This is a genomic window from Thermotoga sp. RQ7 (genome assembly GCF_000832145.1).
GTDB classification, from domain to species: domain Bacteria; phylum Thermotogota; class Thermotogae; order Thermotogales; family Thermotogaceae; genus Thermotoga; species Thermotoga neapolitana.
Window position 1 is genome coordinate 1602327 of the sequence record NZ_CP007633.1, and the last position, 57671, is coordinate 1659997.

55 protein-coding genes, 1 tRNA gene and 1 pseudogene (2 of these 57 cut by a window edge) are annotated in these 57671 nt (G+C 47.6%); 34 read left to right on the top strand and 23 right to left on the bottom strand.

Annotated elements, in window-relative coordinates; all coding sequences use genetic code 11:
* The 10 genes and pseudogenes from TRQ7_RS08215 to TRQ7_RS09805 form a co-directional block, all read left to right on the top strand.
* A protein-coding gene (locus TRQ7_RS08215; protein ID WP_255347891.1) for an ABC transporter substrate-binding protein crosses the window boundary here: on the top strand, window positions 1-129 show its 3' portion. Its footprint begins 1080 nt before the window's first position; only the last 129 of its 1209 coding nucleotides appear in the window; its start codon lies beyond the left edge, outside the window; it ends in the stop codon at window positions 127-129.
* Window positions 130-201: 72 nt separating this feature from the next.
* Window positions 202-1080, top strand: coding sequence for an ABC transporter permease subunit (locus TRQ7_RS08220; protein ID WP_038067944.1), 879 nt, complete (start codon window positions 202-204; stop codon window positions 1078-1080).
* Complete coding sequence (locus TRQ7_RS08225) at window positions 1077-1913, top strand: carbohydrate ABC transporter permease (protein ID WP_015919844.1); 837 nt, start codon at window positions 1077-1079, stop codon at window positions 1911-1913. Before TRQ7_RS08220 ends, TRQ7_RS08225 begins: the two co-directional genes overlap by 4 nt.
* Before the next feature lie 23 nt (window positions 1914-1936).
* Window positions 1937-3883, top strand: coding sequence for a beta-galactosidase (locus TRQ7_RS08230; RefSeq protein ID WP_041844413.1), 1947 nt, complete (start codon window positions 1937-1939; stop codon window positions 3881-3883).
* 12 nt (window positions 3884-3895) lie between these two features.
* On the top strand, window positions 3896-4876 hold the full coding sequence (locus TRQ7_RS08235; protein ID WP_041844414.1) for an ABC transporter ATP-binding protein: 981 nt from the start codon (window positions 3896-3898) through the stop codon (window positions 4874-4876).
* Window positions 4877-4880: 4 nt separating this feature from the next.
* Window positions 4881-8138 (top strand): beta-galactosidase LacZ, encoded by a 3258-nt coding sequence (gene lacZ / locus TRQ7_RS08240; RefSeq protein ID WP_041844415.1) that lies wholly within the window; start codon window positions 4881-4883, stop codon window positions 8136-8138.
* A 5-nt stretch (window positions 8139-8143) separates the two neighbouring features.
* On the top strand, window positions 8144-9802 hold the full coding sequence (gene galA, locus TRQ7_RS08245; protein ID WP_041844416.1) for an alpha-galactosidase: 1659 nt from the start codon (window positions 8144-8146) through the stop codon (window positions 9800-9802).
* Window positions 9799-10755, top strand: a complete 957-nt coding sequence (gene galT / locus TRQ7_RS08250; RefSeq protein ID WP_041844417.1) for a galactose-1-phosphate uridylyltransferase — start codon at window positions 9799-9801, stop codon at window positions 10753-10755. Before galA ends, galT begins: the two co-directional genes overlap by 4 nt.
* Window positions 10752-11804: a galactokinase gene (locus tag TRQ7_RS08255; protein ID WP_041844418.1), complete on the top strand. Its 1053-nt coding sequence runs from the start codon at window positions 10752-10754 to the stop codon at window positions 11802-11804. The genes galT and TRQ7_RS08255 overlap by 4 nt, the downstream gene beginning before the upstream one ends.
* 71 nt (window positions 11805-11875) lie before the next feature.
* Window positions 11876-11983, top strand: a pseudogene (locus tag TRQ7_RS09805) (diguanylate cyclase); the annotation flags it as partial.
* Between the two features lie 163 nt (window positions 11984-12146).
* Here TRQ7_RS09805 and TRQ7_RS08265 read toward each other — a convergent pair.
* Both TRQ7_RS08265 and TRQ7_RS08270 read right to left on the bottom strand, forming a co-directional pair.
* A tRNA-Asn gene (locus TRQ7_RS08265) sits at window positions 12147-12222 on the bottom strand.
* 83 nt (window positions 12223-12305) lie between these two features.
* Window positions 12306-13316, bottom strand: coding sequence for an acyltransferase family protein (locus TRQ7_RS08270; RefSeq protein ID WP_041844420.1), 1011 nt, complete (start codon window positions 13314-13316; stop codon window positions 12306-12308).
* A 43-nt stretch (window positions 13317-13359) separates the two neighbouring features.
* Between TRQ7_RS08270 and TRQ7_RS08275 the strand changes: the two genes are divergently transcribed.
* Complete coding sequence (locus TRQ7_RS08275) at window positions 13360-14325, top strand: AI-2E family transporter (protein ID WP_041844421.1); 966 nt, start codon at window positions 13360-13362, stop codon at window positions 14323-14325.
* Window positions 14326-14329: 4 nt separating this feature from the next.
* The gene (locus TRQ7_RS08280) at window positions 14330-14533 is read left to right on the top strand and encodes a zinc ribbon domain-containing protein (protein WP_041844422.1); all 204 of its coding nucleotides are present in this window, start codon (window positions 14330-14332) and stop codon (window positions 14531-14533) included.
* On the opposite strand, the gene TRQ7_RS08285 is transcribed toward TRQ7_RS08280, so the two are convergent.
* Genes TRQ7_RS08285 through TRQ7_RS08295 form a run of 3 tightly spaced genes read right to left on the bottom strand, consistent with a single transcriptional unit; the run spans window position 14530 to window position 18093 of the window.
* Window positions 14530-15024, bottom strand: coding sequence for a methylglyoxal synthase (locus TRQ7_RS08285; protein WP_015919861.1), 495 nt, complete (start codon window positions 15022-15024; stop codon window positions 14530-14532). The two genes, TRQ7_RS08280 and TRQ7_RS08285, sit on opposite strands and share 4 nt — an antisense overlap.
* On the bottom strand, window positions 15014-16957 hold the full coding sequence (locus TRQ7_RS08290) for a diguanylate cyclase (RefSeq protein ID WP_041844423.1): 1944 nt from the start codon (window positions 16955-16957) through the stop codon (window positions 15014-15016). The genes TRQ7_RS08285 and TRQ7_RS08290 overlap by 11 nt, the downstream gene beginning before the upstream one ends.
* A complete protein-coding gene (locus TRQ7_RS08295) occupies window positions 16954-18093 on the bottom strand; it encodes an aldo/keto reductase (RefSeq protein ID WP_041844424.1) in 1140 nt (379 codons plus the stop codon). The genes TRQ7_RS08290 and TRQ7_RS08295 overlap by 4 nt, the downstream gene beginning before the upstream one ends.
* Before the next feature lie 71 nt (window positions 18094-18164).
* On the opposite strand from TRQ7_RS08295, the gene smc reads away from it, so the two are divergent.
* The 9 genes from smc to TRQ7_RS08340 all read left to right on the top strand — a co-directional run bounded on the left by smc (window position 18165) and on the right by TRQ7_RS08340 (window position 25655).
* A complete protein-coding gene (smc, locus tag TRQ7_RS08300; RefSeq protein WP_041844425.1) occupies window positions 18165-21677 on the top strand; it encodes a chromosome segregation protein SMC in 3513 nt (1170 codons plus the stop codon).
* Between the two features lie 2 nt (window positions 21678-21679).
* Complete coding sequence (locus TRQ7_RS08305) at window positions 21680-22219, top strand: NUDIX hydrolase (RefSeq protein ID WP_038067807.1); 540 nt, start codon at window positions 21680-21682, stop codon at window positions 22217-22219.
* Entirely contained in the window at window positions 22216-22815 is a 600-nt protein-coding gene (locus TRQ7_RS08310; RefSeq protein ID WP_015919866.1) for a hypothetical protein, read from the top strand. The genes TRQ7_RS08305 and TRQ7_RS08310 overlap by 4 nt, the downstream gene beginning before the upstream one ends.
* Window positions 22816-22826: 11 nt before the next feature.
* The gene (fliS, locus tag TRQ7_RS08315; protein ID WP_015919867.1) at window positions 22827-23240 is read left to right on the top strand and encodes a flagellar export chaperone FliS; all 414 of its coding nucleotides are present in this window, start codon (window positions 22827-22829) and stop codon (window positions 23238-23240) included.
* Window positions 23237-24076, top strand: coding sequence for a GNAT family N-acetyltransferase (locus TRQ7_RS08320; RefSeq protein WP_015919868.1), 840 nt, complete (start codon window positions 23237-23239; stop codon window positions 24074-24076). The genes fliS and TRQ7_RS08320 overlap by 4 nt, the downstream gene beginning before the upstream one ends.
* Entirely contained in the window at window positions 24073-24747 is a 675-nt protein-coding gene (locus tag TRQ7_RS08325; protein WP_015919869.1) for a YjjG family noncanonical pyrimidine nucleotidase, read from the top strand. Before TRQ7_RS08320 ends, TRQ7_RS08325 begins: the two co-directional genes overlap by 4 nt.
* Before the next feature lie 79 nt (window positions 24748-24826).
* Window positions 24827-25096, top strand: a complete 270-nt coding sequence (locus tag TRQ7_RS08330; protein WP_015919870.1) for a metalloregulator ArsR/SmtB family transcription factor — start codon at window positions 24827-24829, stop codon at window positions 25094-25096.
* A 3-nt stretch (window positions 25097-25099) separates the two neighbouring features.
* Window positions 25100-25312 (top strand): ferredoxin family protein, encoded by a 213-nt coding sequence (locus TRQ7_RS08335; RefSeq protein ID WP_015919871.1) that lies wholly within the window; start codon window positions 25100-25102, stop codon window positions 25310-25312.
* The gene (locus tag TRQ7_RS08340; protein WP_015919872.1) at window positions 25305-25655 is read left to right on the top strand and encodes a hypothetical protein; all 351 of its coding nucleotides are present in this window, start codon (window positions 25305-25307) and stop codon (window positions 25653-25655) included. The genes TRQ7_RS08335 and TRQ7_RS08340 overlap by 8 nt, the downstream gene beginning before the upstream one ends.
* Window positions 25656-25678: 23 nt before the next feature.
* Here TRQ7_RS08340 and hcp read toward each other — a convergent pair whose 3' ends face one another.
* Window positions 25679-26974 carry a hydroxylamine reductase gene (hcp, locus tag TRQ7_RS08345; protein ID WP_041844426.1) on the bottom strand — a complete coding sequence of 432 codons (1296 nt, stop codon included), beginning with the start codon at window positions 26972-26974 and terminating at the stop codon, window positions 25679-25681.
* 88 nt (window positions 26975-27062) lie between these two features.
* Here hcp and TRQ7_RS08350 point away from each other — a divergent pair, with 88 nt between their 5' ends.
* The 3 genes from TRQ7_RS08350 to TRQ7_RS08360 are packed head-to-tail and all read left to right on the top strand — an operon-like array spanning window position 27063 to window position 30228.
* Complete coding sequence (locus tag TRQ7_RS08350; RefSeq protein ID WP_038067813.1) at window positions 27063-27668, top strand: Crp/Fnr family transcriptional regulator; 606 nt, start codon at window positions 27063-27065, stop codon at window positions 27666-27668.
* A 51-nt stretch (window positions 27669-27719) separates the two neighbouring features.
* Complete coding sequence (locus TRQ7_RS08355; RefSeq protein ID WP_236681766.1) at window positions 27720-29537, top strand: HD domain-containing phosphohydrolase; 1818 nt, start codon at window positions 27720-27722, stop codon at window positions 29535-29537.
* Complete coding sequence (locus TRQ7_RS08360; RefSeq protein ID WP_012311239.1) at window positions 29515-30228, top strand: SDR family oxidoreductase; 714 nt, start codon at window positions 29515-29517, stop codon at window positions 30226-30228. The genes TRQ7_RS08355 and TRQ7_RS08360 overlap by 23 nt, the downstream gene beginning before the upstream one ends.
* A gap of 24 nt (window positions 30229-30252) precedes the next feature.
* On the opposite strand, the gene malP is transcribed toward TRQ7_RS08360, so the two are convergent.
* From malP to TRQ7_RS08395, 7 genes are all read right to left on the bottom strand, one after another.
* Complete coding sequence (gene malP, locus TRQ7_RS08365) at window positions 30253-32724, bottom strand: maltodextrin phosphorylase (protein WP_012311240.1); 2472 nt, start codon at window positions 32722-32724, stop codon at window positions 30253-30255.
* Window positions 32725-32851: 127 nt separating this feature from the next.
* Complete coding sequence (locus TRQ7_RS08370) at window positions 32852-33418, bottom strand: hypothetical protein (protein ID WP_012311241.1); 567 nt, start codon at window positions 33416-33418, stop codon at window positions 32852-32854.
* Window positions 33415-34539, bottom strand: coding sequence for a radical SAM family heme chaperone HemW (hemW, locus tag TRQ7_RS08375; RefSeq protein WP_012311242.1), 1125 nt, complete (start codon window positions 34537-34539; stop codon window positions 33415-33417). The genes TRQ7_RS08370 and hemW overlap by 4 nt, the downstream gene beginning before the upstream one ends.
* The gene (locus TRQ7_RS08380; RefSeq protein ID WP_041844428.1) at window positions 34536-35384 is read right to left on the bottom strand and encodes a thiamine pyrophosphate-dependent enzyme; all 849 of its coding nucleotides are present in this window, start codon (window positions 35382-35384) and stop codon (window positions 34536-34538) included. Before TRQ7_RS08380 ends, hemW begins: the two co-directional genes overlap by 4 nt.
* Entirely contained in the window at window positions 35385-37061 is a 1677-nt protein-coding gene (locus TRQ7_RS08385) for a 2-oxoacid:acceptor oxidoreductase subunit alpha (protein WP_041844429.1), read from the bottom strand.
* A complete protein-coding gene (locus TRQ7_RS08390; RefSeq protein WP_052472229.1) occupies window positions 37058-38521 on the bottom strand; it encodes a sensor domain-containing diguanylate cyclase in 1464 nt (487 codons plus the stop codon). Before TRQ7_RS08390 ends, TRQ7_RS08385 begins: the two co-directional genes overlap by 4 nt.
* A 9-nt stretch (window positions 38522-38530) precedes the next feature.
* Window positions 38531-39211, bottom strand: a complete 681-nt coding sequence (locus TRQ7_RS08395) for a metal-dependent hydrolase (RefSeq protein WP_015919883.1) — start codon at window positions 39209-39211, stop codon at window positions 38531-38533.
* Window positions 39212-39410: 199 nt separating this feature from the next.
* Between TRQ7_RS08395 and mgtE the strand changes: the two genes are divergently transcribed.
* From mgtE to TRQ7_RS08410, 3 genes are read left to right on the top strand one after another with little or no spacing between them, the layout of a single operon-like run.
* Entirely contained in the window at window positions 39411-40751 is a 1341-nt protein-coding gene (mgtE, locus tag TRQ7_RS08400; RefSeq protein ID WP_041844430.1) for a magnesium transporter, read from the top strand.
* A 12-nt stretch (window positions 40752-40763) separates the two neighbouring features.
* The gene (locus tag TRQ7_RS08405; RefSeq protein WP_041844431.1) at window positions 40764-41684 is read left to right on the top strand and encodes an alpha/beta hydrolase; all 921 of its coding nucleotides are present in this window, start codon (window positions 40764-40766) and stop codon (window positions 41682-41684) included.
* A gap of 6 nt (window positions 41685-41690) precedes the next feature.
* Window positions 41691-42641 (top strand): alpha/beta hydrolase, encoded by a 951-nt coding sequence (locus tag TRQ7_RS08410; RefSeq protein ID WP_041844432.1) that lies wholly within the window; start codon window positions 41691-41693, stop codon window positions 42639-42641.
* Here TRQ7_RS08410 and TRQ7_RS08415 read toward each other — a convergent pair.
* Genes TRQ7_RS08415 through TRQ7_RS08430 form a run of 4 tightly spaced genes read right to left on the bottom strand, consistent with a single transcriptional unit; the run spans window position 42555 to window position 45146 of the window.
* The gene (locus tag TRQ7_RS08415; RefSeq protein WP_041844433.1) at window positions 42555-43277 is read right to left on the bottom strand and encodes a hypothetical protein; all 723 of its coding nucleotides are present in this window, start codon (window positions 43275-43277) and stop codon (window positions 42555-42557) included. The two genes, TRQ7_RS08410 and TRQ7_RS08415, sit on opposite strands and share 87 nt — an antisense overlap.
* Window positions 43278-43289: 12 nt before the next feature.
* Window positions 43290-43973, bottom strand: a complete 684-nt coding sequence (locus TRQ7_RS08420) for a type 1 glutamine amidotransferase (protein ID WP_041844434.1) — start codon at window positions 43971-43973, stop codon at window positions 43290-43292.
* A gap of 1 nt (window position 43974) precedes the next feature.
* Window positions 43975-44772 carry a hypothetical protein gene (locus TRQ7_RS08425; protein ID WP_015919888.1) on the bottom strand — a complete coding sequence of 266 codons (798 nt, stop codon included), beginning with the start codon at window positions 44770-44772 and terminating at the stop codon, window positions 43975-43977.
* The gene (locus tag TRQ7_RS08430) at window positions 44769-45146 is read right to left on the bottom strand and encodes a PspC domain-containing protein (RefSeq protein ID WP_041437759.1); all 378 of its coding nucleotides are present in this window, start codon (window positions 45144-45146) and stop codon (window positions 44769-44771) included. Before TRQ7_RS08430 ends, TRQ7_RS08425 begins: the two co-directional genes overlap by 4 nt.
* 89 nt (window positions 45147-45235) lie before the next feature.
* Between TRQ7_RS08430 and zwf the strand changes: the two genes are divergently transcribed.
* The 7 genes from zwf to TRQ7_RS08465 are packed head-to-tail and all read left to right on the top strand — an operon-like array spanning window position 45236 to window position 52813.
* A complete protein-coding gene (zwf, locus tag TRQ7_RS08435) occupies window positions 45236-46735 on the top strand; it encodes a glucose-6-phosphate dehydrogenase (protein WP_041844435.1) in 1500 nt (499 codons plus the stop codon).
* Window positions 46720-47379, top strand: coding sequence for a 6-phosphogluconolactonase (gene pgl / locus TRQ7_RS08440; protein WP_015919891.1), 660 nt, complete (start codon window positions 46720-46722; stop codon window positions 47377-47379). The genes zwf and pgl overlap by 16 nt, the downstream gene beginning before the upstream one ends.
* 25 nt (window positions 47380-47404) lie before the next feature.
* On the top strand, window positions 47405-48310 hold the full coding sequence (locus TRQ7_RS08445; RefSeq protein ID WP_052472230.1) for an ABC transporter permease: 906 nt from the start codon (window positions 47405-47407) through the stop codon (window positions 48308-48310).
* Entirely contained in the window at window positions 48307-49278 is a 972-nt protein-coding gene (locus TRQ7_RS08450) for an ABC transporter ATP-binding protein (RefSeq protein ID WP_015919893.1), read from the top strand. Before TRQ7_RS08445 ends, TRQ7_RS08450 begins: the two co-directional genes overlap by 4 nt.
* Complete coding sequence (locus tag TRQ7_RS08455) at window positions 49265-50242, top strand: ABC transporter ATP-binding protein (protein WP_038067824.1); 978 nt, start codon at window positions 49265-49267, stop codon at window positions 50240-50242. The genes TRQ7_RS08450 and TRQ7_RS08455 overlap by 14 nt, the downstream gene beginning before the upstream one ends.
* A gap of 15 nt (window positions 50243-50257) precedes the next feature.
* Window positions 50258-51763 carry an ABC transporter substrate-binding protein gene (locus TRQ7_RS08460; RefSeq protein WP_038067826.1) on the top strand — a complete coding sequence of 502 codons (1506 nt, stop codon included), beginning with the start codon at window positions 50258-50260 and terminating at the stop codon, window positions 51761-51763.
* Between the two features lie 42 nt (window positions 51764-51805).
* Window positions 51806-52813 carry an ABC transporter permease gene (locus TRQ7_RS08465; RefSeq protein ID WP_038067828.1) on the top strand — a complete coding sequence of 336 codons (1008 nt, stop codon included), beginning with the start codon at window positions 51806-51808 and terminating at the stop codon, window positions 52811-52813.
* 21 nt (window positions 52814-52834) lie between these two features.
* Here the strand turns inward: TRQ7_RS08465 and TRQ7_RS08470 are convergent, their stop codons facing one another.
* The 6 genes from TRQ7_RS08470 to TRQ7_RS08495 all read right to left on the bottom strand — a co-directional run.
* On the bottom strand, window positions 52835-54034 hold the full coding sequence (locus TRQ7_RS08470; RefSeq protein WP_015919897.1) for an NADP-dependent isocitrate dehydrogenase: 1200 nt from the start codon (window positions 54032-54034) through the stop codon (window positions 52835-52837).
* 72 nt (window positions 54035-54106) lie between these two features.
* On the bottom strand, window positions 54107-54769 hold the full coding sequence (locus TRQ7_RS08475) for a thioredoxin fold domain-containing protein (protein WP_015919898.1): 663 nt from the start codon (window positions 54767-54769) through the stop codon (window positions 54107-54109).
* 15 nt (window positions 54770-54784) lie between these two features.
* A complete protein-coding gene (locus TRQ7_RS08480) occupies window positions 54785-55435 on the bottom strand; it encodes a cytochrome c biogenesis CcdA family protein (protein ID WP_041844436.1) in 651 nt (216 codons plus the stop codon).
* Window positions 55436-55514: 79 nt separating this feature from the next.
* A complete protein-coding gene (locus tag TRQ7_RS08485; protein ID WP_041844437.1) occupies window positions 55515-56162 on the bottom strand; it encodes a CBS domain-containing protein in 648 nt (215 codons plus the stop codon).
* Window positions 56163-56173: 11 nt separating this feature from the next.
* Window positions 56174-56893, bottom strand: coding sequence for an ABC transporter ATP-binding protein (locus tag TRQ7_RS08490; protein WP_038067831.1), 720 nt, complete (start codon window positions 56891-56893; stop codon window positions 56174-56176).
* Window positions 56886-57671, bottom strand: partial view of an ABC transporter ATP-binding protein gene (locus TRQ7_RS08495; RefSeq protein WP_041844438.1) — the 3' portion only. It continues 69 nt past the right edge of the window; only the last 786 of its 855 coding nucleotides appear in the window; its start codon lies off the right edge, out of view — the gene reads right to left on this strand; its stop codon occupies window positions 56886-56888. The genes TRQ7_RS08490 and TRQ7_RS08495 overlap by 8 nt, the downstream gene beginning before the upstream one ends.

Sequence of the window (57671 nt, forward strand, 5' to 3'; positions counted from 1 at the left end):
AGAGATACAAATCCAGAAATGGCAACAGCTGGTATGAACGGCTTTGTTGAATTCATGATTTATCCTGAAAGACTCGATCAAATTCTCGAAAATCTTGAAAGAGAAAGACAGAGGATTTTTGGGAAATAATTCCGGGGAGGCGGTCCGCCTCCCTCTTCTTCTCCCGACAAAATGTGTCCACAAAGGAGGAATATCCCTGTGTTGACAAAGAGATGGTGGGTCCCGTATGTCTTCTTGGCTGTTCCATTGACGCTTTATTTTATCTGGGTGATTTCTCCCATAGCGCAGACAATAATTTTGAGTTTCACAAATTGGGATGGAGTCAGCACAAAATTTGATTTTATAGGGTGGAAGAACTACACCAGACTTTTCTCTGATCCTTACTTCTGGCTTTCCCTTAAAAACAACATAAAATGGCTTGTGTTTTTTGTTATTGTCGCCATTCCTGCAGGATTGGGAATGGCGATGCTCTTGGACCAAAAATTTCCTGGAAACAAAATTTTTAAAACCCTCATATATCTTCCAATGACTTTGTCTTTTGTCGTCATAGGACAAATATGGTCATGGATTCTTGAACCTAGAAGTGGTGTTTTGAATGAGTTTTTAAGAGCCATAGGTCTTGGTAGTCTCGCGAAACCCTGGTTGAGTGACCCGAAAATTGTAACATATGCCCTTATAATGGCTGCACTGTGGAGGCAGATCGCCTACGCTATGGTACTTTTCCTTGCCGGTTTGAAGAATGTTTCTACTGAATTAGTCGAAGCAGCGTACGTCGATGGTGCCAATGCATGTCAGAGATTCTGGTATGTGATTCTACCCGCTCTTAGACCAGCTATGGTAATAGCCATAACGGTGAATATTATAGATTCTCTGAGAGCATTTGACATTGTCTACGTTATGACTCGCGGAGGACCTTTCTATTCATCCAGTGTTCTGGCAAACTACATGTACATCCAATCATTCCATAACTATCGAATGGGTTATGGATCTGCCATTGCTGTGATACAGTTCCTTATAACGCTTGGTTTCATCATTGTGTACCTTTTCTATACGCTAAAAAGGGAGGAAGAATCCATATGAACAGAAAGAAAGTGTTGAAAGCCATTATTTTTTATTCCCTGTCTGTTGTTCTGGTAATTATGTGGATGCTTCCCTTCATTATATCGATATTCACATCGCTTAAAACAATGGATGAGGTTATATTGGGAATAAGATGGTGGGAACCTCCGAAGAAACCAACTTTTGAAAATTATGTTATAGCCTGGAGAGAAGCCAATATGAAGAGGTACTTCATCAATACATTTATAATAACGAGTTTGTCCGTGTTAGGAGCATTGTTTGTATCCAGTTTAAGTGCTTTTGCGTTATCCTGGTATAACTTCAAGTTGAAAAAACCTCTTTTGATAATGTTCGTTTCTGGAATGCTGATACCTTTCCAAATGTTGATGATACCCGTTTACAGATTTTCAGTTAGGACAGGACTTTACGATACTTACTGGGGGGTAATACTCTTTCATATTGCATTTCAGACTGGTTTTTGTACTTTTTTCCTGAGAAATTTCATGGTTACCATACCAAGAAGTCTTTTTGAAGCAGCGAAAATCGATGGAGCCGGTGACTTCTTGATCTACAGAAAGATCATGATGCCATTGATACTGCCGGCCCTGGCCGCTCTTGGTATCCTTGAGTTCACCTGGATATGGAACGATTATCTCTGGTCGCTGGTTCTCATACAGAGTGATAGTTTAAAACCAGTAACCCTTGGTTTGACAACTCTCCAAGGACAGTGGGTCACGAGCTGGAATGTGATAGCTGCTGGAGCAAACCTTGCTGCGTTAGTACCAATAGTTGTTTTTCTGATCTTCCAGAGGTATTTCATAGAAGGGCTGACGCTTGGAAGTGTGAAGGGTTAAAAACTATATGGGGAGGATCTGTCATGCTTGGAGTTTGTTATTACCCAGAACACTGGGGTGTTGAAAAGGTAGAAGAAGACTTCAGAAGGATGAAAGAACTCGGGATAGAGTACGTGAGAATCGGAGAGTTTGCTTGGAGCAGAATAGAGCCGGAGCGAGGAAAATTCAACTGGGAATGGCTGGACAGAACGCTGGAAGCGGCCGAGAGGATGGGTTTGAAGATCATCCTGGGAACACCCACAGCCACACCTCCAAAGTGGCTTGTGGACGAGCATTCAGAGATCCTTCCTGTCGACAGAGAAGGAAGAGTGAAGAACTTTGGCTCCAGAAGACATTACTGTTTCTCCAGCCCTGTGTATCGGGAAGAAGCAAAGAGAATCGTCTCCATTGTTGCAGGAAGGTACGGAAAGCATCCGGCTGTTGTGGGCTGGCAGACCGACAACGAGTACGGCTGTCACGACACGGTGAGGTGTTACTGTCCAAGGTGTAAGAAAGCCTTCCAGAAATGGCTTGAGAGAAGATACGAAGGAGACATAGATAAACTGAACAGGGCCTGGGGAACGGTGTTCTGGAGTCAGGAATACAGGTCCTTCGAGGAGATAGAACTTCCCAACCTCACACCTGCAGGTCCAAATCCTTCGCATCTTCTCGATTACTACAGATTCGCCTCAGACCAGGTGGTAGAGTTCAACAGGCTCCAGGTGGAGATCATAAGAGAACTTTCTCCGGGAAGGTTCATCACGCACAACTTCATGGCTGGCTTTACAGACTTTGATCACTACAAACTCTCAAAAAACCTGGATTTTGCCAGCTGGGACAACTATCCGCTCGGTCACACCCTCGTCTTTCTGAGAGCAAAGGGAGAAAGCAAAAACCCGTTCGACAGGGTGGGGCACCCCGACATAATCTCCTTCTCACACGATCTTTATCGTGGTGTGGGTAGGGGAAGGTTCTGGGTGATGGAACAGCAGGCAGGGCCTGTGAACTGGGCTCCCTACAATCTCTGGCCGGCAGAGGGTGCGGTGAGGCTCTGGACCTGGCAGGCTTTTGCACACGGAGCAGAAGTGGTTTCTTACTTCAGGTGGAGGCAGGCACCCTTTGCACAGGAGCAGATGCACTCTGGCCTTCTTGCTCCGGACTCATCTCCATCTCAGGGATATCAGGAGGTAAAGCAGGTCTTTGAAGAACTGAAAGGTGTTGATCTGAGCGAACCGGTAAAGAGTGAAGTTGCCCTCGTTTTCGATTACGAGACGGCGTGGGTGTTTTCCATCCAGCCACACGGCGAAGGTGTTAATTACCTTGATCTTGTCCTCAGGTTCTACAGTGCCCTCAGAGGGCTTGGCCTCAATGTGGATATCGTGTCGGCTGATTCTCCTCTAGATGGTTACAGAATGGTGGTTGTTCCAAGCCTTGCAATCGTGAGGGAAGAGGCCCTGGAGAACTTCAAAAAATACAGCGGTGTTCTTGTGATTGGTCCAAGAAGCGGTAGCAAAACAGAAACCTTCCAGATTCCAGAAGAGATGCCTCCCGGTCTTCTGAAGGAGATCATACCTGTGGAGGTAAAAAGGGTTGAAAGTCTTGGAACAGGAAACGTTGAAGTTCTTCTGTGGGATGGGAAAAAGTACCCTGTGACGATCTGGAGAGAGGATGTGGATCCCACCATCGCGGAAGTGGTGGCAAGATTTGAAGACGGTCCCGGAGCGATCTTTCGTAAAGAAAACGTGTACTATCTTGCTTTCTGGCCGGACAGGGAATTTCTTCTGGATCTCTTCGAAAAACTGATGAAGGAAACAGGGCACGTGGTGAGAAGACTTCCAGAGGGTGTGCGCATTCAAAAGAGAGGAAAGTACACGTTTGCTTTCAACTTTTCACCTCATGAAACAGAAGTGGAGATACCGGGTGATGCCCGGATCGTTCTGGGAGATCGAAAAGTAGAACCTTACAGTCTGGTTGTCTGGGAAGAAGTATGAGGAGGCGAGTGGATGGAGACGCTGGTAGAGGGTAAAAATCTGAAAGCTTACTATGTTCTGGAATTCTGGGGCAAAAAAAGAACGATAAGAGCCGTGGATAACGTGAGTTTGAAGATCTTCTCGGGTGAGATCTATGGTATTGCAGGTGAATCCGGTTGTGGAAAATCTACACTCTTGAAAACTCTTCTTGCAAACCTCGAGCCTCCTCTGAGATTGCTTGGTGGTGAACTGAATTATTGGCTCGACAGCAAACCTGTAAACGTTGTGTCACTGAAAGAAGAAGAAAGAAGACGTCTGAAATGGCGTTTCATCTCCTACATTCCTCAGGGTTCCATGCACGTTTTGAACCCGGTGAAGCGTATAAGGGACACGTTCATGGAAATCCTGAAAAGCCACGTGAGAAGGCAAAAAGAAACGTTTCTTGAAATGGCCGCTGAACACTTAAAAGCCCTGGGCCTTCCTTCCAGGGTACTGGACATGTTTCCCCATCAGCTTTCTGGTGGAATGAGGCAGCGCGTTACCATAGCACTTGCCACTCTCTTGAAGCCTCGCGTCATCCTCGCTGACGAACCAACAACTGCCCTGGACGTGGTAGCACAGCGTGCGGTCATACAGCTTATAAAGAAAATTCAAAAAGAGCTGAAGAACACCATTGTTCTGGTGACGCACGATATGGGTATCCATGCTCAGGTCACAACAAGAATGGCAATCATGTACGCGGGAAAGATCGTGGAAGAGGGTCCAACGCTTGAGATCTTTAAAGAACCTCTCCATCCCTACACGAGATATCTCATACAATCACTTCCCAGAGTGGGGGACAAGCAGTTGAGAGAGGGAATCCCTGGTTCTCCTCCATCTCTTGTTTCACCTCCTTCAGGTTGCAGGTTTCATCCAAGATGCCCACACGCAACACAAAGGTGTGAGGAAGAAGAGCCGGTTTTTCTGGAAGTAAACCCAGGACACAGAGCAGCCTGTTTTCTGCTGGGAGGATGAGAAGATGGTCTACGAATGGGAAAACCCTCAGCTTGTGAGTGAGGGAACAGAAAAGCCTCATGCCTCTTTCATACCCTACCTCAATCCGTTCACAGGAGAGTGGGAGTATCCCGATGACTTCATCCTGCTCAATGGAAACTGGAAATTCTTCTTTGCAAAAAATCCCTTCGAGGTTCCGGAGAACTTTTTCCTGGAAGGTTTCGATGACACAAACTGGGACGAAATAGAAGTTCCAAGCAACTGGGAGATGAAAGGCTACGGGAAACCCATCTACACAAACGTGGTCTATCCCTTCGAGCCGAATCCCCCGTTTGTTCCAAAAGACGACAATCCAACCGGGATATACAGAAGGTGGTTGGAAGTACCGGAAGAGTGGTTTGAAAAGGAAATCTTTCTTCACTTCGAAGGGGTACGGTCTTTCTTCTATCTTTGGGTGAACGGGAAAAGGATGGGATTCAGCAAAGACAGCTGCACACCCGCTGAGTTCAGGGTCACAGACGTTTTGAAACCGGGAAAGAACCTGATCTGTGTGGAGGTTCTGAAGTGGAGTGATGGGAGTTACCTGGAAGATCAGGACATGTGGTGGTTTGCAGGAATCTACAGGGATGTCTATCTCTACGCACTTTCGAAGTTCCATGTGAGAGACATATTCGTGAGAGCAGACCTCGATGAAGATTACAGGGACGGAAAGATCTTTCTGGACGTGGAACTGAGAAACCTTGGAGAAGAGAAAGAAAAAGATTTCATTATCACACTCACAGATCCACAGGGAAAAGAGATGACTCTGGTGGAAGAGAAGGTGAGACCAAAAAACGAAACCCTGTCTTTTGTCTTCGAGGTGAAAGACCCGAAGAAATGGTCAGCAGAGACTCCTCATCTTTACGTTTTGAAGGTGAAACTGGGAGAAGATGAGAAAAAAGTCAACTTCGGGTTCAGGAAGGTGGAGGTAAAGGATGGAAGGCTTCTTTTCAACGGGAAACCTCTCTACATAAAGGGAGTGAACAGACACGAGTTCGACCCAGACAGAGGCCATGCGGTGACCGTGGAAAGGATGATAGAGGACATAAAACTCATGAAACAGCACAACATAAACACCGTTCGAACCTCACACTATCCGAACCAGACGAAGTGGTACGACCTGTGCGACTACTACGGCCTTTACGTCATAGACGAAGCAAACATCGAATCACATGGTATCGGCTGGGATCTCGATGTGACACTTGCGAACAGACCGGAGTGGGAGAAGGCTCACCTTGACAGGATCAAAAGGATGGTGGAGCGTGACAAGAACCATCCCAGCATCATCTTCTGGTCGCTTGGAAACGAGGCAGGAGACGGAATGAACTTTGAAAAGGCCGCCCTCTGGATAAAAGAGAGGGACAACACAAGACTCGTCCACTACGAGGGAACAACAAGAAAGGGAGAATCGTACTACGTGGATGTCTTCTCTCTCATGTACCCGAAGATAAACGTTCTTCTCGAGTACGCCTCCAGAAAGAGGGAAAAGCCTTTCATCATGTGTGAGTATGCCCACGCGATGGGAAACAGTGTGGGAAATCTGAAGGACTACTGGGATGTGATAGAAAGGTATCCGTATCTTCACGGAGGGTGCATCTGGGACTGGGTGGACCAGGGAATCAGGAAAAAGGATGAAAACGGAAGGGAATTCTGGGCGTACGGCGGGGATTTCGGCGATGAACCAAACGACAAGAATTTCTGCTGCAACGGAGTGGTCCTTCCCGACAGAACACCCGAGCCAGAGCTTTACGAGGTGAAGAAAGTCTATCAGAACATCAAAGTGCGCCAGATCGCAAAAGACACCTACGAAGTGGAGAACGGGTATCTCTTCACAGATCTTGAGATGTTCGATGGAACTTGGAGGATCAGAAAAGACGGTGAAGTGGTGAAAGAAGAAAGGTTCAAACTCTCAGCCAGGCCAGGAGAAAAGAAAATTCTTAAGATACCACTTCCAGAGATGGAAGACTCCGAGTACTTCCTTGAGATCTGTTTTGCTCTCTCTGAAGATACCCTCTGGGCGAAGAAGGGACACGTTGTAGCGTGGGAACAGTTCCTCCTGAAACCTCCCATCTTTCAAAAAAGCATTGTTCAGGAAAAAGTAGATTTCTCAGAAGATGGAAGATACCTTCTGGTGAGGACAAAAGACGCGGAGTTTATCTTCTCGAAACTCACCGGACTTCTGGAGCGCATCGTGTACAGGGGAAGGGATATCCTGACAGGATCGATCGTTCCAAATTTCTGGAGGGTTCCAACGGACAACGACGTCGGAAACAAAATGCCAGAGAGGCTATCCATCTGGAAGAGGGCATCAAAAGAAAGAAAACTCTTCAAGATGTTCTTCTGGAAGAAAGAAGAAAACAGCGTATCCGTTCAGAGTGTCTATCAGGTACCCGGAAACAGCTGGGTGTACCTCACCTACACTATCTTTGGAAACGGTGATATCCTCGTGGATCTTTCCCTGATTCCCGCAGAAGGTGTACCGGAGATTCCAAGGATCGGTCTTCAGTTTGCCGTTCCTGGAGATTTCAGGTTCGTTGAGTGGTACGGAAGGGGTCCGCACGAGACCTACTGGGACAGAAAAGAAAGCGGACTTTTTGCTCGATACAGAAGGACTGTTCAAGATATGATACACAGGTACGTCAGGCCACAGGAGACAGGAAACAGATCGGACGTGAGATGGTTCGCTCTCTCCGATGGAAGGGTGAACCTTTTCGTGTCGGGCATGCCGGTGGTGGATTTCAGTGTCTGGCCGTTCTCCATGGAAGACCTGGAAAAGGCAGATCACGTGAACGAACTTCCAGAAAGGGACTTTGTCACCGTGAATGTGGACTACAGACAGATGGGACTTGGAGGAGACGACAGCTGGGGGGCACAGCCCCACCTGGAGTACAGGCTTCTACCAGAACCGTATCGCTTTTCTTTCAGAATGAGGGTAAGTGAGGAAATTCTATCCTGGAGGGTTCTTCCAGCGATCTCTGAAACACTTCACGCTGAGATGTCCTCAGAGGACATGATACGCGAAGGAGACACCCTGAAAGTGAAACTTTCTCTTCTGAACGATTCTCCACTGAGCAGAAAAGAGCAGATCATACTCTTTGTGGACGGAAAAGAACATTCGGCAAAGAAGGTGGTTATACCACCCTTCAAAGAAGAAACGCTGGTCTTCAAAGTGAACGGACTGAAGAGGGGAGAGCACCTCGTATCCACCAGTCTGAACACGGGAAAAACCATCTATGTGAGGTGATCTGTGTGGAGATTTTCAAAAGACCGTTCAGAGAAGGAAAATTCACTCTGAAGGGAAAAGACTACACCGTTGAGTTCAGTGTGGAAAAGATCCATCTTGGATGGAAGATTTCAGGGAGAGTGAAGGGAAATCCTGGAAGGCTTGAGATCTTTCGGGAGAGTGCTCCAGAGAAACTCCTTGTGAACAACTGGCAGTCCTGGGGACCATGCAGGGTGGTGGATCTTTCATCCTTCACACCACCCGAGATAGACCCAAACTGGCAGTACACGGCCTCTGTGGTACCGGATGTAATAAAAAGCCACCTTCAGAGCGACTATTTCGTGGCAGAGGAGGGAAGAGTGTACGGCTTTTTGAGTTCGAAGATCGCACATCCTTTCTTTGCGGTGGAAAACGGAGAACTTGTTGCGTATCTTGAGTACTTCGATGTGAAGTTCGATGACTTCGTTCCGATAGAACCTTTTGTCGTTCTTGAAGATCCAAACACCTCTCTCCTTCTGGAAAAGTACGCTGAACTCGTCGGAAAGGAAAACATTGCAAGAATACCAGAACACACACCGGTTGGATGGTGCAGCTGGTACCACTATTTCCTCGATCTCACCTGGAAGGAGACTTTGAAGAATCTGGAACTTGCAAGGGAGTTTCCCTTCGAGGTCTTTCAGATAGACGATGCGTACGAAAAGGACATCGGAGACTGGCTCGTCACGAAGAAAGACTTCCCATCTGTGGACGAGATGGCAAAAACGATACAGGAAAAAGGCTTTGTTCCTGGTATATGGACCGCACCGTTCAGCGTTTCGGAGACGTCGGACGTGTTCAACACCAACCCAAACTGGGTCGTGAAGGAAAACGGAAGACCCAAAATGGCTTACAGAAACTGGAACAGAAAGATTTACGCTCTTGATCTTTCAAACGAAGAGGTACTGGGCTGGCTCTTTGACCTTTTCAGCTCTCTCAGGAAGATGGGCTACAGATACTTCAAGATCGATTTTCTCTTTGCAGGAGCGATTCCGGGTGAGAGAAAGGAAAACATCACACCCGTTCAGGCGTTCAGAAAGGGGCTGGAGGTGATCAGAAAGGCAGTTGGAGACGACTCGTTCATACTCGGATGTGGCTCTCCTCTTCTTCCTGCCGTTGGGTACGTTGACGGCATGAGGATAGGACCGGACACCACACCCTTCTGGGGAGATCACATAGAAGACAACGGAGCACCCGCTGCAAGATGGGCTCTGAGAAATGCCATCACACGTTACTTCATGCACGACAGACTCTGGCTGAACGATCCGGACTGTCTCATCCTGAGAGAGGAAAAAACAGAACTGACCCCAAAAGAGAGAGAACTCTACTCGTACACCTGTGGAGTCCTCGACAACATGATCATAGAAAGTGACGACCTGTCACTCGTGAAAGAACACGGAAGAAAGGTTCTGAGAGAGACACTCGATCTTCTCGGGGGAAAGCCCCGTGTTCTGAACATCATGACAGAGGATCTGAAGTACGAGATCGTCTCGTCTGGCACGATCTCTGGGAACACCAAGCTCGTTGTCGATCTCAAAAACAGAGAGTACCATCTGGAAAAAGAGGGAAAGTCCTCTCTGAGAAAGAAGGTTGTCAAAAGAGAAGACGGAAGAAACTTCTACTTCTACGAAGAGGGTGAGAGAGAATGATGGAACTCAGGTACAACCCGCTCACAGACGAATGGGTGATCGTCTCCGCTGCAACACAGAAAAGACCGGTTCAGCCTTCGAAAACGGAGTGTCCCATATGTGTGGGAGGACTGGAACTTCCCGAAGAGTACGATCTGGTCACCTTCGAAAACAGATATCCTTCTCTCAAAAAGGACCCTCCCCCTGTGGACTGGAAGGAGAAGGGACCTTTCAGAAAAGAAGAGTCTCGCGGTGTATGCGAGGTGGTGGTCTACACCTCCGACCACAACACCGCACTCCCCGGTATGCCTCTGAAACAGATAGAAAAACTCGTTGAGATGTGGGTGGACCGAACCAGGGACCTTTCTCGGCACGATTTTGTGAAGTACGTCTTCATCTTCGAAAACCGTGGAAAAGAAGTTGGTGCCTCTCTTCCCCATCCACACGGTCAGATCTACGCCTTTCCTTTCCTTCCAAAAAGAATAGAGGTGAAGATAGATGCGATGAGAAAGTGGTACGAGGAAAAAAGAAGATGTCCCATCTGCGAGATCCTCGAGAACGAAGAAGAGGAAAGGAAGGTGTACGAAACAGAAAACTTCGTAGCGGTTGTTCCCTTCTACGCGCGCTTTCCGTACGAGGTGCACATATATCCAAAAAGGCACGTGAGCACGCTCCTTGAGTTTTCTAAGGAAGAGAAGAAAGAATTCGCAAAAGTATTGAAAGTGGTGACCGCCAAGTACGACAAACTCTTCGATCAGGAGTTTCCGTACATGATGATGTTCTTTCAGGCACCATTCAACGGCGAGGACGTTTCTCACTTTTTCCACTTCCATGTGGAGTTCAATCCACCAAAAAGAGACAGGGACAAGTTAAAGTGGATGGCAAGCGTTGAGACGGGTACATGGGCTTTCATAAATCCCGTTGTTCCGGAGGAGGCAGCAAGACAGCTCAGGGAGACGGAGGTGGAGATATGAGGGTGAAGGCACCGGGAAGAATAAACATCATCGGAGAGCACACCGACTACAACGACGGGTACGTCCTTCCTTTCGCCGTGAACAGGTTCGTTTTTCTCACGATAGAAGACTCGGAAAAGTTCGTCTTCCACTCGGAGAACATGAACGAGACGGTGGAAATGGAAAAAATAGAAAAACTGAACAGGTGGACGGACTACATCTCCGGTGTTATCAAAGCCTTCGAGAAAAAAGGCTACAGAGTGTCTCCTGTGAAGATCTCGATTTCGTCAAACCTTCCCATGGGTGCGGGGCTTTCAAGTTCTGCAGCACTTGAGATGGCAACCGCCTATGCGATCTCGGAGCACTTTGGTTTCCATCTGCCTAAACTGGAACTCGTGAAGATCGCACGTGAAGCGGAAGTGGAGTTTGTCGGTGTCAGGTGTGGGATCATGGACCAGTTCACTTCCGCTTTCGGGAAAAAAGACCACGCGATCTTTCTGGACACGATGACCCTCGAGTACGAGTATGTTCCCCTGAAACTGGAAGGCTACGAGATAAACCTCGTCGATTCCAACGTAAAGCACGAACTTTCCTCCTCCGAGTACAACAAAAGAAGACAGGAATGTGAAGAGGTTCTGAGAATTCTTGGAAAAAGAAGCTTTCGTGAAGTGACAAAGGAAGATCTGAAGAAACTCCCGGACGTTTTAAAAAAGCGTGCCCAGCACGTTCTGGAGGAAAACGAAAGAGTGCTTAGAAGCGTTCAGGCGTTGAAAGAGGGAGATTTCGAAACACTTGGAAGGCTCCTTTTCTCTTCTCATGAAAGCCTGAGAGATCTTTACGAGGTGTCCTGCGAAGAGACAGACTTCATCGTGGATTTTCTGAAGGGAAAGGAGGATATTCTGGGTGCAAGGATGGTTGGCGGCGGATTCGGTGGAGGTGTGATCGTTTTATCGAAAAAGGGCGCTTTTGAGAAGATCAAAGAAGAACTGAAAAATGCCTACAGTGATCGTTTTAAGATAGAACTCACCTTCCACGAGATAGAGAGTGCAGACGGTGTTCAAAAGATCTGAAGGGAGCGCAGGCTCCCTTTTTTGATGGTCACGATGCAGGTGATGATGTGTTGCGAAACCTGGTTCAGATTGTGAAGAAACATATAAGACAATCCAATGTTGTTGTTAGAATGGGTGGGGATGAATTTCTCATAATTCTCAGAGGGTGCTCTCCGGAAAAAGCAGAAGAGATCACCCAAAAGATCCTCTCCGATTTTGAAGAGTCCAGGTTTCATCTAACGTTTTCATATGGCGTTCATCCTTTCACGGGTTCCCTGAATGAAAGAAACCCTTGCAAAGGTTGGTGGACTCATGTACAGGATGAAAAAGGAGAAGAAGAGGGGGAGCACATAAAAACAAAAATGGCTCCGGCGGCAGGACTCGAACCTGCAACCACCTGGTTAACAGCCAGGCGCTCTACCGGTTGAGCTACGCCGGAACCTCCAGGGATAATTGTACTATATACTCTCAGAAATTTCAAGTGGGGACGATGGTAAAATGAAGGAAAAAGTTGGAAAAAACCTAAAAACCAGCGACCACCTTTCGAAGCGCTCTTGGAAGAAGTCTTGACAGTCTGAGAAGTATTTCCATGAAAGCGACAGAAAATCCCACCATGACCAGCACCCAGCACCATCCGGGAAGATCGATGAACGTGTCCAAAAACACGTAGAACATCCATTGGAACGGCATGTGTATCATGAAGAGAAGAAAAGAATACCGCCCCATCCTCCTCAGGATTCGAGAGTTCATTTTTTCGGCCATCCACGAGAACACTCCAATGCTGTATATCCCAAGGACCACTCCAGGAAGGGAGAACTGGTCTGCAACAAAACCATTGAACTTCCTGTGAGAATTCCAGTATTCTAAAAGACCAATGGTAAGAAAAACAATGTAGAAAATTAGAGAGGTTTTGTTCAGGGTACGTTTCTTTCCTTCATGAGTATCCTTGTATCCCAGGATAAAGGGAAAAAGCCAGTGAATGGGATTCAAATACGTGATGAGTGCTCCCTCAATCGGTGGAAGAAGTTCATTCTTTGTCAAAAACCAGAGGCTCACAATTGATGAATTGACAACAGCACCGGCAAAGGAAAAAGGAAGAATCCTTCCCGGATTTCTTATGAAAATGGATACAAAAAGCAGGATGATCACGACGAAAACAAAATAATACTGCCACGATCCACTGAAGGAAAAGACGGTGAGAAGATATTTTGAAAACAAAGAACAATTTTCTACGTTGAATATTTGCCTCGTTACCCATACTTCAGAGTATCTTCCATCCAGAATAAGATAAAGAAAAAACGCAACAGAACCCCAGAATAGATAAAAAAGAAAAAAAGACAGTGCCTTTTGAACGACCTTCAGAGGTCTTTTCCTTACTCTTCCCTGCGAATAGCCAAAGAGGTAGACGAACACAAATACGGACGGGCTCACAAACCTGAGAAAAGGGATGAAAAACGTCAGATCCCTGTACACTGAAACGATGGCATGTCCCACAAGAACGAACAGGATCAAAAGACCTCTTGTTGCCTCCACCCGAATTCACCTCTGCTAAAATAGTATCGAAAGGAGTGAAAGAATGAAAAACAGGCACTTTGCTCTTTTGTATCTTGCTTTGTTTCTGATTCTTGCAAAACTCTCTCCTTTCATTATAACCGCTCTGGTAATGGGACTGTATCTTTCGATAATAGTTGACTATGTGGCACGGTTTTTGGGGCTGTTCATAAAGAAACCGAGGTCTCTTTCTCGTGTTCTGGCGAATGTGTTGATATTTCTCATGATAGCCTACTCTGCTGTCAATTTCTTTCCCGTTATCATAAAAGAGGCTCAGAGGGTCTTTTCAGAGATAGATAGGGTCAGAACAGGGCTTGAAAACATGGAAATACCAGAATGGGTGAGTTCTATCATAAGCAACATCAGTGCTTCGTTCTCAGAAGGGGCGCTTTCCCTTGTGAACCGTATCGTGGGGTATGTACCGTCCTTCATAACGGCCGCAGTTCTCATAGTGATCACGTCTTTCATCGTCTCGTCACTGAAGAAACTTGTGAAGGAGAACGTTTCTTATCTTTTTCCGAAAGACCCTGAAGATGGAAAACGTTTTTTAAAAACCACCTACTCTGAGTTTGAAAGGTTCGTGGGTGGTCAGGTTCTGGTTGCGATATTCGTTGGGGTGTTCGTGGGTGTTGGTGCGTTTCTTTTCAGGATTCCCAGTGCCTTCTTTCTTGGGATGCTTGCGTTCATAACGGATTTTGTTCCATACCTCGGCGTTATCATCTCGGCTATTCCTCTTTTGATGCTTTCTTTCTCCGTGCACGGTCTGTACGGACTTCTCATAGGAACGATTATCCTCGTGGCGGCGAATCAACTGGAGATGTGGGTTCTGGCACCCAGAATACAGAGCAGTGCTTTGAACATCCACTGGTTCATAATCTTGATCACCATCCTCATATTCGGTGATCTTTTCAGTTTTGGTGGTGTTCTCATAGCTCTTCCCTTTTTGATATTCCTGAGAAACTACTGGGAGCACTATGTGATGGGAGGATGATATGATGCCCACTTACACGTTCAGATGTGAAAACTGTGGAGAGGAATACACCACGTTCACCTTTTACAGCAAGGTGGAAGAGGTGAAATGTCCTCAGTGTGGCTCAAAAGAAAAGGAAAGGGTGTACAAAAAGGTTTCCTTTTCCGTTCAGGGTGGTTCTTCTACCTCGTGTGGTGGTAGCTGTGGTGGTTGTTCAGGGTGTGGTTAGTCTTCTTCTCCCTCGACCACCTTTCTGATCCTTCTTTCCAGTTCTTCTTCGTAATCTATCTGGATCTTCTCGTACACGTCGTTCATGAGAGGTGAGGAGATCAGAAAGTCTGCCGTTGATCTTGTGATGGCAACGGGGATGTTGTACACCGTGGCGATTCTTATGAGAGCTTTCACGTCGACATCGTGTGCCTGTGGTTCCAGAGGATCCCAGAAGAAGATGAGAACGTCTATCTTTCCCTCGGCTATCATCGCGCCGATCTGTTGATCACCACCAAGAGGACCGCTTTTCAGCCTGTGCACCTTAAGACCGAGTTTTTCCTGAAGAAGGGCCCCCGTGGTGCCGGTGGCGTACAGTTCATGTTGAGAGAGTGTTCCAAGGTTGAAACTCACCCACTCAAGAAGGTCTCTCTTTCTTCTGTCGTGTGCTATGAGGGCAATTCTTTTCTTTTTGTCCATGAAGATCTTGTACCTTCTTGGCCTATCCATCATCCTTTTCCCCCTTCTTCCTGAATTTGTTTATGTACATTCTTTCATCTGCGACTTTCATAAGTTCCTCTATACTTTCACCATCATCAGGAAAAACACTGATTCCGTAACTGAATTTCACCAGAAAGCGGTCTTCATCCACGACAACAGGTTCCCTGAAACGATCTTCTATCCTTCTGATCATGGCTTCTGCTCCATTGAAGTCCGTCTCAGGAAGGACTATCCCAAACTCGTCCCCACCGAGTCTTCCAACGATATCGGATTTCCTCAAAAGCGTGGAGAGTATCCTGGCGAACTCCTTCAGGACACGGTCTCCCACAAGATGCCCCTTCGAATCGTTTATGTGCTTGAAATCGTCCAGGTCGATGAAAATAAAGGAGAGTTTCCTGTTGTACCTTTTCGAAAGGTTCATCAGATACGCCAGTCTGCTCTCGAACGCCTCTCTGTTGTAAACACCTGTGAGCGGATCGTGTTCTGCAAGCCAGAGGATCCTTTCTTCACCCTTCAGCTTCCAGTAAACAAGTTCCAACTGGTTCTTCAAAAGTTTTGCCATCTCAAGAAAGTCTCTGTCAGGTTCTCTGCATGTGAAGAGAAAGAATGCGAAAGTTTCTGTTTCGTGTTCCAGAGGAATTTTCAGGACACCGTTTTCACATGTGATGGTCTTTGGAACGTCAGACAGACTCTCTTCAAGAGAACTGCCAAGTGAGACTCTGAGGTGATACTTTCCATCTTCTTTCTCATAGAAAGCCACATCTTCTGCATCGAACACCTCTGCGATCAAAGGCAAATACTGTTTGAACACATAGTCACTCCATCCAAGTGATAGAAGACTGCCTGACAGGTTCAAAAGGAGATGGTAGAACTTTCTGTCCCTTTCCAGAGAAAGAAGGTTTCTTCTTTCCTCGGTTATATCGATGCCGGCTACCATCAAACGGTTCTCCTCGAGGGGGATGAACACCCATCGTACGATTCTTTCTCCTCCGTCTCTGATGATACCTTCGTGCACGACTTTTTCTTTGAAAGCCTTTTCAAAAAGACTCTTTGGGAAACTCTCAGGAAAGAGTTCGAACCAGTTTCTGTTCAGAAGGTCCTTTCGATCCGTCTTCAAAAGTCTGCATCCTGCTTCGTTTATGTCCTCCACCGTTCCATCTTCCCTTAGAATAACACTCAAAACAGGTATGTTGTTGAAATATGTGAGAAACCTTTGCCTTTCTCTTCTGATCTGGTTTTCTATCTTTCTTATCTCGGAAATAGGCCTTGCGATTTCCTGTATCAGAACAACCGTTTTTCCCTCATATATGGGTATCAACTTGCTCTCACATGGAACGATTTCTCCGTCCTTTGAAACGAACTCTCTCTCCAGCGGCTCGACAGAACTCTCAGGATATGAAAGCGACATCATCCGGAGTGTGACCGTTTCATCCGAAGAGGAAATGTCTTCGATGGTCTTTCCTATCAACTCTTCCTTTGTGTACTTCAGGAACTTCTCGGCAGCGGGGTTCACCTCGACGATCTTTCCGTTCACATCGTAGAAGATCACCATGTCGTTGTTTTCGTTGAAGAGTCCTCTGAACATCAGAGTGAGTCTTTTCAGTCTGAGCATCACTTTGAAGGTTTCAAAGAAGATCAGGAAAGAGCCGGCCAGGTAGAAAACGAACTTCACCAGATAAAACGAGTTGGGAAAGAGAAAAAAGACCTCCAGAAAGTTCATCAGTGCACCAAGAAACAGCAAAGCAGCACCCATGAACGAAACGTTCATGTCGACCAGATGAAAGAGAACGATAAGAAGAAAAGACGCAAAAAGGAAAACGACTCTGGAGAGAACGGTTCTCCAGTAGATCTCAAGATCCGTGTGAAGAAAGATTCCGTTCAAAAAGGAATGGATGATGAGAAAACTGGCACCTGCAAAGAGTGCCAGCCAGAGAATCTTCTTCATTTGACCTCTGCCAGCTCCCTGTGGACTCTTTTCAGAAGGTTCGGTATGTCGAGTTTCTGTGGGCATTTGCTGAGGCACTCTCCGCACTCAACACAGAAAGAAGCGGCAGACTTTTGACTCTCAAACCATCTGTACGTTCTTCTGCCACCTTCCCAGTCTTCGAACATCACGGTTTCGTTGTACAGTCTGAAGTTTCCAGGGATGTCCACTCCGTTCGGACAGGGCATGCAGTATCCACACTCCGTGCAATTTATGACTGCGAAAGACTCGAGCGTTTTCTTTATCTCCTCTATCATCTTCATGTCTTCTTCTGTAAGATTGTTCGGTGTGATTTTACTCATGATCTCCACGTTCTGCTTCACCTGTTCCAGTGTGCTCATACCACTCAGTATCGTGGAGACTTCTGGATGGTGTCCGAGCCACCTGAAACTCAGTTCGACGGGAGACCAGTCTTTTCCGTATTTTTCTAAGATTTTCATCACTTTCTCAGGAAGTCTTGCGAGTTTTCCACCCTTCAGAGGTTCCATGATCACAACGGCAAGACCCTTTGAACCAGCGTATTTGAGACCTCTCAGACCAGCCTGGTAATTTTCGTCCATGTAGTTGAGCTGTATCTGACAGAAATCCCAGTCGTATCCATCCACGATCTCTTTGAAGACAGGATACCTGTCGTGGAAAGAAAAACCGGCGAACCTTATTTTTCCTTCCGCTTTCATCTTCTCGAAAAATTCAAAGAACCTGAGTTCTTTTATCTTTTCCCATCTTTCCCTGTTCAGTGCGTGCATCAGGTACATGTCCACGTGGTCTGTCTGGAGTTTTTCGAGTTGTTCATCCAGATATCTGTAGAAATCCTCGTGTTTTTCCACCTGCCAAACGGGAGACTTCGTGGCAAGAAAGACCCTCTCTCGATAGCCATCTTTCAGGGCTTTGCCAACGACTTTTTCACTGTTTCCACCGTGATACGGATAGGCCGTGTCGACGTAGTTCACACCGTGGTCGATCGCATATCTGATCATCTCGATCGCCTTTTCTTCGTCGATTTTTGAGTGGTCCTCTCCTATCACGGGAAGTCTCATCGCTCCAAAACCAAGAAGAGACGTTTTCACCCCGGTTTTTCCGAAATCTCTGTACTGCATGCCTTCACCTCCTTCCATGTCAATTTTAGCATCAAAGGATGATAAAATCTAACGTGTAGGAGGGGATCGGTTTGAGATTGAAAAAACTCTTTTTAAAGGGTTTCAAGTCGTTCGGCAGGCCTTCTCTGATCACCTTCTCCGATCGTGTGACCGCCATCGTCGGCCCGAACGGAAGTGGCAAGTCCAACATCATAGACGCCATAAAGTGGGTCTTCGGTGAACAGTCAAAGAAGGAACTTCGAGCCAGCGAAAAGTTCGACATGATCTTCTCCGGATCTGAAAGCCTTCCCCCCGCAGGTTCTGCCTACGTAGAGCTCGTCTTCGAAGAGAACGGAGAGGAGATCACGGTTGCCCGTGAGCTGAAGAGAACGGGAGAAAACACCTACTACCTGAACGGCAGTCCCGTCAGGCTCAAGGATATAAAAGATCGCTTCGCAGGAACAGGCCTTGGAGTGGACTTCTACTCCATTGTGGGGCAGGGACAGATAGACAGGGTGGTCAACGCCTCTCCGGAAGAACTGAGACTCCTTCTGGAAGAGGCCGCAGGCATCTCGATCTACAGGGAAAAGAAGAAAGAAACGGAGGCAAACCTCGAGAGAACAAAAGCCAATCTCGACCGGGTGAAGGATGTACTGTACGAGAGAGAGCGTCAGATGAAGTCTCTGTATCTCAAAGCAAAGAGGGCAGAAAGGTACAGAGAGTACTCCTCTCAACTCGAAAAACTTCAGAAACTCTACTACGGAAACGTTCTGAAGAGGGAAAGGAAAAAACTGGAGTTCTACCAGGAAGAGGAAGAAAGGACCAACAGGAAGATAAGGGATATTCAGAAGGAACTTGTGGAACTCGAGACGAAATGGAGTACTCTGAGAAGTGAATTTGGAGAAATGGATCAGGAGATAGAAAGGTACACAAGGCTGCTCGAGGACTACAAAAAGAGGCAAAACGACCTTCAGGAGATGAAGAACCTTTATTCTTCGAGACTTTCAAGCAGTGAGAACAGATACGTCGAGATATCCACAAGGCTCGACGAACTGGAAAAAAGAAAGAAGGAGTACGCGAAGAGACTGGAGGAGATGGAATACATCTTCAAGGGGATAGCGGGTGAGTACGAGCAAAAATCACAGGAACTTGCCTCTCTGGAAAAAGAGAAGGAATCCATCCTTTCGAGGTTCGATGAAAAGGAAAAGGAGTTCATGAGGCTCAGAGAAGAAGTGTCGGGTATAGAAAAACAGATTCTCAAGATGGAAAACGAACTTCTCAGAATCGGTGAAAACCTCGAAGATCTGGAGAAGAGAAGGAAGATCACCGAAAATCAGATCTCCGCAAGAAGAAGAGAACTCGAGGAAAAGAAAGAAGAGTTCAGGGAGATATCAAAGCGAGTGGAAGAGTTCGATGAGGAAGAAAGAAGACTCACAGAAGAACTGAAGGCCATTCGAGAAAATATCGAAGAAACAGAAAGAAAGATCAGAGAACTTTCCCACGAGATAGAGGACCTGGAAAAGAGAGTAAGAGAACTTCAGTTCGAAAAAGAAATGCTGGAGAGGGAGATGAGGGAATACAGGGGTTTTTCAAGGGCGGTCAGGGCCGTGTTCGACGAGAAAGAGAGATTTGCTGGGCTCATCGATGTGGTGGCGAACCTTCTCGAGGTGGAAGAGGAGTACTCACTCGCCATCAGCGTTCTTCTCGGTGGAATGTCGCAGAACATCGTTGTGAGGGATGTGGATACGGCGAAGGCGATCGTCGAGTTCGTGAAACAAAACACGCTGGGAAGGGTCACCATACTTCCGCTCGATCTGATAGATGGTTCCTTCAATAGAATACCCGAACTGGAGAAGGAAAAGGGATTCATCGGTTACGCCGTAGATCTTGTGAAACTTCCCCCCGATCTGGAGGTACTCTCTGGATTTCTGTTCGGAAACTCCTTTGTTGTGGAAACCCTCGACGATGCGATAAGGATAAAGAAAAAGTACCGTCTCAATACGAGAATAGCAACTCTGGATGGAGAACTGATAAGTGGACGGGGTGCCATCACGGGTGGAAGGGAGGAAAGATCCGGCAACGTCTTCGAAAGGCGAATAAGGTTGAAGCACGTGGAGCATGAGATGGAAGAGACGGAAAAATCGATCCTCGAAAAGAAGGAAGCACTCGCCTCCCTGAAAACAGAGCAGGAGGATCTGAAAAAACAGGAAACGATCGTTCAGAGAGAACTCTTTGATCTCTCCAAAAAATCTTCCTCAACGAAGACGATCCTCTCCGAAATATTGAGATCCATAAACCAGATGCAGGACGAAGTACAGAACCTGGAAAATCTCCTCGCGGAGTACAGGGCAAAGGAAGAGGGCCTGAAGGCAAGAAGAGAGAAGATCTTCGGGGAGATGGACAGACTGAGAGAGAGAAAGAAATCACTCCAGGAGGTGCTCTCTGAGTATTCTGAGGAACTGGAAAAGGAAAGAAAGATCATAGACGAAATAAACGAAAAACTCTTCGGACTCAAAGCGGAAGTGGGGAACCTTCTTGAAACAAAAGAGCGTTACGAAAAGGAAATGCAGGACACACGAAGAACGATAGAGCGCTTCGATGAGGAGATGGAAGACCTGAAATCCCAGATGTCAGCACTCGAAGAAGAGATGGAAAAGTACAGACAGACGATAAGAGAACACGAACGGGAAATAGAGCATCTCAAAAAGGAGATGGACAGCATATTCGAGACCATGCGACTTCACAGAACAGGAAAAGAGGAAAAGATGAAAGAACTTCAGGAGATTGAAAGAAGAATGAACGATTTGAAAGAGGAAAAGGAGAAGCTGAGAAACCACCTTCACCAGGTGGAACTGGCACTTCAGGAAAGCAGAATGAAGATAGCAAACATCCTGGGAGAGTTCTCCGGAGACGAAGAAGAGGTGGAAGAACTTTCCGATGAAAAGCTTGAGGAGATATACAGATCCATGAGAGACCTTGAGAACAGAATAAAGTTCCTCGGTCCGGTGGATCTCACAGCGATAGATGAGTACGAGAAACTGCGGGAGGAATACGAAGAGATCCTGAAACAGAAAGAAGATCTCGAAGAAGCGAAAAGAAAACTCGAAGAGATCATAGAGAAGACAGATCGTGAAGCTGAAAGCCTTCTCTTCGACGTTTACCAGAAGGTGAACGAGAGTTTCAACAGGTTGATCTCACTTCTGTTCTTCGGTGGAGAAGGCAGGATCAACGTGGTTTCCGAGACAAAAAGCATCCTCGACGCAGGTTTCGAGATATCCATAAGGAAACCCGGTCGAAGAGATCAGAAACTGAACCTTCTCTCCGGTGGGGAAAAGGCACTCGTGGGAATCGCCCTTCTTTTTGCCCTCATGGAGATAAAACCAAGCCCATTCTACGTACTGGATGAGGTGGATGCCCCCCTCGACGATTACAACGCGGAAAGATTCAAGATGTTGTTGAGGGAAAACACCAGACAGACACAGTTCATTGTGATCACCCACAACAAGATCGTCATGGAAGCGGCGGACCTTCTGCACGGTGTAACCATGGTAAACGGTGTGTCGGCTATAGTGCCCGTTGAAGTGGAGAAGATTCTGGAGGTGTGACGGTGAAGTTCTACGAACAGAAAATTGAGAGCAAAAGGGTTTTCGAGGGAAAGATGATAAGCGTGAGGGTCGATCGTGTGAGACTTCCAAACGGTGAGGAGTCGACCCGTGAGGTCGTGGATCATCCCGGTGCGGTCGTGATCGTTCCGGTCCTGGGAGAGGAGATCATCTTCGTCGAGCAGTACAGATACCCCATCGAACAGATGCTCCTCGAGCTTCCCGCCGGGAAAATGGATCCCGGAGAATCACCTGAAGAATGCGCTAAAAGAGAACTCGAAGAAGAAACAGGTTATCGGGCAAAGAGGTTCTCCTATCTTGGAAAGATCTTCACAACGCCCGGTTTCACAACGGAGGTGATACACATATTTGCAGCAGAAGAACTGGAAAAAACCACCCAGAACACCGATCCCGATGAGTTCATCGAGGTGAAGAAAATCCCCGTGGAGAAGGTGTTATCCTTGCTCAGGAACGCGGAGATAGAAGATTCAAAAACGATCTGCGCTTTGACCCGATACTTCCTTTCAAAAGGAGTGATAGGATGAAAATCATTGTGAACGGTGAAGAGATCACCATCGACACGGAGAATGTAAAGACTCTTGGAGAACTTCTTGACCGTGTCAGAAAGGGAAAGGAGAACCTGGTGGTGAAGAAAATCGTGATAAACAACGAGGAATATCCTCTCGCAAGACTGGATGAGTTGAAACAACTGGAGCTCAGTGACGATATGGAGATAGAGCTTTCGCTTTCTCCTTTGAGGGAGTTTCTGCTTGAGACGATAGAGGAGGTGCTCAGATATATAGAACGGGTGAAGCCCCTGCTCGGAAAAGTGGCTGATGCCGTCGTGGCGGGAACGACCGAGGGATACAGGAGCATAAACGATCTTGCAGAGGGACTCAACGCTATGGAGAACGTTCGAATGAACACCATCAGGATCACCGGCATCAGTCCGAAAGAACTGGGTCTGAGCGTGAGCGAAGATCATCTTGTGGGTATTCTGACGGACTTTGTGAACGCTCTTCAGAGTAAAGATCTTGTGAAGATATCCGATCTCATAGATGGGGAGTTGAAGGACGTTTTCACCTATTACGAGGAGTTCTTCAGAAAGGTCGAGGACCTTCTCAAAAGAGAACCATCCTGAGAGGTGAAAGAATGAAGGAGAACACCTACCTTGAAAAGATGGTCATGACAGCAAGCCCGGCAAAACTCGTCCAGATGCTTTATGAGAAAGCGATAGAGGTTCTGAAAGAGGCAGAAAAATTACTGGAAGAAAAGAAGTTCGTCGAGTTCAGCGAGAAGATCACACGAGCACAGGACATAATCACAGAGTTAAACCTTTCTCTGGACATGGAAAAAGGCGGCACCATCGCTCAGAACCTGAGAGCGCTCTACAACTACATGTTCCAGAGACTGGTAGAAGGAAACGTAAAAAAAGATCTTGAGAAGATCAGAGAGGTTGAAGGAATGCTCTCGGAACTTCTGGAAGTCTGGAAAGAGGCCATGAAAAAAGCAGGAAACATAACTCCTTCGGAAAAGAAGCAGGGGGGACTGAATCTCATGGGGTGACCATAAAGAGGGCGAGTGAGGTTTCCGTCATCGACCTTGTGAACCTCGTGAACGAGATCTTCAAAGATTACGCGGTTCCTGTGAACTGGGACGTGTACAACTTCAACCTCGATGTGAGGGAGAATTCCATTTCCCTGGATGATTCTTTCGTGTTCTTCGAAGAAGAAAAGCCGGTGGGATTCGTTCTTCTGTGCATAAGAAAGGACCGGGGAAGGATAGATTCCATGGGAGTTATAAAGCCCAGGAGAGGAACGGGCCTTGCCGATATGATCCTGAAGCACGCTCTGGAACACCTTGTGTGGAAAGGTGTGAAGAGTGTCGTTCTCGAAGTGGTCTCGACGGATCAAAGGGCAGTTAGATTCTACGAGAAAAACGGATTCAAAAAGAAGAGGCATCTTCACAGTTTCGTTCTGGACAGAAACATCGAAGGAACGGGTGATGTGAGATTCTTCGAAACGGACGAAAAAAGGATCCACATGTATTCTCTGAAAGCGAGGACAGACTTCAACAGGAATCCAAACTGGCAGAGAGAGTGTTTGACTCTTCTTCTTGCAGACGGGCGGTACAGAATGGAAAGAGCGAGCTGGAAGGACGGAGAGGGGTACCTGGTCTGGGGGGAAACTCCTCAGAGTTCTTTCATCGTTGATGCCTTCGCTTTCCGTGGCAACATGGACGAGTTCATCAGAGAGTGTGTCGATCATATTCAGAAAGAAAGCAAAAAAAGCCTGGTGACCTGCACGGCCGTTCCTGAAGATGATCCACTTTTCCATGCCCTCGAGGCAAACGGCTTCCAGAGGGTGCTCACGCAGTACGAGATGGAGTTGAGACTGGTTTGAAGAAGGCTGTACTGTTCGATCTGGACGGGACCATTCTCGACTTCGAAAAGAGCGAAGAAACGGCGTTGAAAAAGACGTTTCTGAGACACGGGATTCCTCTCACCGAGGAACAGGTTTTGCTGTACAAAAGCATAAACAGAAAGTGGTGGAAGATGCTCGCAGAAAAGAAGGTATCGAAAGAGGAGGTTGTCGTTGCAAGGTTCGAAGAGTTTTTGGGAGAGATAGGATCTCTTCTGGATCCTGAAGAAGTGGCAAAAGAGTACCTTGAGTTCCTCTCGGAGGAGGCGTACTTTCTTCCCGGTGCAGAGGATTTCCTGAAGGAATTGAAAAGAAACGGCTTCAGAATGGCGGCCGTCACGAACGGTGTTCGTTTCGTCCAGGAAAGAAGAAGCAAAAAACTTGGCCTTGAAAGGTTCTTCGAGTTCGTTCTCACCTCGGAAGAAGTTGGGGTTGAAAAACCAGATCCAAGAATCTTCTGGATTGCTCTTGAGAGGATGGGACTGAAAAAAGAAGACGCGCTCTACGTTGGAGACGATCCGGCGAGCGATCTTGAGGGTGCCAGGAACGCGGGAATCGACTTTGTTCTCTTCTCACCCTCGGGAGATGTTTCAAGAGAATTTCCCGTTGTGAGAAATTTTGAAGAACTGAGAGAAATTCTGAGGATTCTTTGAGATTTCACACAGAAGTTATGTGTCTGGTCGTTGAAATGTTACTTGTATTATTGTACAACTATACAAGGAAGGTGGGAAAATGGGAGTTGAGGAGATCTTCAAGGCGCTTTCATGCAAATGGAGAGTGGAAATACTCAAGGAGATCGCAAAGAGGGACCTTTGTATGTGTGAACTGGAGGCGATGGATCATCTTGATCCGTCAACGCTTTCAAGGCACATAGCCGTTCTGAAGAGAGCAGGGCTGGTGGACGTGATCCGCGAAGGGAAGAGAAAAAGACTAGTCTTGAAAGATCCGCGCGTTCTGGAACTTGTGGAACTCGCGGAGAAAATAGCCGAAGGGAGGCAATAAAATATGGCGAAGAACTGGTATCCAGTGATCGATTACGGTAGGTGCACCGGATGTCTGACCTGTGTGAATTTCTGTCCACACGGCGTTTACACGGTCAGAGATGGAAAGCCATTGGTTTCAAATCCGGACGCGTGTGTGGAATTCTGCAGGGGTTGTCAGAAGATCTGTCCAGCTGGGGCGATAAATTATTCTGCGGAGGTGAACATCGATGGGTAAGAAGGGCCTTCTTCTGTGTGTCTGTCAGGGAACCTGCCCTTCGTTTCAGAAGATGAACATATTCGAAGTGTTGAACACCCTGAGGAGAGAAAAGGCGGTTGATTTTGTGGCGATACATCCTCAACTTTGTGCAGACGATGGTGATGTCTTTCTTCAGGAGCTCCTCAGAGGAGCAAACGTGGAAAAACTGTACGTGGCAGGATGCGATCCCACGATGCAAAGGAAGATGTTCAGGGATGCCTTTGAACTAGCGGGATTTGACAGAGAAAAACACGTGGGTGTTGATATAAGAAACATGACAACAGAAGAAGCTGTGAAAGCCATAAAGGAGGTCATGGAATAAAAAGCCCCGCCGGGCGGCGGGGTTTAAACTTTGAGTATTTCCTTTATGTCATTTTCCGGCTCTGAAATGGTCTTCAATCCGAACTCCGTGGTGAGCACTTTCAGGATGTCTTCGTTCACCCATGCCGGCAGGACAGGTCCAACGTAGATGTTTTTCAGGCCGAGTGCAAGAAGGGTCCACAGAATCGCAACTGCCTTCTGTTCCATCCAGGTGAGAACGAGTGTGAGTGGAAGCTCTGTAACTGGAACATCGAAGGTCTTTGCGAGTGCCTCTGCGATTTCTATGGCAACGATGGTGTCGTTGCACTGTCCTACATCGATGAGTCTCGGGATCCCTTCTATATCTCCAAGATCGAGATCGTTTATTCTGAACTTCCCACAGGCGAGGGTGATAACAACAGTCTCTTTTGGAAGTTTCTGAACGAATTCTCTGTAGTACTCGTTCCTCTTAAACGGAACGTCACATCCTCCGACAACGAGGAAGTGTTTGATCTTTCCGGCTTCAACGAGTTCTTTTATCTTGTCCGCAAGAGAAGCCACAACGGATGTTGAAAAGCCTGTTCTGAGCTTGTAAGCGCCTGGTCTTTCCTCCAGATCGGGAAGGCTTTTTGCCTTCTCTATCACTTCCGTGTAATCGTAGCCTTCTATATGTTTCACACCGGGAAGTTTTGCTATGCTCGTTGTGAACATCCTGTCCCTGTAAGAATCGCTGGGTATCAGCACACAGTTGGAGGTTCCCAGGATGGCGACTGGGTACTCCGCAAAGAGCTTTCTCTGGTCGTACCAGGCCTTTCCAAGGTTCCCTACAAGGTTTTTGTACTTTCTCAAGCCGGGGTATCCATGTGCCGGCAACATCTCGGAGTGAGTGTAAACGTAGATGTTGGTTCCCTCGACCTGTTTCAGAAGTTCCTCGAGAGCTTTCAGGTTGTGTCCTGTCACGATGATTCCCTTTCCTTTTCTGGTTCCTGTTTCCACCTCGACGGGGGTCGGCTCACCGTAGGTTTCGATGTGGGCTTTCTTCAGGAGTTTCATTGTCTTCAGATTCATTCTTCCTGCCTCAAGGGCGTACTCCACGAAAGACTGTGCATCGAAGTTCACGTTGGTCAGCGTGCTGTAAAGTGCTTTGTCGAGAAAGCCCGCGATCTCAGGGTCATCGTAACCCAGTTCTCTTGCGTGGTAGTAATAGGCAGAGATTCCTTTTATGGCGAATATGAGGTTGTCCTGAAGTCTTGCGAGTGTTGGGCTTTTCCCACAGACTCCGTACTCGGTACAACCCACACCCTTTGCCGTCTGTGAACACTGGTAACAGAACATCTGCATGCTTTTCCCTCCTCTTGTTAAAGCTTTCACGTAGATTATAATTAGGTTGTAATAACTCTGTCCGTAACAATTGTTACGGGGGTGGGGAGTGTTGCTGAAAAATCTTCTACAGCACGGTCAGGTACTCACGTTTAGAGAAGGGGAAATGGTCAGATATCAGGGAGATCCGATAGATGATATCCTTGTCCTTCTTGAGGGCTCTCTGAGAACAGAACACGTCTCTGAGAATGGAAAGGTTCTAGAGATCGATACGATAAGGCCCGTTCAGATCGTGGCATCTGGCCTTGTTTTTTCCAGAGATCCGGTGTATCCGGTGAACGTGATAGCGAAAGAAGATTCAAAGATTCTATCGATACCGAAGGAGAAGTTCCTTGACCTTCTCATGAAAGACAGAAATCTCCTTCTTTTCTTCCTCGAAGATGTGTCAGAGCACTTCAGGATCGTCTCTGAAAAACTCTTCTTTCTCACCACAAAGACGCTGAAAGAGAAGGTTATTCATTACCTCGTTCATCACATGAACGAAGATGGAGAGTTGGTGCTTCCTGTGAGTGTGGAAGAACTTTCCAGAATCTTTGGATGTGCCCGGCCGGCACTCTCCAGGGTGTTTCAGGATCTTGAGAGAGAGGGTTTCATAGAGAAAAAGGGAAGAAGGATAAGGGTTCTGAGAAACCCCCTGGAGGATGGTAAAATCTGAACAAAGGAGGGGGGTAATAGGATCAGGGGCGTTGCTTTTTTCTTTCTGATTCTGTCTGTTTTTGTCTTTTCTCAGCATCTTCGAATAGCCCTCGATGAAGATTACGCTCCTTTCTCCTTTTACGATGAAAGCGGAAATCTTGCTGGCATCTCCGTTGATTTCTGGAAACTCTTTTCTGAGAAGACAGGGATAGAGGTGGAACTCGTCCCAGTGAAGTGGCAACTGGCTCAGCAGATGGTCCTCGAAAAAAAGGTGGATGCCATCGATCAGATATTCAAAACACCAGAAAGAGAAGAGTTTCTCTCCTTTTCTAAACCCGTTTTTGAGATGAGATCCTGCGTGTTCTTCAGAAAAGACCTTCCTGTGAAAACCTTCTCCGATCTTTCTTCGTACGTTGTTGGTGCCCTCAGAGGAGAAGGCATGGTAGATGTCCTTCTTAGGAAGAACCCGGATGTGCGATTTGAATTTTTCGATAACTATTCCTCCATGATGGAAGCTCTCAAGAAAAGGGAGATATCCGTTTTCCTTGGAGACGACGTTGTTGCAAGATACTATCTTTCAAAAGAGGGACTTCTTTCTGATTTTCTAACACTTCACCTTGAAACGAACTATCTCCACGTTGCTGTTTTAAAAGGAAACGAAAGCATCCTGGAAACCGTAAACTCGGGCTTGTCCCTTGTGTCGGAAGATGAGAGGAACGAAATCATAAGAAGGTACATCCCACTCGTTGTGGTAACACCACCGTGGTTGATGAAGGTGGTCTTTTACGGTTCTGTCCTGTTCTCAACAGCCCTCGGGATTTCTCTTGCCTTCGTTTACCTTCTCAGAAGAAAGGTGGAAGAAAAAACCCTCCAGTTGAAGTTGAAAAACGAAGAACTGAAAGCCCAGAACGAAGAGATAGAGGCGCTCTATCAGGAGGTCTCGGCGAATCAGGAAGAGATAGAAAGGCTCTACAGCGAGATCAGAGAACTGAACGACAGATTCAGGCACTCGATCAAGGAACTTTCGAAACTGGTTTTCATAGAGGATACTTCGAAATTTGCCTCTGAACTTGCAGAGATAATCAGAGATCTTATTGAGGCGAAGAACGTGAAGGTGGTGCTGGACGGTCAGGTGACCGGAGAAGCGAGAGGAGAGACCTTTGAGATCTCCCATTCAAAGGAAAGTCACGGTTACGTGGTGATAGAAGGTGATCTGGGTGAGGATGAAAGAGAGGTTCTTCAGGCCTTTCTGAACATCGTCTCTGCCATTCATACTTACAGAGAACTGGTGAGAAAGGAAAAGAAACTGCACAGAGACATCGTGAGAACGTGGGTAAGGGCACTCGAGTACTACGATTATTACACGAAGGGACACTCTGAAGAGGTGGCGTATTACGCTGTTGAGATCGGAAAGATGTTCAACGTGGATGGAGAAAAACTGGAAAAACTCTACTGGGCAGGGCTCCTCCACGACATCGGAAAGATATACGTGCCTCAGGTTATTCTGAACAAGACAGATAAACTGGGCGAACGTGAGTTCGACGTGGTCAAAATTCACCCTGTGAAAGGGTACGAACTGGTCAGGGAGATAGATGGTTTCGAAGATGTGGCACTCTGGATAAGACACCACCATGAAAGATGGGATGGAAAGGGCTATCCCGATGGTCTAAAGGGTGAGGAGATAGAGTTCGAAGCACGCATTCTGTGCGTGGCAGACTCGTATCAGGCGATGAGAAGCGACAGGCCGTACAAGAAGGGAAAGACCGTCGAAGAGGCAATTCAGGAGCTTCTCAGAAACGCTGGAAGACAGTTCGATCCTGTGATCGTGGAAAGATTCGTTGAGTTTCTGAGGAAGGGGGGAGATCTTGGAACTGGGCATCAGGGGTAAAAGCGCCCTCGTTCTTGCAGGAAGCAGGGGAATAGGAAGGGCAGTTGCAGATGCCCTGAGGGAAGAAGGTGTCAGGGTTGTGGTCTGTTCAAGAAACGAGGAACTGTTGAAGAAAACAGGACACGAGTATGTGGTCTGTGATCTGAAGAGAGAGCCAGACAGGTTGTTTGAGAGGATAAAAGAGGTGGACATCCTCGTTCTGAACATGGGAGGACCAAAACCGGGATACCTCGACGATCTGACGGATGAAGATTTCAAAGATGCCATCGACGGTCTGTTCCTGAACATGGTGAAGATCGTGAGGAACTATCTTCCCGATATGAAGAGAAAGCGCTGGGGAAGAATCGTTGCCATCACTTCTTTCTCCGTGGTCTCTCCTCTGGAGAACCTCTACACTTCGAACTCTGCAAGAATGGCCCTCACAGGTTTTCTGAAGACACTTTCCTTCGAAGTGGCCCCGTACAACATCACCGTGAACTGTGTGGCACCCGGCTGGACCGAAACGGAGAGAGTGAAAGAACTTCTCGATGAGGACAAAAAAAGACAGGTGGAATCACAGATTCCCATGAAGAGGATGGCGAAACCTGAGGAGATAGCAAACGTGGTGGCCTTTCTGTGTTCTGAGAAGGCTTCCTACATCACGGGACAGACCGTTGTTGTAGATGGAGGCCTTTCGAGATTTCCCCTCTGAAAGAAAAAAGAGGGGCAGAGCCCCTCACCCGAGAACCTTTTTCCACACCACAGGTATCTCCGGCAAGAATCTGGTGGGAAGTTTCGGATGATAAGGTAGCACCCTCACCGCGTAGAACCATCCCGGAGAGCCAAGATGACCGAGGGCACCGTTGACATAACTGTAGATGAACAGATCCCCTTCCCTTCTGTGCTTTCTTATCTGTATCACCTTCCAGATCTCCAGATCTTCCATGCTTTCTCCTCTTCCAATCAAAAGTTCAACCAGTACATCATCAGGTGAAAGGTCTCCCAGTTTCACCGTCACCTCAACACTCCTTGTGTCCTCAAGGACGATTCTTTCTATGGAAACGCTGCTCCAGTTTCTGAGGATCCTTTCCTTCCATGCACCAAACCTTTCGGCGTTTTCTTTTCTTTCAAGCCATTCTTTGTTCACAAGTCCCTTTATGTAGAACTTCTCCGTGTATTCTTTGAGCATTCTGGTGGTGCTGAATCTTGGAGCAACACTCTTTATGCTCTCTTTCATCATGAAGATCCACTTTTCTTTGTTTTCGTAGTAGGTTGGGATGATTTCGTTTTCGAGGAGATCGTAGAGTGCTTCTGCGTCCCTGGGATCGTCCACTTCCGTCTCTGGAAGAACGCTTTCATCGCCTATGACCCAGCCGTTTCTGCCGTTGTACCCTTCAACCCACCATCCATCGTAAACACTCGCGTTAAGAACTCCGTTGGCTGCTGCCTTCATTCCGCTTGTTCCACTTGCTTCCATGGGTCTTCTCGGGTTGTTCAGCCACACATCCACTCCCGACACCATGAGCCGTGCCATTCCAATGTCGTAGTTTTCCAGTACGATGATCCTGTTTTTGAACTCAGGCATCTGCGAGACTTCGTAGATGCGTTTCAAAAATTCCTTCCCCGCATCGTCCCTTGGATGGGCCTTCCCCGCATAGACCACGTAAACGGGTCTTTCTGGATCGTTGAGGATCTTCTTGAGTCTCTCCAGATCGCTGAGCAGGAGAACTGCCCTCTTGTAAGTGGCAAACCTTCTTGCAAAACCTATGATGAGCGAATTTTCATCGATGTTCGGCACATCTTCGTCGATTCCCAGTCTCTCGTTTCTTCTTCTTACCGATTCTTTTATGTACTCGATGAATCTCTTCTTTGCCCTCAGGTGAGCCTGCCAGAGTTCTTCATCTGGAATCCTGTCAACACCGTACCAGATACCCTCAAGGTCGGTGTGATCTCTCCATACCCTTCCGAGATATCTGTCGTACAGTTTTCTCATCTCACGGTTGATCCAGGTTCCCATGTGAACGCCGTTCGTTATCCCTTCGATCGGTATTTCCTCCACGGGAACACCCTGCCACACGTTTTTGAACATCCTTCTGGAAACTTCCGCATGCAGTTTGCTGACACCGTTTATGAAGGAGGATGTTCTCAGAGCAAGATACGTCATGTTGAAACTGCCTGTTTCATCTTTCCCAAGATCCATGAGAAGATTTTTCTTTTCGAATCCTTCGAAGAATTTCGAAAGTTTCTTTTCCACGAGGTCAAAGGGAAATCTGTCGTGTCCAGCGGGAACGGGTGTGTGGGTTGTGAACACACTCGTCTGCCTCACGATCTCAAGGGCCTCTGTGAAGGAATATCCTTCTTCCATGTAGTTCTTTATCCTTTCGAGGGAAGAGAACGCCGGATGTCCTTCGTTCAGATGGATGACTCCTGGTTTCAGGTTCAGCGCCCTGAGAAGTTTCATTCCCCCAATTCCGAGGAGTATCTCCTGGGAGATCCTCACATCGGGTTCCGGGTTGTAAAGGTAGTTGCAGATCTTTCTGTATTTTTCCTCGTTTTCCTCAAAGTCCGGATCGAGCAGGTACAGACTCACCCTTCCTACCTTCACTTCAAAAACACGTGCCTTCACAACGGTACTGTCGAGAGGAACCTCCACGATCACCTGGTTTCCCTTTTCATCCTTCAGGGGCTTCATGGGTAAGTCCTCTGGGTTGTAATCAGGGAAAATCTCTATCTGTTTTCCATCTCTGTCGATCTGCTGGGTGAAATATCCATGTTTGTAGAGAAGTCCGATCGCTATGAGAGGAAGTCCAAGATCGCTTGCGGATTTGAGATGGTCTCCCGCGAGGATTCCAAGACCACCGGAATAGATCGGAAGGGCTTTGGTCAAACCGTACTCCATACACATGTAGACGATCTTCTCGTCCCATTCGGGGTAGTTCACGTTGAACCAGGTGTCTTCTTTCTCCATGTAGTCCTTGAACCTTTCAAGGGTGAGTTCATAGAGGGATATGAAATCGTCATCTTTTGAAAGCTCTTCGAGTCTTTCATCAGAAACTTCTTTCAGTATTTTAACAGGATTTCTGTGTTCCTCCCAGCCTTCCGGATCGATCTTTCTCCAGAGCCTTTGAGCGGGCCTTGACCAGCTCCACCAGAGGTTGTAAGCGAGTTCTTCCAGATGCTTCAGGTTCTCCGGAAGTTTCTTCGACACGGTTTCTCCTCCTCTCAGAGAAGTTTCTTTCAGAAGTATTCTACGTTGATTATAAGATGGTGTCAATTAAAAAATATTCTTGTAAAAAAGTGGAAGAAAAACTTTAAGGCAGGAGAGATGGTGGAATTCAAAACCCTGCTACTTCGTAGAACTTGTAAGCTATCTCGTGTGTTCTTTTCTTCAACTCTTCGAAGTTTCCGTGGAACATCTTCCAGAGGATCTTCGTTGTGTACATGAGTGAGAACTTCGAAAGCATGTTTCTGAGTTCTTCTGCGTTTTCACCTGGCACCTTCACCATGGTGGACTCAAGCCACTCCTCGTAGATTCCTATTGAAAGCCCTTTTGACTCGTCTATGAGAGAGTTCATGGAGGAGACAAGGTCGTAGAGATGGAAGTACCTGGCAAGTTGAGAGAGGAGATTTTTGTCCACATCCCAGTTCAGTTCGGCTGGAACGGGCTCGTAGTACGAGAAGAAGATGGTACCGTTTGGAAAATCCGCCGAGGAGATCTCGAGTTCCCTTTCCATGAAGGCCTTGCTGTCGTAGTAACTCATCATGAAAACGGGGACTTTCTTCATCAGAATTTTCAGATCTTCCGGGTGAACCTTCGCACTTCCGATCTTCATGTTGAGATTGAGTGAGATCTTCCTTGGTTTGACGAAGAAGTCGAGCCCTTTGTGGATTATGTGTGTCATTTTTCAGCCTCCCTGTACCATTCGATCAGATCTTCGAAGATCTTTTTCGACAGGTCCATACCCTCCTCGCTCAAAAAAATTTTACCATCTTTCACCTTCACATAACAAGCATACTCTTTTTGTAACTTCTCCACCAGAAACATGAGCCTTTCCACGCGTTTCAGTTCCACTCCTTCTTTCGTTCTGAGTCCCATGAAAAGGGTCTCCAGCGCTTCCTCATCCTCCGAATTTTCATGCCGGTAGTCGTATGGAAAGGTTTTTTCCTTCACCATTTTTGCGTACATGGAAAGGTCGGAAACGTTGGTGTATCGGAATCTTCCAAGGTGGCCACCTGCAGAGGGACCAAAACCCAGATAGTCATGATTTCTCCAGTAAAATAGATTGTGCCTTGATTCTCTTTCCGGTCTGGCAAAGTTCGAGATTTCGTATCTTTCAAAACCTCTGGACTTCAAAAATTCGACGAACACATCGTGCCTTCTTTCCACTTCATCAGAGTCTGGCAGTGTCAGAAGATTCTTCTTTAAAAGGCTGTATAGCGGGGTGTTTTCATCCACTTCGAGGAAGTAAAGGGACACGTGCTGCGGGGTGAACTCTTCAAGAAAATGAAGGTTTTTCTCCAGTGTTTCATCTGTTTCACCGGGAAGGCCGAGTATGAAATCGAAATTGACGTTGTCGAATTCCGCCAGAACGAGTTCCGCTTTTTCCTTGAGCATCTTCTCATCGTACAGACGGCCACACTTTTTCAGCACTCCATCGTCACAGGACTGAACGCCCAGGCTGATTCTGTTTATACCCATCTTTCTGTAAGATCTCAGTTTTTCCCGGTCAACGGACTCCGGATTGACCTCGATCGTTGTCTCAAGCGGTGAAAACTTCTTTGAGACCTCTTTCAGTTTCTCTAAAATCTTCTCCAGAAAAGAAGGGGGAACAAGGGAAGGTGTTCCCCCACCGAAGTACACCGTCTCTATCTCACTTTCTTTCAGTACATCCCTGTAGAGTTCTATCTCTTCAAAGACGAGAGACAGATACTCTTCAAAATCTTCGGAGGCAACGGAGTAGAAATCACAGTACACGCACTTTTTCTTGCAGAAGGGTATGTGAACGTACACTGCCAGTTTCATGATTTTTTGCTTTCGATCAGTTCCTTCAATTTCTCAAAGTTCACCTCGTACTCGTAGAGTGGTGTTCTATCTCCCTTTCTTGCGAGTTCTTCGAAGGTCTCTTTGTTTTTGTTCACGTAGAAGATTCCGAGGGGAAGTTTTTCTGTTTCTGTGGCCCTTTTGAAGGCAAGTTCTCTGTCTGTAGGATCGTGATCTTTCAGATAGTACGTGTTCTCCCTGTACCACTCGTAGGTGTTCAGTTTGTTGAAGGTAACGCAGGGCTGAAGGATGTCCACCAGAGCGTATCCTTTGTGCTTCATCGCCTCTTTCAGAATCTCCTTTGTGAATTCCACGTCTCCTATGAAGGTTCGTGCAACGAAAGAGGCATCCAGGGCTATGGCCACCGCTATGGGGTTGAACGGTTCCAGAATCACACCGTCCACCTGAACGGGTGTTCTGAATCCCTTCAAACTGGTTGGTGAAGCCTGGCCCTTGGTGAGACCATAAACCTGGTTGTTGTGTACGATGTTCACGATATCCGGGTTTCTTCTTATCGTGTGGATGAAGTGGTTACCACCTTCACCGTACATACATCCGTCTCCACTTTCTGCTATCACAAGAAGATCTGGATTTGCCGTCTTTATCGCAGTTGCCACAGGAAGGGCCCTTCCATGAAGACCGTTGAACATGTGGACTCCAACGTACTGTGGCATCTTCGCCGCCTGACCTATTCCAGAGACTATGACCACTTTTCTCGGATCAACGTTCATTTCCTCCAGTGCCTTCATCAACGCCGTTCTTATTCCGAAGTTTCCACATCCTGGACACCATGCGATGTCTCTGCTGATGTATTCATCGAGTCTCATTCACATCACCTCCAGAATCTTCTTTTTCAGTTCTTCCACGGTGAACTGGAGTCCACTGTATTTCAGGATTCTGTCCTTTATGTGATAGCCCGTTACCTGTCGGATCAGATTCGCAAACTGTCCGGTTGCGTTACCCTCTATCGCGACAACCTTCTCCGCCCTTTCCATGTATTCCACAGCGGACTCATCGAGCGGCCAGACTTGAGAGAAATGAAGAAGTGCTACGCCGTTCATGTCTTTGATTGCCTCCCTTATGGGTTCCAGTGTTGATCCCCATGCAACCAGAAGAACCCTGTAGTTTTCGTCTCCAATCAGTTTTGGCTTGACGATGTCTTTTTTCAACGTCTTTCCTTTTCTGAGTCTTTTGTCCACCATCCTCACGCGGGTGTCGAAATCCTCCGTGATGTGGCCGAACTCATCGTGTTCGTCGCTGTCCACTCTCACGAGTCCTTCACCGTAGCCCGGAACTCCCCGTGGAGAGATACCGTCTTCGGTGATGGCGTACCTGACGTAATCCCTGGTGGTCCTCACGATGTGTTTTTCAACCTTCAGTTCTTTCAGATCGAACCCGGGGAGGTTGTAGAACGAATCCACCAGATACTGATCGGTCAGGATGAAAACGGGTACCTGATACCTATCCGCAACGTTGAACGCCCTCTGAGTGAGGTAGAACGCCTCTTCTATGTTGCCGGGAGCGTATATGACCCGTGGAAATTCCCCATGTCCCGCATAGAGGGCAAGGTTCAGATCAGCCTGTTCGGTCCTTGTGGGAAGACCTGTGGCGGGACCGGGGCGCTGTGCAAGGTGTATCACAGCGGGAGACTCTACCATCCCTGCAAGACTGAGTGCCTCTTCCATGAGTGCAAAGCCACCTCCGGAGGTGGTGACGAGTCCCCGGGCACCGGCGTACCATGCCCCAACGATCATGTTCATGGCAGCGATCTCGTCTTCCGCCTGTTCCACCACGATTCCAAAGTCGTTCTTGTACTGGGCAAGAAAGACCAGAACCGACGTGGAAGGAGACATGGGATAGGAGGAGACGAAGTTACATCCTCCCGCTATGGCTCCAAGCCCCACCGCTTCCGCTCCGTTCAGAAGAACCTCATCTTTTATCGAAGGATCTTTTTCAACATCGAAACCGATCTTCTCTGAGAATTCCTGTCCTCTTCTGTACCCTTCCATCGCTGCCCGGATGTTGTCCTTCACTACTTCTTCTCCTTTTTCTCTGAACTGCGCTGTGATCTGCTCTTCGATGGCAGATTTTTCCGCTCCAAGGAGTCCAGAGAGAAAACCTATTGCCACAGAGTTTGCGTATATCCTGTTTCCGATCTGTTTTGCTATTTCCAGGAACGGAACCGCGATCTTCTCACCTTTTTCTTCTTTTATGAACTCCTCCTCTCCGACTATCAGGGTCTTTTCTGTGATGCGGTTTTTCAGTCTTTCTGTGGCACCCTTTCCAAGAGGGACGAGGATATCTATTCTGTCGACGAAGGCTCGCACCCTTTCGGAAGAGACCCTGATCTCTGTGGTGTTGTTTCCTCCCCTCACACGGGACATGTACTCTTTGGTGGCGAACACGTGAAATCCAGAGTTCTTCAGAATTCGGGTGAGAACGTGTTCAACCGTCTGAATGCCCTGCCCTGCTTCGCCACTGAGCACTATGCTAACATCCTTCATCCTTCCACACCTCTCTTTTTGAACTTGTTTTTGTACAGAAGATCATCGGCCTTCCCAAGAGCTCTCTCTATGGGTACAAAACCGTCTATCTCCTCGTATCCAAAAGAAAAACTGAGTTCAAAGGGAAGATCGAGCCTCTTCAAATTCTCCTTCAACCGTTCCAGAATGCTGTGAACGTTTTCTTTGCTGCTTTCTGTGAGAACGAGGAGGAACTCGTCGCCTCCGTACCTGAAGACAAGATCCGATTCTCGAATCGTGTCCTTCAGGGTTTTCACGAACTCTTTGAGAGCCCTGTCTCCCATGAGGTGGCCGTAGGTGTCGTTTATCATCTTGAGGCCATCCACATCCAGTATCACCAGAACGGACTTTTTCTGGTTTCGTCTGAGCCACGCCATGTGGGAGAAGATCCACTCGTTGAAGTAATGTCTTGTGTAAGCATCGGTTAATGGATCTCTCATTGCCATCTCCCGGTATTTTTTGTGAAGCTGGTACTCTTTGAAATACAGATAGATCACTTCGGAGAAGGTGTTGAGAACGCCAAAAAGAGAAGGTGGAATTTTCGTTTTTGAGGCAAACACGAGACGATAGAGCGGCAAACCTTCTCCCTTCAGCTGAATGGAAATGTAGTGAGTGTCGTCTATCTGGAACTCTTCTATCTTTTCTGTAATCTCCATGGATTCAAAAACGTTTTCTTTCAAACCGATGGAAAAAACAACCGTGTCTCCTTTGAAAACAGCACCTCCTGAAAAGACCTCGCTTGCTTCTATCATCTTTTGAAGTGATTCTTTCAGGAAATCCTCGACAGAGATCTGTTTTCTGAAAAGAAGCAAAAGTGTCAGGATCGTGCTCATGATCTTTTGAAAACGGTGTTCCTTTTCCAGGGATCTTTTCAAAAGAAGGTAGGTGCTTGCGAGGTTTCCAAGGAGTTTGAGGGTCTTCTTCGAAAGATCAGAAAACTGGCTGTGTGGGGAATCGAGGGCGATGTTTCCGAGGAATTCGTCTCCGGCAAACAAACCGACAACAAGACTCTTTCTCGTTCCCCGAAGAGTTCTTTTAAAGAACTTCCACATGTCGTCTGGAAGAAGATCTTTATCGTATTCCAGAAAGTTCACTTCGACAGGTTCCTTTCCAGCGCGAAACAGGTATCTTGAGGGAAACCTTTTTCCGTAGAGATCCACTGTGTGTCCCTTCGAGGCAACGAAGATCCAGTCCCCTTCATCTGTGATACGTGATACGCTCCCCTTGGTCGTTTCTGGTACCACAGACATGGCGATGTCGAGTATCACCTGAAAGAAAGCTTCCTCTGGCATTTCTGGATCGAGTTTTGACAGACCTTCCACGATGGCGTTGAATCTCTTTTCAAGTTGTGAGTAGTTTCTTGTTCGCTTTGCCGTGAAAAAGAAAAGAAAAATGGAAAAGGCAAGCACAGCAAGAGAAGAAAAAAACAGCACGTACACCATACCAGCTCCTCACAGCTCCAGCGACTCACCAGGTTCCAGAATCACGCACTCAACACCCATTTCCTCCACTTTCTTCTTGAAGAGTTCCACGTCGGCAAAGATGATCTCCCATGTTCCATAGTGCATGGGAACGACCTTCCTGGGGCTTATCATCGAAACTGCTCTTATGGCATCTTCCACGTCCATGACGAAGTTTCCACCGATCGGAAGGAAAGCCACGTCCACGTTTTCTTCCTTTAGAAGTTCCATATCTTTTGTCAGGCCCGTGTCCCCGGCGTGGTATATTTTCTTCCCCTCGAGCGTGATGAGAAATCCACCGGGATTTCCTCCGTAGATGATGTTTTCTCCATCGAGAATACCAGATCCATGAACAGCGGGTGTCATCTTCACCCTTCCAAAGTCGAACAGATAACTTCCTCCGATGTGCATGGCATGTGTTTTCACACCCTTTTTTCCAAGATACTGACAGATCTCGTAGTTTGAGATCACGATGGCATCGTTTTTCTTCGCTATCTCCACGGCATCTCCGAGATGGTCACCATGTCCGTGGGTCACTAGAATGTAGTCTATCTTCGGAAGGTCTTCCAGCTTCACAGGACACGCTGGATTTCCCGTTATGAAGGGATCGATGATGAGGTTTTTCTTTCCTTCCACAAGTACGGCGGCGTGCCCAAGGAACGTGATCTTCATGATACCACCCCCTATTTCAGATTATACTCTTTTTTGAAATTAACCTTCGAGAGGAAGACAGGGAAGTTTTTCTTTTCATTAACTGGATATTTTTTCCTGTGATGTTAGAATTGTTTTGCATGAACCCTTTCCGGGAGGTGATCTTCAGGTGGAAAGCACCAGTCTTCCTCCGTAGTGATGAGAACAAGGAGGTGTGAAGATGAAGGTAAGAGTGGAGATCGATCTTCAGGAACTGATCGAAAAAGGCGACTTCAAAACGTTGAAGAGGGTTCTGGAACAGCAAGATCCCGCCGACGTGAAAGAGATGATCGAAAAGCTCCCGCCCGATTTGAAGATTGTGGTCTTCAGACTCCTTCCCAAAGATAAGGCAGCAGAAGTGTTCAGTGAACTCGAACCGGATGATCAGATGGAACTCATAAAGCTCTTCAGAGAGGAACGACTGAAGGAGATTTTTGAGTCGATGGATCCGGACGACAGGGTAGAACTGCTCGAAGAGATGCCAGCGAACGTAGTGAAGAAACTCCTGTCCTATCTTTCTCCTAAGGAAAGAGAAGAGATCCTCGCGATACTCAACTACCCGAAGGATTCCGCCGCAAGACTTGCCACCACGGAGTATGTGGAACTTTTCGAGGACATGACGGTACAGGAAGCTCTGGATAGGGTGAGGAGAGAAGGAAAGAGAAAAGAGAACATATACTCTCTCATGGTGATAGACAGAACAAGGAAGCTCAAAGGAACCGTTGAACTCAGAGACCTGATCATCGCCGAGCCGAATCAGAAAGTCTCAGAGATCATGGATAAGGACCCCGTGTTCGTTCATGCCACCGATGATCAGGAAATTGCAGCAGAACTCATGAAGAAGTACGACCTGATCATGCTGCCGGTGGTAGACAGTGAAGAGAGATTGATAGGTGTGATCACCTTCGACGACATCGTAGACGTCATCGAGGAAGAGGCAACGGAAGATATCCAGAAGATGGCTTCAATGAGTGCCACCTACACGTCTTATTTTCACACTCCCATGTGGAAACTCATCCTCAAAAGATCCCCGTGGCTTGTTGTTCTGCTTCTGCTCGAGAGCGTGAACGGTAACATCATCTCAAGTTATGAAAAATTCCTCGCCTCAATACCGGTAATAGCGGCCTTCATTCCTACTATGATCGGTTCTGCCGGAAACACGGGTGCTCAGGTGTCGGCGCTCATGATAAGGGGTTTCACACTGAACGAGGTGACTGTGAAGGACTGGTGGAAGGTTTTGCTGAGAGAATCGCTGATCGGATCCACTCTGGGTCTGATCCTTGCAGGAGTACTTTACCTGAGAGCTTTTCTGATCTCTTCCGATCCCACGTTGAACTTTGCCGTTGCGACTGCCCTTCTTGTACTGATACTGTACGCAAATGTGATGGGGGCTCTTTTGCCGTTCATCGCCCGGGTTTTAAAGATAGATCCGGCCTTCATGGCAGGTCCCTTACTCACCACGATCGTCGATGTGACGGGTATAATGATATACTTCTACGTAGTTCATAGTTTCCTGACGTGAAGAGGGAAAACGATGATCAAACTGATGATCAAAACAGTCCTTTTGATATTCTCTTTTGTCGCACTCTTCTCAAATGCCCTCCTCGGGCTTTTCTTCTTTTTTCTTCTCTCACTGCCTCTGGTGAGGAACGCTTTACTTGGAAGGCTCCCTGTGAAACTCAAAAAGAGTGTCACAGGAAGGGTTTATACGTACGAGTACAAAGAAGGTCTGAAGATGGATATCTACTACCCATCCGTGAAGAGAAAAAGTTACCCTTTCGTTCTCTTTGCACACGGAGGTGGCTGGATCTCAGGCTACAGAAGACAACCCAACAACATCTCATGGTACAGATTTCTAAACGCGAACGGCTTTGCCGTGGCAACCTTCGACTACAGGTACGGTTATTTCCACTTCATCGAAGACATTCTGGAAGATCTGAAAAGCGCTATATCCTTTCTGAACGAAAACAAAGAGTACTTGATGATGAAGACACTGAACCTCATGGGGCTTTCCGCTGGTGGGCATCTGGTTTTTTACCATGCTATGAGGGTATCGAAAGAGGGAAAGAAGGATTTCGACGGGCACGTGGTTGCATGGTACGCTCCGTGCGATCTTCTTGATCTCTGGAGTCTGGAGACGACATCCCTTTTTGCGAGGTTCTCCGTTGCAACGACTCTGAAGGGTCTCCCACTGAGAAAGCGAGAAGATTACGAATTCTACTCACCCGTTCGCTGGGTGACACCGAAAGCTCCTCCCACCATGCTGGTCCACGGAATGAAGGACGAAGTTGTCCCCTACGTCTCTTCTGTTAAAATGTATAAAAAACTCAGGGAAAACGGTGTCACTGCAAAACTGAGACTTCACCCGAAGGGAAAACACGGCTTCGAATTCGTCCTGAAGGATTCCCTGACCGTGAAGTTCCTTTATGAAACGGTTTCCTTTTTGAAGAGGTGAAAAAGAGTGTTTGACGACGTGAGAATACCTTCCGAATACTCACTGGGGTACCTTCACAGGGGAAAGAAGATACGTGTTTCTATCTTAAAGTTCGATTCAACCTACTCCAGAGCAGAAAAAGGTACAGATCCCGTTGAGGTCTACATCTTCTCCCCAAAGAGGAAAAAGCAGGGCTCGGTGATGATACTTCAGGGCCTTGGCAGTCAGAACGTGCTCTATCTCATCTGGATGGCCCACTATCTTTCCAGAAAAGGAATAGAGGCGATTCTACCGGTCCTTCCAGGAAATTTCACGCGTGTTGCTGAAGGTTCTGTGAGTGGAAAGGATTACTTCTCCTCCGACCTGGACAGGATGAGCAGGTTCTGGGAACACGCCGTCGTGGATCTTCTGAGTCTTGTAGAGCTTTTGAAAGCAAAGAAGATGTTGCACGAGAAAAACTGTCTTTTTGGTTACTGTTTGGGTGGGATGATAGCCGTTTTGCTCAACGCCCTGAGCGGTGATTTCAAGAAGACGGTGATCATGATGGCAGGAGGGGACTTTGCCACACTGTTCTGGAAGTCTCCCACCCTGTCTTTTGTGAGACGGGAACTGCGGAGCGGAAAGGGAAAAGAGCATGGAATGACCGAAGAAAACGCATTCTTTGATCTTTACAGAAAAGATCTGGAAAAACTCAGCGGGTTTTCATCCGTTCAGGAGATGCTCTCTTCTGATATTCATCCCCTTTTGAAGATCGATCCCCTTGCCTACGCAAAGTTCGTGGATCCCTCCAGGATCGTTATGATGGAGGCCATGTTCGACAGGGCACTTCCAAAAAGCACAAGGGAAATTCTCTGGAAACATCTGGGAAAGCCAAAGAGAATAAAGGTTCCCTCAAGTCATGTAAGTTGGCTTCCTTTCCAGATGCTCGTTGCCCGGTACATAGTGAGACTGGTCAAGGAGCAGAGCGTGAAGAATTGAAAGATTCACCCTCTCACTCAACTCCAGCCGCCATACATCGACGGGATCGGGCTCTCCACAGATATCCGCTCCCAGGATCTTCCTTTTGGGGATGGATCGAAGAACGTTCAGAAGATCTTCAAGAGGGACGTTCCCTTTTTCCCACCCCGTCACTTCTATGTTCAGAACATCCTTGTCGATGCTCAGATACACCGGGTGCCTTCCAAGGAGTTTCAAAATTTTGTGTGGATCTGCTTCAGAGTAGAACACCCTGTGGATCTTTTCCTGTTCCTGAGTGCCGACAACCACCACCCTCATCAGGTGTTTCAGTTTCAGGGCTTTTCTGATCCAGTTGTCGCAGGTGAGAAACTCTCCTTCTCTGACATCGAGATGGCGGTCAAAGACGAGCAAGACAAAGGGCCTTTTTATTTTTTTGATGAGAAGATAGGTGAGATGATGGAACTCCCCGTCGCCAAGGAAGGTAATGTCAGGCCTTTCGGGAAGGATCCTCTCCACCTCTTTCATTTTCTCTGGAAGGATCATGTACCTGACACCGGTCATGTTCTCGAAGAAAACGTGTGTGGCAAGGCTTTTCAGAACGGTCTGGGCCTGGTACACTCCGTCGAAATCGAGTATATGAACCTGAGGAAGTGTCATAAAAACACCTCCTCAGCCCTTCACCATCCTTTCCAGAAGGGATCTCAAAAGATGTTTCAGGTTTTTCTCTTCTTTCTCTGCCGTTTCAAGAAGAACTCCAGGATCTATCCTTTTCTCTTCGAGTTCTTTTCTGTATGTCTCTATCCAGCGTTTCATGGTTCTGGCTCCAACCTCTATGTGGAACTGAAGCCCGACGGCCTTTTCATAGACGAATCCCTGATTTTCGTACCTTTCGGAGGTGAAGACCCTGGTCGCTCCATCTGGAAGATCGAAGGTGTCCCCGTGCCACTGAAACACCAGCAGCCTGTCTGGAAACTCCTCAAAGAGGTCATCATCAGAGACCTTTTCAACGAAAAACCAGCCTATTTCCTCTCCATTTTTCCCTCTGTAGACGTTTGCTCCAAGGACTCTGGCAAGCATCTGGGATCCCAGACAGATTCCAAGGAACGGGATTTCTTTTTTCAGAGTCTCTTCTATCAACTGGAATTCGTACTTCAGGAAAGGATATTTCTCTTCTTCGTAGGCTCCCATGTACCCTCCAAGGAGCACCACGAGGGAGTACTCCTCAACAGGTCTTTCGAGTCTTTCCCCTTCTGGAGTGTCCAGGTATTCAAAACTCCAGTTCTTCTCTTTGAAGATGTCTTCCATCATACCAAGGTCCTCTATTTTGACGTGTCTGACGGCAAGAACTTTCACACTAGACGCCTCCTTCAAGATGGATGCGGAAGACACCATCCTTCAAGTTGAAAAAGAGTCTGGGATTGAGACTGGATTCGACGAGGCTTCCTTCGATGGTTTTCAAAAGAAGGCCGTCTCTTTTCTCGACAAAATAAGACGTCCCATTCGGTACTCTGAACAAAGCCTCCAGAACACAATCTTCCGCTTCGAAGTAGAGAGGAACGGTCACTTTTCGAAAGTCGAATTTCACGTTCAGAACGCAGTCTTTCACTTCTACGCGCGTGAACCTGTTTTCTTCGAACTCACCCTTCACCGTGAAAGCCCCTTCTTCGAAAGAAAGTTCGAACGTGTCCTCTGGTACTTCGATCTCCACCGTCTTTGGACCAAATCTTTTCCAGGGAGAGCCTTCCACGACCAGATTCGATCCTGATTTCGACACCTCCACCCCGTAGGACGTGGACACTCTGAACTTCTCACCCTCGGAGAACCTAACCGTGAATCCTCCGTTTCTGAACGAGATTTTCTCCACACCCGTGAACACCTGAGACCTTTCAGTCACCGAAGAAGATTCATAGGGCCACACAAGAAGCAGTACCAGAAAGGCAGTGAACACTCCAACACTAAGAAAATACAGCCATCTTTTTTTCAGGCCAAGATAGAGAAAATAAACCCCGGCGGTTATCAAAAGCATGGGCCAGAACAGGCTCAGGTTTTGAAATATCCTTGCAAAAAACGAAAAGGTGAGAAAATCCAGGAACGTAGTCAAAAGGAGAAGAACACCGATGAAGACAAGAAATATACCGAATATCACCCTCATTTTTCATTCCTCCTCAAAAGAAGAAGAACACCAAATATCAGCAGCAAAACGGCTAGGACCACCTTCCAGGATACACTGAACAGAAAGGGAACGAACGCTGAAACAAGAAGAACTACTCCAAGGAAAACGAGTAAACCTCCAAGAAGAACCTTCAACCCTTCCGTGTTTTGAGATGGTTCGGCCTCCTCTCCATCTTTTTCCTCCGGCATGATCAGCCATGCGACAATGTAGAGCAAAAGGCCAGCACCCCAGGCGAGTGTGATGAGTACCCAGATGAGCCTCACAAGTGTGGGATCGACTCCAAAATACTCGGCGATTCCACCGCAGACACCCGCTATGATCCTGTTCTTTTTCGATCTTTTCAGCTGATTCATAAACATCCCCCCTTTTAGAGAATTCTAACACAGAAGAAATTAGATTTTCCTTATTTTATGGTAAAATTCTTCCCAAAGAAGGTGAGACGATGAGGTGCAGACTGGGACTGAAAGAATGCCCGAAAAACGATGCGGGAATCCTTCGTTGTTTTCCAAAAATCGAACAACCCTTTGGAATGGTGATATTCGGTGCTTCGGGTGATCTGACGAAACGAAAACTCGTTCCGGCACTGAACAGGTTGTTTGAAGCCGAAATCTTACCGGAGCGCTTCTTTGTTCTCGGTGCAGCAAGAACGAGGATGGGTGATGAGGAATTCAGATCCAGATTCAACACCCAGCCCGATCTTCTGAAACGCTTCAGCTACACAAGGGTAGACTATCAAAACCCCGATACCTTTAAGTCGCTGAAAAGAGTCGTTGACGACCTCATGAAAAGATTCGGAGTCAGGAATTTGATCTTCTACCTCTCTGTTCCACCCGATGTGTACGTTCCCATAATCGAAAACCTCTCAAAGGCCGGCTTGAACACAGAAACATCCCGCATTGTGATAGAAAAACCGTTTGGAAAGGACCTGAAATCCGCAAGAGAACTGGAGCAGGTGCTTCAGAGATCCTTTGGTGAACACCAGATATTCAGGATCGATCATTACCTTGGAAAGGAAACCGTTCAAAACATCCTGGTGTTCAGGTTCGCAAACTTCATATTCGAGGAGATATGGAACAACAAGTTCGTGGATCACGTTCAGATCACGATAGCAGAGGATATCGGTGTGGAACACAGGGCGGGATATTTTGAAAACACAGGACTTCTCAGAGACATCTTTCAAAACCACATGCTTCAGATCCTCGCACTCATCACCATGGAACCTCCTTCTTCCTTCAACGGGGAAAGCTTCAGAAGTGAAAGGGTGAAACTTCTCAGATCTATCAGACCGTTTCCCGTGGAAGATCTCGAAAACTGGATCGTCAGGGGACAGTACGGAAGAGGAACTGTGAACGGAAGAGTCGTTCCCGCTTATAGAGAAGAGCCGGGGGTGTCGAAGAATTCCAGTGTCGAAACGTTTGTTGCCATGAAACTCTTCATAGACAACTGGAGATGGAGCGGCGTGCCCTTCTACCTGAGGGCGGGAAAGCGACTTCCAAAGAAAGTGACGGAGGTGGCGGTGGTTTTCAAGAGGATTCCGCACTCGATATTCCCCAACGTACCCTCAAAAGACCTCGAACCCAACACGATCATTTTCACCATACAACCAAACGAGGCGATCTCTCTGGAGTTTCAGGTGAAAAGACCATGTCCCGGTATGACCCCTCAACTTCTCAGTATGGACTTCAGATACGAGGACTACTTCGGAGTGAAACTCCCGGACGCCTACGAAAGACTTCTTCTGGATGTGATACTCGGGGATACGACGCTTTTCATGAGAAGGGATGATCTTGAAGTCTCATGGGAACTCCTCGATCCTGTTTTGAAGGCATGGGAGAGCGATCCGGTGCGCTTCGAACCTCACATCTATCCATCCGGAACCTGGGGCCCGAAGGAAGCAGATCTTCTCATAGAAAGGGATGGCAGAAGATGGCGAAGACCGTGATATACGTACTCGATGAAGGATACATCGAATTCGCTGTAGAAAAAATCCACGGAAAGTTGAAAAAACTCCTCGAAGAAAAAGAGAGGATCTATGTCGTTCTGGCAGGAGGGAAGACCCCTCTTCCCGTTTATGAAAGACTGGCAGATCTGAACCTCCCATGGAACCGCATTCATTTCTTCTTGAGCGATGAACGGTACGTTCCTCTCGACTCGGATCAGAGCAACTTCAAAAACATAAACGGGGTTCTTTTCAGTAGAATAGAAGTCCCCTCCGAAAACATCCACTTCGTTGATACCTCCCTTCCTGTTGAGAAAGCCTGTGAAAGGTACGAGATGGAGATAAGAACGGCAGGTCAATTCGATCTTTCCATCCTCGGAATGGGGCCTGATGGACACGTTGCCTCCATTTTCGATCCGAAGACGGGAAAGATTGAAAGAGCGGTAACCTTCACCCCGCCGTCTGGCGATCCGATGGTTCCAAGGATCACCATGACCTTCAGGGCTTTGAACTCCTCCCGGTACGTCCTTTTTCTCATCAGGGGAAAAGAGAAAAAGAACAGACTGGCCGACATCCTGAAAGGAGTACCACTTTCCGCAAGTTTCGTGAAAGGCAGAGAGAAAACCGTCTGGTTCGTGGAGGAATAATTCGGAATTTGAAGGTTATTCCAATATGTGGTATTATTATGAAAAAAGAAAAGTGGGGTTGAAGATTGTGGTCTCCGAAAGGATCTTTGGACCAGTTTTCAGGTTGTTCAGACGAAGGACGGGTCTGCTGGCTTTCATTGGAATGGTCATTCTTCTGTTCTACGTCTTTCTTGCAATCTTTGCACCGCTCATCGCACCCTATGATCCCACCGTTCGTGTGGGAAGGTCCCTTCAACCTCCTTCTGAGAAGCACCTGTTCGGAACGGACAACCTTGGTCGTGACATCTTCAGCAGGGTTATATACGGCTCAAGGATCGCCCTCATGGTGGCGTTCTTTGCCGTTCTCATAGCGTCTGCCATAGGTATTCCTCTGGGACTCCTTTCCGGTTACATCGGAGGTATTTTTGATCGCGTTTTGACTCTAGTGATGGACGCTATCTACTCTTTTCCTGGTCTGATCCTTGCCATAGCGGTCGCAGCAGTGCTGGGACCGGGGATAATGAACATAGCCGTTTCCATAGCCGTTGTCTATGCTCCCACCTATTTCAGGGTGGTCAGGAACCAGGTTGCAAGCGTGAAAAACGAACTCTACGTGGAGGCGGCAAGAGCCCTCGGTGCGAGGGACTGGGAGATCCTCGTGAAATACGTGCTTCCCAACGTGCTTCCCTCCGTTGTGGTGGTCCTCTCCATGAACCTTGCGGATGCGATCATGACGGAAGCAGGTCTCAGCTTCCTTGGACTTGGAATAGCACCTCCCACCCCGGACTGGGGATTCGATCTGAGCAACGGTCAGAGGTTCATTCTGAGCAGGGCCTGGTGGGGCGTTCTGTTTCCTGGTCTTGCCATCATCACGTCCGTTCTTGGCTTTTCCATGTTCAGCGAGGGAATGAGTGAGATCATAAACCCGAACGTTGGGGAGAGAAGCAAATGAAGGTGCTCGAATTGAAGAACGTAAGCGTGAGGTATCGAACGGAGAAGGGTTTTGTAAGGGCTGTTGAGAATGTTTCTTTCGACCTGGAAAAGGGAGAAACGCTGGGACTTGTTGGTGAGTCCGGCTGTGGAAAATCGACCCTCGGCTTTGCCATCATGAAACTTCTTCCAGAGGGAACCATCGTGGAAGGAAGTATAAAGGTGGACGGAATAGATGTTTCTTCGCTGTCGAACGAGGAAATGAGGAAAATCAGAGGTTCGAAGGTTTCCATGATATTCCAGGATCCGATGACATCGCTCAACCCAATCCTCAGAATAGGAGACCACTTTGTGGAGATGATACTCACACACAGGCCCGATCTCAGTGAAGAAGAGGCCAGAGAACTTGCGGCTAGTGCCCTTGAAGACGTTGGTATAAACAGAAACAGGTTGAGGGATTATCCGTTTCAGTTCAGCGGCGGCATGAGGCAGAGGGTGATGATCGCTCTCTCCATAGTTCTGAATCCAGCCGTTCTGATAGCGGACGAGCCCACAACGTCTCTGGACGTGATCGTACAGGCCCAGATAATGGAGCTACTTGAGAAACTCTCCAGAGAACACAGCACATCCATGATACTGATAACCCACGACATGGGACTGGTCGCCGAAGCGGCAGATAGAATCGGTGTGATGTACGCAGGCCATCTGGTGGAACTGGCAACCAAGGAAAGGATCTTCACCGAGCCCCTTCATCCCTACACAGTGGCACTGCTGGAGTCCATACCGAACACCGATATAAACGACAGGGAACTGAAGTACATACCTGGCTCTCCCCCCGATCTGTCGAATCCACCGAAGGGTTGTAGATTCGCTCCAAGGTGTGAAAAGGCGATGAAGATCTGTCGAGAAAAAGAGCCTCCGGAGTTCGAAGTGGACGGAACGCGTGTGAAATGCTGGCTCTATGGAGGAGATCGGAATGGCTCTGATTGAAGTGAAAGACCTGAAGAAGCACTTTCCTGTAAGGCGCGGACCGATCGATGCGATACTGAGAAAACCAAAAAAGTACGTGAAAGCGGTCGATGGTGTGAGTTTTCGTATCGAAGAAGGAAAGAGTCTGGGACTGGTGGGGGAGTCCGGTTCCGGAAAGACCACAACCGGTAGAGTAATTCTGAGACTGGAAGAGCCGACTGCTGGCACAATACTGTTCGATGGAAAAGACATCACGAAACTCTCAAAGGAAGAGATGAGAAAACTCAGAAAGGAAATGCAGATCATCTTCCAGGATCCGATGGCCTCGCTTAATCCGTACATGAGGGTGGGAAAAGCAATAGAACACGCCCTTGAGATACACGGAATCGGTGACAGGTCATCGAGGAAGGAAATGGTTCTCGAGATGCTCAAGAAGGTCAACCTGGAGCCCGCAGAGGAGTTCTACAGAAGATACCCGAGGGAACTCTCAGGGGGACAGAGACAGAGGGTGGTCATAGCACGCGCCCTGATTTTGAAACCCCGCTTTGTGGTCGCCGATGAGGCGGTGGCCATGCTCGACGTGTCCGTGAGGTCTCAACTGCTGAAACTTCTTCAGGATCTTCGAAAAGAGTTCAACCTCACCATGCTCTTCATCACACACGACCTTGCCACAACGAAGTACGTGTGCGACGAGATCGCCGTTATGTACCTTGGAAAGATAGTGGAGATAGGCAGTTTCGAAGACATCTATGTGAACCCAAAACATCCTTACACCCAGGCACTCATCTCTGCGGTGCCCGAGCCCACGCTCAAGAAAAAGAAAAAGTTCATACCCGAAGGAGAAACCCCAAACCCTATAGACGTTCCATCTGGATGCAGGTTCCATCCCAGGTGCCCCTACAGAATGGATGTTTGTACAGAAGAGGAACCTCAGCTCAAGGTGGTCGAAGGAAATCACAGAGTGGCGTGTCATCTCTACACTTGAAGGGAGGTAGTGGGTATGAAAAGGCTTGTCTGGTTGTTTCTGGTTCTGGCGGTGACTCTTTCTTTTGCAGCAAAGGACATCATCGTGGTGGGTACCACGGACAAGATCAGAACTCTCGATCCTGCAAACTGCTATGACTACTTCTCCTCGAACATACTCCAGAACGTCCTGGTCGGTCTGGTTGACTACGAGATAGGAACCAGCAACCTGAAACCGGTGCTCGCAGAAAGATGGGAAGTCGATGAAACGGGAACGGTCTACACCTTCTATCTGAGAAAAGACGCAAAGTTCGAGGATGGAACACCGATCGATGCACACGTGTTCAAGTATTCCTTCGACAGGGTTATGAGACTCAACGGAGATCCCGCATTTTTGCTTTCGGACATAGTCGAAAAAACGGAAGTGGTGGACGATTACACGTTCCGTGTAACACTGAAGTACCCGTTCTCCGCGTTCGTCTCCGTTCTTGGCTACACCGTGGCCTATCCGGTGAATCCAAAGGTTTATCCAGCCGATTCCTTCTACGAAGGGATACCTTCGGCCTCTGGGCCTTACAGGATCAAAGAGTGGATCAGAGACGTGAGGATCGTTCTTGAGGCCAATCCGAACTACTTCGGTGAAAAGCCAAAGACAAAGACCATCGTGATCAACTTCTACGAGAGTGCCTCCACCCTCAGACTGGCACTCGAAACAGGAGAGATCGACGTTGCATACAGGCATCTCGATCCAAGGGATATCATCGATCTTGAGGGAAGAGAGGACATTGTTGTCTACAAAGGAAACAGCCCGCAAATAAGATATCTCGTGATAAACGTGACACAGCCTCCGTTCGACAACGTGAAAGTGAGACAGGCACTCGCCTATGCGGTCAACAGGTCTGTCATCGTCGAGGACGTGTTTGCAGGGCTTGCAAAACCGCTGTACTCGATGATTCCAGAAGGCATGTGGGGACACAAGAGTGTCTTCCCTGAGAGAGATCTGGAAAAAGCAAAAGCATTACTCAAAGAGGCTGGCTACGACGAAAACAACCCGCTCGTGATCGATCTCTGGTACACACCCACACACTACGGAACAACGGAGGCGGACGTTGCACAGGTGTTGAAAGAATCCCTCGAGGAAACCGGCGTCATAAAGGTGAACCTGAAGTACGCCGAATGGTCCACCTACGTGGAATATTTCCTGAACGGTACCATGGGACTGTTCCTGCTTGGTTGGTATCCGGATTATCTCGACCCAGATGACTACGTGTGGCCCTTCCTGAGCGAAAGTGGTGCAAAATCTCTGGGAAGTTTCTATTCGAATCCCGAAGTGGAAAACCTCATGATAGAAGCCAGAAAGCTCACCGATCAGGAAAAGAGAGCCGAGATCTACTACAAGGTCCAGGAGATCCTCGCCAGGGACGTTCCCTACATACCGCTCTGGCAGGGTGTTGCCACCTGTGCAGCGAAAAAGCAGGTGAAGGGGATCCTGCTTGAGCCCACACAGATATTCAGATACTACATACTCTACTGGGAAGAGTGAGTAATGCCGCCCCCCTGGGGGCGGCTTTCTGGAGGTGCCGTGATGTCCCTGAAGAACTACGTGATAACAAGGATCGTTCTTGCTGTTCCGATGATTTTCATCCTGCTTGCTCTGATATTTTTGATTCTCAGGATCATACCTGGTGATCCTGTGCTCGCCATCCTCGGAGGAAAGGCTCCAAAGGAAGTGATAGAACAGAAAAGGCACGAACTGGGCCTGGACAAACCCATCGTTGTTCAGTTCTTCGACTACATCGGAGATCTTTTAAGGGGTGACCTCGGGAAATCCACACTGACCGGAAGACCCATCTGGGATGAGATCAAAGAGAGGTTCCCCGCAACGCTGGAACTCACACTTTTTTCCTTTGTTATAGCCGTCCTTGTTGGTATCTTCTGGGGAAGTTTTGCCGCGTACAGAAGAGACAGCGGTATCGACATAGGTGCCAGGATGTTCTCGATGGTGATGTACGCCGTCCCGGTGTTCTGGTTTGGTCTCATGATGCAGTATGTTTTCGGTGTTGTTCTGAGATGGCTTCCCGTGGGAGGAAGGATCTCCCCCACAATCGATCTGAAGGTGATAACGGGTATCTATTCGATAGATGCTCTTCTGACAGGAAACTGGGAGGCTCTGAAAGATGTCTTCGAACACCTATTTCTTCCGGGACTCACACTCGGTCTTGTGATCTCCAGTATCTTCGTTCGCATGGTGAGAAACAACACCGTTTTGACGCTGGCTCAGGATTTCGTGAAGGCGGCTCGTGCCCGCGGATTGAAGGAAAGGGTGGTTCTGTTCAGATACGCCCTCAAGAACGCTCTGGTTCCCATATTCACCATGATGGGTCTTCAGTTTGCACTCCTTCTGGGAGGAGCGGTCCTCACCGAGACCACCTTCTCGTGGCCTGGCCTTGGAAGCTATCTTGTTATGAAGATCAGATACAGAGATTTCCCTGCCATTCAGGGAACGGTGGTCTTCTTCGCACTGATCGTCGTGGTGATAAGTATCCTCGTGGATGTGATAAACGCCCTGATAGATCCAAGGGTGAGATATTGAAAAAGAGCGGGAAGGCCCCGCTCACAGAAGTTCTTCCAGGTTCTTTTTCACCTCTTTTATGAACTCCTCCAGCGTCACGTACCTGTCGATGGGTGGGTCTGTGAAGGGCTGAAGGTCCTTTGTGATCACACCAGACTCTATGGTGTTTATGACGGCTTTTTCCAGTTTGTCTGCGAAATCACACACCTCGGGTGTGTTGTCGAGTTCTCCCCTTTTTCTTATCGCACCTGTCCAGGCAAAGATGGATGCGGTTGGATTCGTCGAGGTCTTTTCACCCTTCAGATATCTGTAGTAGTGTCTTCTAACCGTGCCGTGGGCGGCTTCGAACTCGTAGACACCATCGGGCGAGACGAGAACAGATGTCATGAGCCCAAGGCTTCCAAAACCAGCGGCGATCATATCGGACATGATGTCTCCTTCGTAGTTCATACAGGCCCAGAGCATTCCTCCTTCACTTCTCAGGATCTGAGCGGCTGCGTCGTCGATGAGCATGTACCTGTAGTTCACCCCAGCCTTTTCGAGGTCTTCCTTTCTTCTGTCCACCTCTTCCTGAAAGATGTCCTTGAAGTACGCGTGGTAGACCTTCGAGATCGTGTCCTTCGTTGCAAACCAGATGTCCACCTTTTCCGAAATAGCGTAGTTGATACATGAACGTGCAAAACTCCTGATGGATTTCTCTAGATTGTGCATTGCCATCACAACACCGTTTCCTTCGAACCTGTGGACCAGCAGGACTTTGTTTTCCCTGTTCTTCACGACAAGTTCCACTTCTGCAGGGCCTTCTACTTTTGCTTCCACCGCGTTGTATATGTCTCCGTAGGCGTGTCTTCCTATGATGATGGGCTTTTTCCAGCGCTTTACAAGGGGTGGGACGTTCTTCACCATGATGGGCTTTCTGAAAACAGTGCCATCGAGGTAGGCTCTGATCGTGGCGTTTGGACTCTTCCAGGCCTTCTTCAGGTTGTACTCCTTCACCCTTTCCGCGTCAGGCGTGATCGTTGCACATTTCACACCGACCCCGTATTTCTTGATCGCCTTTGCCGCCTCGATCGTTATCTGATCGTCTGTTTCGTCCCTCTTTTTTATCCCAAGATCGAAGTAAATCAGAGGGATGTCAAGATAGGGAAGGATGAGTTCTTCCTTGATCATCTTCCACATCACGCGCGCCATCTCGTCACCATCGAGCTCGACTATGGGATTTTTGACCTTTATCTTCTCCACGCTTCGTACCTCCCTTTCTGTGATGTTTTCTAGAACTAATGATAACAGATCCTACGCGATGTTCTTAGGATTTTAATCTTTGATCAGAAGAATTCTCATCGCTCCCATGTCTTTGAGCTTGCTCGCCAAACCAGAATCTTCTGTTACATACACTCTGTCTTTTCTCACCTCATCCGGTACACTCTCCACCTTCACAGCGTTCTTGTCCTTTTTCAGAACAAAGTCTGCATCTTCTTTGGAAACTTCGATGATCACCGGCTCTCCCACGAATGGATCGTTCTTTTTCATGTAAGACTCGAAGTCCTCTTTCAATTCCTGAGCAACGTATTTCAGTATCTTTATGAACATGTCCTTTTCCACGTAACCGGGAAGGTACCCAAGGTATTTTTTCCCCTTGAAGAAAAAGAACGTGGGTGTTCCCCTCACACCAAACCCTTGGAAGAGTTCTCTGTAAGAAAGAGAGGGCTCGTTCAAAACTTCACTCGCAAAGAGCGTTGTCTTCTCGTCGGTAGCGTAAATTTCTGCCAGAACGAAGTTTGGCACGAGGATCTCCTGAAAGTCTTCTTTTGGAAGAACTTCCTTTTTGAACAGGTTGCAGTAATAGCAGGTCGGACTCGAGAACATGATGATGAGTTTTCTCTGTGTGATGTTTGAAAGTCTGTAAGCGTCGTCCAGACTGAGAGCGAAGGATAAAACACCAAAAAAGATCAGCATGAACATTACAAATTTTCTCACAGTATCATCCTCCCATCAGTACGTGATGAACTTTCCTGAAAGTATGAGTATTCCAACAAAAATGAGAGAAGAAGCCCCCACCATCTTCAATACTCTCATCCACACCGGTCTTTTGAAACTGATGCGGTTCAAAAGCCTGTTGATGAACCCCCCTGCCAGAACGAACGGAATCGATATTCCAAGTGAGTACAGAAAAAGAAGCACGCCACCTTTCACCGGCTCTTTCCCGCTTGCCACAATGGCAAGAATGCTTCCTAAGATGGGACTCGAGCAGGGAATCCACACAAGCCCCACACTTCCTCCAAGAAGAAAACCATTCAGAAATCCCCCACCCTTGAACCTCCAGACGTTTGGATTTTTCCTCACTCTCAAAATTTCAACGTCGAACAGGTAGAGCAGACCAAAGACTACAAGGGCAAGTCCAGAAATCCACGTGAGAACGTACGAGGGAATGAAGTTCCCAAAGAGTCCAAAGAACACTCCCATGAGAGAAAAGAGTGATGAGATTCCAAGGAAAAAACCAAGCAGTTTGAAAAAGTCACCCCTCGACGAAAACAGCACACCGAAGAAAGCTGGTATCAGTGGAAGAACACATGGACTGAAAAACGCAAGGATCCCATACCCCAAGGCCATCAAATAACTCACTTCTACGACAGAGAAGGCCATGCTCTCTCTCCTTTTTCTACCAAAAAAGTCTAAAATAATTATAACACAGAACCTCCCCCTCACAATGAGGGGGATCTGATCAGTTCGAGTGGTAGTACAGGAGTTTCACGTTGATCTCATCGAGTGACCTTATGAACTTTTCGTGGTCGATGTTTTCGACCCTGAGAGTAGCCAGGTACGAGTCTTTTCCCTCTTCAAAGAGCGTCGCTATGGAGATGATGTTTCCACCTGCCTCGTATATCCTCTTTGCTACCTCGAGAAGCTCTCCCGGTCTGTCCGGCATCTCCATCGTGTACCTTATGGTTCCCTCTCTCTTCGTTCCGAATATCTCCACGAAGACCTTGAATATGTCTGTCTGTGTGATGATCCCAACAAGCCTTCCCGAATCATCGACCACAGGAAGTCCGCTTATGTCACGTTCTTCCATTATCCTTGCTGCGTCTTCTATCGGTGTGTTTTCGTTCACCGTTACAACGTCTTTCGTCATGATCTCTTCCACCTTGAGCTTGGACAGAAGGTAGTGAAGCTCCCACACGTTCAGGGTGGTGGCTTTCGATGGAGAAGCGTAGAGCAGATCTTTTTCCGTCACTATTCCCACGATTTTACCATCTTTCATCACAATGAGTCGCTTGATTTTGTTCTGCTTCATGAGTTTCAAAGCCTCGTTGAAAGACGTTTCTGGAGCTATGGTGATCGGGTTTCTCGTCATGAAATCCTTGACCAGCATGCTTTCCCCCCTTATGCAACACCAAGGTAGGCTTTTTTGACCATCTCGTTGTCCAGAAGTTCGCTGGCTTTGCCTTCAAGTACGATCCTGCCCGTCTCCAGAACGTATCCGTAGTGGGCTATTTTGAGAGCGCCAAGGGCGTTCTGTTCCACAAGAAGGATCGTGGTTCCCTCCTGGTTGATCTTCTGAATGACTTCAAAAACTTCTGAGACCAGTATGGGAGCAAGTCCCAGTGACGGCTCGTCCATCATCAGAAGTTTTGGCCTGCTCATCAGCGCTCTTCCGATCGCAAGCATCTGCTGTTCTCCACCCGAGAGAGTTCCTCCCAGCTGCTTCAGTCTTTCCTTCAGCCTTGGAAAGAGAGAAAAGATCCACTCGAGGTCCCGTTTTATACCGTCCTTGTCTTTTCTGTTGTACGCTCCCATCATGAGGTTTTCGTACACTGTGAGTTCTGGAAAGATCCTTCTTCCCTCCGGAACGAGGGCTATCCCCATTTTGTTTATCACATGGGCGGGTTTGTTCGTGATGTCCTGACCGTTGAAGATGATCTTTCCCTTCTGAGCCTTCACAAGCCCCGCGATGGCAGAGAGGGTGGTTGTTTTTCCCGCTCCGTTTGCACCGATGAGCGTTACTATCTGTCCCCTGGGAACTTTCAAGTCTATCCCCTTGAGGGCGTGTATCGCACCGTAGTAGACGTGCAAAGACTTCACTTCAAGGACAAGATCAGACACTTTCCCACTCCCTTCCAAGGTAGGCCTCTATCACCCTGGGATCGTTCTGTACCTCCTTTGGCGTTCCCTCTGCTATGATTCTGCCATAATCCATCACGATAATTCTCTCACAGATTCCCATGACCACCTTCATGTCGTGTTCTATCAGAAGAACGGTCAGGTTGAAGTCCTTCCTTATCTGTTTTATGAACTCCATGAGATCTTCTGTTTCTTTCGGGTTCATACCCGCGGCGGGTTCATCGAGGAGGATCAGTTTCGGCTTCGTTGCAAGGGCGCGGGCTATCTCCAGTTTTCTCTGATCACCGTATGGAAGCGAAGAGGCTTTCTCGTACATCACCTTTTCCAGTCCTACTCTTCTTATCAGATCCTTTGCCTTCTCCACCATTTCCTTTTCTTTTTTCAGGTACCCGATCTTGGTGACTGCTCTCCAGAACCAGAAACGTCCTTCTCCCTTCTTCTTTTTTCCATGTTTCACCAGGATCCTGTCTGCGTCCGGGTTGGAAAGGATATGGTGCTGTGCCACAAGGACGTTTTCCAGGACAGTCATGTCGGAGAAGAGCCTGATGTTCTGGAAGGTCCTTGCAATTCCAAGGTGTGTGATCTGATAGGGCTTCAGGCCAGTGATGTCGATTCCATCGAAGATGATTCTACCCTTTGTGGGAGTATATATGCCCGTTATCACGTTGAACACCGTTGTTTTCCCGGCACCGTTTGGCCCTATGAGTCCGACGAGTTCTCCTTCTCTGATCTCGTTTGTGAAATCATCGACCGCAACGAG

Coding starts and splice junctions, on each gene's coding strand:
- TRQ7_RS08225 (WP_015919844.1), top strand. CDS start 1,077: ATGAACAGAAAGAAAGTGTTGAAAGCCATTATTTTTTATTCCCTGTCT.
- TRQ7_RS08230 (WP_041844413.1), top strand. CDS start 1,937: ATGCTTGGAGTTTGTTATTACCCAGAACACTGGGGTGTTGAAAAGGTA.
- TRQ7_RS08235 (WP_041844414.1), top strand. CDS start 3,896: ATGGAGACGCTGGTAGAGGGTAAAAATCTGAAAGCTTACTATGTTCTG.
- lacZ (WP_041844415.1), top strand. CDS start 4,881: ATGGTCTACGAATGGGAAAACCCTCAGCTTGTGAGTGAGGGAACAGAA.
- galT (WP_041844417.1), top strand. CDS start 9,799: ATGATGGAACTCAGGTACAACCCGCTCACAGACGAATGGGTGATCGTC.
- TRQ7_RS08255 (WP_041844418.1), top strand. CDS start 10,752: ATGAGGGTGAAGGCACCGGGAAGAATAAACATCATCGGAGAGCACACC.
- TRQ7_RS08275 (WP_041844421.1), top strand. CDS start 13,360: ATGAAAAACAGGCACTTTGCTCTTTTGTATCTTGCTTTGTTTCTGATT.
- TRQ7_RS08280 (WP_041844422.1), top strand. CDS start 14,330: ATGCCCACTTACACGTTCAGATGTGAAAACTGTGGAGAGGAATACACC.
- TRQ7_RS08285 (WP_015919861.1), bottom strand. CDS start 15,024: ATGATGGATAGGCCAAGAAGGTACAAGATCTTCATGGACAAAAAGAAA.
- TRQ7_RS08290 (WP_041844423.1), bottom strand. CDS start 16,957: ATGAAGAAGATTCTCTGGCTGGCACTCTTTGCAGGTGCCAGTTTTCTC.
- TRQ7_RS08295 (WP_041844424.1), bottom strand. CDS start 18,093: ATGCAGTACAGAGATTTCGGAAAAACCGGGGTGAAAACGTCTCTTCTT.
- TRQ7_RS08310 (WP_015919866.1), top strand. CDS start 22,216: ATGAAAATCATTGTGAACGGTGAAGAGATCACCATCGACACGGAGAAT.
- fliS (WP_015919867.1), top strand. CDS start 22,827: ATGAAGGAGAACACCTACCTTGAAAAGATGGTCATGACAGCAAGCCCG.
- TRQ7_RS08330 (WP_015919870.1), top strand. CDS start 24,827: ATGGGAGTTGAGGAGATCTTCAAGGCGCTTTCATGCAAATGGAGAGTG.
- TRQ7_RS08335 (WP_015919871.1), top strand. CDS start 25,100: ATGGCGAAGAACTGGTATCCAGTGATCGATTACGGTAGGTGCACCGGA.
- TRQ7_RS08340 (WP_015919872.1), top strand. CDS start 25,305: ATGGGTAAGAAGGGCCTTCTTCTGTGTGTCTGTCAGGGAACCTGCCCT.
- hcp (WP_041844426.1), bottom strand. CDS start 26,974: ATGCAGATGTTCTGTTACCAGTGTTCACAGACGGCAAAGGGTGTGGGT.
- TRQ7_RS08370 (WP_012311241.1), bottom strand. CDS start 33,418: ATGACACACATAATCCACAAAGGGCTCGACTTCTTCGTCAAACCAAGG.
- hemW (WP_012311242.1), bottom strand. CDS start 34,539: ATGAAACTGGCAGTGTACGTTCACATACCCTTCTGCAAGAAAAAGTGC.
- TRQ7_RS08380 (WP_041844428.1), bottom strand. CDS start 35,384: ATGAGACTCGATGAATACATCAGCAGAGACATCGCATGGTGTCCAGGA.
- TRQ7_RS08385 (WP_041844429.1), bottom strand. CDS start 37,061: ATGAAGGATGTTAGCATAGTGCTCAGTGGCGAAGCAGGGCAGGGCATT.
- TRQ7_RS08390 (WP_052472229.1), bottom strand. CDS start 38,521: ATGGTGTACGTGCTGTTTTTTTCTTCTCTTGCTGTGCTTGCCTTTTCC.
- TRQ7_RS08395 (WP_015919883.1), bottom strand. CDS start 39,211: ATGAAGATCACGTTCCTTGGGCACGCCGCCGTACTTGTGGAAGGAAAG.
- mgtE (WP_041844430.1), top strand. CDS start 39,411: ATGAAGGTAAGAGTGGAGATCGATCTTCAGGAACTGATCGAAAAAGGC.
- TRQ7_RS08405 (WP_041844431.1), top strand. CDS start 40,764: ATGATCAAACTGATGATCAAAACAGTCCTTTTGATATTCTCTTTTGTC.
- TRQ7_RS08415 (WP_041844433.1), bottom strand. CDS start 43,277: ATGACACTTCCTCAGGTTCATATACTCGATTTCGACGGAGTGTACCAG.
- TRQ7_RS08425 (WP_015919888.1), bottom strand. CDS start 44,772: ATGAGGGTGATATTCGGTATATTTCTTGTCTTCATCGGTGTTCTTCTC.
- TRQ7_RS08430 (WP_041437759.1), bottom strand. CDS start 45,146: ATGAATCAGCTGAAAAGATCGAAAAAGAACAGGATCATAGCGGGTGTC.
- zwf (WP_041844435.1), top strand. CDS start 45,236: ATGAGGTGCAGACTGGGACTGAAAGAATGCCCGAAAAACGATGCGGGA.
- pgl (WP_015919891.1), top strand. CDS start 46,720: ATGGCGAAGACCGTGATATACGTACTCGATGAAGGATACATCGAATTC.
- TRQ7_RS08445 (WP_052472230.1), top strand. CDS start 47,405: ATGTGGTATTATTATGAAAAAAGAAAAGTGGGGTTGAAGATTGTGGTC.
- TRQ7_RS08450 (WP_015919893.1), top strand. CDS start 48,307: ATGAAGGTGCTCGAATTGAAGAACGTAAGCGTGAGGTATCGAACGGAG.
- TRQ7_RS08455 (WP_038067824.1), top strand. CDS start 49,265: ATGGCTCTGATTGAAGTGAAAGACCTGAAGAAGCACTTTCCTGTAAGG.
- TRQ7_RS08460 (WP_038067826.1), top strand. CDS start 50,258: ATGAAAAGGCTTGTCTGGTTGTTTCTGGTTCTGGCGGTGACTCTTTCT.
- TRQ7_RS08465 (WP_038067828.1), top strand. CDS start 51,806: ATGTCCCTGAAGAACTACGTGATAACAAGGATCGTTCTTGCTGTTCCG.
- TRQ7_RS08480 (WP_041844436.1), bottom strand. CDS start 55,435: ATGGCCTTCTCTGTCGTAGAAGTGAGTTATTTGATGGCCTTGGGGTAT.
- TRQ7_RS08485 (WP_041844437.1), bottom strand. CDS start 56,162: ATGCTGGTCAAGGATTTCATGACGAGAAACCCGATCACCATAGCTCCA.